Source organism: Amycolatopsis melonis (assembly GCF_040064235.1).
Lineage (GTDB): Bacteria > Actinomycetota > Actinomycetes > Mycobacteriales > Pseudonocardiaceae > Amycolatopsis > Amycolatopsis melonis.
Genome location: NZ_JBDZYD010000008.1, coordinates 224,678 through 278,840, shown reverse-complemented (window position 1 = coordinate 278,840; position 54,163 = coordinate 224,678). Strand labels below are relative to the sequence as shown.

Here is a 54,163-nt window from a genome sequence, read left to right as displayed (position 1 = left end):
CGCGCTGGCCTGGCTGCTGCGGTTCAGCCGGTGGCCGGAGCCGCACCGGATGCGGGTCGTCAAGACGGCCGTCGCCGCCGACGCCGTGCTCACGGCCGTGATCGGCGTCGAATCCTTCACCGGTATCGACCCGCTTTCCGCGCCGCTTCCGGTGCTCGGCCTGTCCGCGCTGGCCGCCGCCGTGCTCGCCGCCACCGGGATCTACGCGCTGACCGGTGTTGAACCGGCCGTCCGGTCCGCACGTGTTCCCGGCGGGAAGGCAGGGGGCCGGTAAGCGGCGGACGGAGAACGGCATGACCACCACCGGGACGTTCAGCTGAGCACCTGGGCGATGGCCGACTTCCAGGCGAACACCCGGCCGTTCGCCGAGCTCGACCGCGCCGGCCGCACGCGGCGGCTGCGGCGTCTCGCCGAAGCGGCGCTGACCGCCTACGACGTGCCGGTCGCGCGGCTGACCCCGTTGGCGCACGGGCAGAACACGGCGTTCCGAATCGACGGCGCCGACGGCCACCGGTACGTGCTGCGCGTGCAACGCCCCGACGGGCCCGGCACCGCGCAGGTCCGTGCCGAGATGACCTGGCTCGCGGCGCTGAACCGCGACACCGGGCTCGTGGTTCCGCGGCCGGTGCCGACGCGTGAGAACGACCTGGTCACCGTGGTCGCCGATCCCGCCGTGCCCGAGCCTCGCACGTGCGTGCTGTGCCACTGGGTCGACGGCCGGTTCGTCGAGGAGCGGCTCAGCGCGCCGCAGCTGTACGCGGTCGGCGAGTTCGCCGCGCGGCTGCACCGGCACGGCGCTCGGATGAACGGCCTCGACCGCGGCCGCGTCGACGACCTGACCGGCTTCGGCCGCACCCAGGTGGACGGCTTCTCCGCGGCGGTCGTCGAGCGCGCGGTCGCACTGGCCGGCGGCGACGAACGGATCCGCGAGGCGGTCGCGCGGGCCCGCGCGGTGCGGGCCGGGCTGGGCTACGGCGCCGACGTCTTCGGGCTCGTGCACGGCGACCTGCGCCAGGAGAACTACCTGGTGCACCGCGGCCGGGTGGGGGTGATCGACTTCGACGACTGCGGCTTCGGGCACTACGCCTACGACCTCGCCGTGGCCCTCGACGCGCTCGGGCACCTGCCCCAGCGCGAAGCTCTGCGCGAGGCGCTGCTGGAGGGCTACCGGTCGGTGCTCCCGGCCACGGCCACGACCGACCCGGAGGTGCTCGGCGCCTTCGCCGAGCTGCGGCGCGTCCAGCTCCGGCTGCGGTGACAGCGCTCTCGTTACAATTGCTACATGGCCGGACGATCGAGCAACGCCACGAGCACCCGCGACCGCCTGCTGCTGGCCGCCGGGCAGCTGCTGCACGAGGCAGGCGACGGCCCGGTGTCGACGCGGGCGATCTGCGAGCGCGCCGGTGTCCAGGCCCCCACGCTGTACCACCACTTCGGCAGCAAGCAGGGCCTGCTCGACGCGGTCGTGAACTACGGCTTCACGCAGTACGTCCAGGACCTTCCGGACGACGGCGACCCGGTGGACCGGATCCGCGCGGGCTGGGACCGGCACGTCGAGTACGGCCTGGCCCATCCTGCGTTCTACGTGCTTCTTTACGGTCAGATCGAACCGGGCGTGCCGTGCAACCTGACCTCCAGCGCCGAGGCGATGCTGCTGGACCTGTTCACGCCGCTCGCGCGCGACGGACGGCTGCGCGTCGAGGCGGCGGCCGCCGCGCGGCAGTTCGCGGCGGCCAACAGCGGGGTCACCCTCAGCCTCATCGCCCAGCCGGAGGAGAGCCGCGACCTGGCAATGTCCGCGCAGGTCAGGGAGGCCGTCCTGGCCGGGCTGCTCACCGGCCGCCCGGCCACGGAGACGTCCGTCAGCGCGCTCGCGGTCGCTTTGTCGACCGCGCTCGCGGACGACGTCGACGCGCTGACCACCACCGAGCGCCAGCTGATGCGGGAGTGGCTGCACCGGCTTGCCGGCTGACAGCCGTCGCTACATTTGCTACATTGACCACTATGGCAAATGTAGTGAAGCAGTTCGGCGTGTTCCTGGCCCCGCACCGCGACGACGCCACCCGCCGGGCGCAGGCGATCGCGGCCGACCGGCTCGGCTACGGGACGGTCTGGTTCGGCACCGGCCGCGCCTCGGTCGGCGACCTCGCCTTCGTCGAGGACGTGCTCGCCGCGACCGAGCGGATCACCGTGGCGACGGCGATCGTCAACATGTGGGTCGACGAACCGGAAACCCTGGCCGCGTCCTACCACCGGCTCGCGGACCGCTACGGAAAGCGCTTGCTGCTGGGCATCGGCGTGGGACATCCCGAGTCGGTCACCGGATACCGCAGCCCCTACGACAAGATCGTCGACTACCTCGACCGCCTCGACGCGGCCGGCGTCCCCGCCGACGCCCGGATCCTCGCCGCGCTCGGCGACCGCGTGCTGAAGCTGGCCGCCGAGCGCACCGCGGGCGCGCACCCGTACCTGGTGCCGGTCGCGCACACGCGGCACGCCCGGTCGATCCTCGGCCCGGGCAAGCTGCTCGCGGTGGAGCACAAGGTGGTCGTCGAAGAAGACCCGGTGGCCGCGCGCGCCATCGGCCGCCCGTACGTCCGCGATCCCTATCTGGGCCTGCGGAACTACGTGACCAACCTGCTGCGCCACGGGTATACGGAAGCCGACGTCGCCGAGGGCGGCAGCGACCGCCTGATCGACGACCTCGTCCTCCACGGCTCGCCGGAGACGGTCGCGAAGGGCCTGCTGTCCCATGTGGACGCCGGGGCGGACCACGTTGCGGTGCAGGTACTCGGTGCGACACCCGAGGCAGAGCAGGAAAACCAGCGCAGGCTGGCCGAGGTGCTGCTCTGATCAGCCGGGCGGGGCGGGCAGCAGGGCGTTGAGGGCGGCGACCAGAGTGCGTTCCTCGTACTCGAAGTGACTGTCCAGTTCGGACCGGAGCCGGTCGAACTCCGCGCGCAGGCGGACCGGATCGGTTTCGGAGCCGACGAGCCGCTGGATCTCCTCCTGCAGCCGCGCCACGACGAGGTGCTCTTCATTGAGTTTCGCCAGTGCCGGGGCCAGGGCCGGAAAACGCTGTGCCAGCATGGGAAAGATGTGCTGTCCTTCGCCGGTGTGGTGGCGCGTGAGCGCCGTGCAGAACCCGGCACACCGCGTGCTCAGCCGCCGCGGCGTGCCGCAGTCCAGCTCGGCGCGCAGCTCCTTCAGCTCGGCACGCAGCCAGTCGTGCACCTCGACGAGCCAGTCGCCCATGCGGCGGGTGTCGTCGATCCGGTGCAGCTCGACGACGGGCAGGACGCGGGTCGTGCGTGCCTGGTAGTCCGCGAAACCCGGGGCCCGCGCGACGATCTCGGCGAACAGCGGGTCGCGGTCGGGTGGCAGCGATGCCATTGCTTCGAACGTCTCGCTGTCCGTTTCCACCTGGACGAGGGGATTGTGCCGGATGTTGTGGTACCAGCCGGGATGCCGGGGCGCGCCCATCGCCGAAGCGACGACGACGAGCCTGCCGTCGATGTCCAAGGCTCCCAAGGGAACCCGGTGTTTCCGTCCGGTGCGGGCGCCGGTCGTGGTGAGCATGATCAAGCTCGCGAAGTCCTTTCGGGTGCGCTGAGACGCCGGAAGACCAGGTTCCGGTGCAAGGAAAAGAGAGAAAAGGGGTGAGCGACAACGACGTGTCGATCTCAAAGGGGGCTCAGTGGCCACTACCTCCGTGCGTAGGCCCATCCGGGGCGCGTTCACACGTTAGCACGCCTCAGCGGGCGGCGTCAGCGGCCTTCTGCGCCTCGTTGGCGATCGCGTCGGCCTGTTCGTAGTTTTCCTTGGCCTTCTCGAACTCCGCCGTCGCGCGCTCGGCGCGTTCCTCGGCCTCGGCCAGGCGGGCGCGCAGGTCCTCGACCCGCGCGTTCGCCTGCTCGGCCGCGCGTTCGGTGCGGACGAGATCGCGCTCGGCCACGGCGCGGTCCTTGGCTCGCTCGGCGGCTTCCTTGCGCAGACGCTCACGTTCGGCGCGGGCGCGGGCCCGCTCCTGCTCTTCGCGCCGGTGGTCGCGCTTGGGTTTCGCCGGCTCGGCCTTGTCCACCAGCTTCTGCGGACGCTTGCCGGTGGCGGGCGGGACGCTCGCGGCGAGGGTGAACCACTGGTCGGTGTCCTGGTGCGCCACCGAGGTCAGCCGTCCGGCCACGGCGAGCGCGGCCGTCGCCGGGTCGGCGGCGACCGCTTCGAGGGTCGCCTCGACCTCGCGGGACACCGGGTCGCTCATCGACGGCAGCCCGTGGACGATCTGCCGGACGAGCTCCCCGCGGCGGCGGGTCAGGGCACGCAGTTCGTCACCGGCGAGGCGGGCGTGGGCGTCCCGCAGCTCTTCGCCCAGCTCGGCCAGCTCACGCAGCTGGGTGGCGTCCTCCCGGGCGAGGCGGTTGACGATCGCCGCGGCCGTGGTCGGCTTGCGCAGGTCGCGGATCCGGGCCGCCAGCTCGGTGTCGCCGCCGGCCTTGGCGGCCTTCGCCGCCGCGTTGCGCGCGCTGACGAACTCCGCGAGGTCGCCCCCGTAGAGCTCGTCGGCCACCGTGTCGAAGTCCATCGTGCTCCAGCGAACCACATCGGCGGGGTGCGGGCACCTTCCGCGCTAGCGGACCAGCCGGAAGAACGTCCGCACCTCCTCGGTGAACAGCTCGGGCTGCTCGTAGGCCGCGAAGTGCCCGCCCCGGTCCAGCTCGTTCCAGTGCCGGATGTCGGTGTACCTCCGCTCCGCCCAGCGACGGGACGGCCGGGGCATTTCCGCCGGGAAGATCGAACAGCCCGCCGGGACGTCCACCGTGTCGTCCGTTGCCTCGGCGAACCACCGCTGCACCTTGCGGATGCTCTCCCAGTACAGCCGGGCCGACGAGGTCGCCGTGCCGGTCAGCCAGTACAGCGTGATGTCGTCCAGCAGCTCGTCGCGGGTGAACGGGAAGCCGTCGGACCACGCGTGGAACTTCTCCACCAGCCAGCCGCACAGGCCCGCCGGGGAGTCCGCCAGCCCGTACCCCAGCGTCTGCGGGCGCGTCGACTGCAGCACCGAGTACCCGTCCTCCCAGCGCTGGGCGTGCTTCAGCGCGTCGAGCGCCGCGCGCTCCGCCGGAGTCAGGTCGCCGAACGTCGCCGGGTCGGGCGCGGCGATCGGCGGGTTCAGGTGGATGCCCGCCAGGTGGGCCGCGTCCTGCTGGGCCAGTGACGTCGTGATCGACGTCCCCCAGTCGCCGCCCTGGGCGCCGTAACGCGCGTACCCCAGGCGGGCCATCAGCGAAGCCCACGCCGCCGCGATGCGCTCGATGCCCCAGCCCGGCTCCGACGGCTTGTCGCTGAAGCCGTAGCCCGGCAGCGAGGGGATCACCAGGTGGAACTCGCGCGCGAGCGGCTCGATCACCTTGCCGAACTCGACGAACGAGCCCGGCCAGCCGTGGGTGAGCAGCAGCGGGAGCGCGTCCGGATCCGGCGACCGCACGTGCAGGAAGTGGATGCCCAGCCCGTCGATCTCCGTGCGGTACTGCGGAAACCGGTTGAACCGGGCTTCGCAGCGCCGCCAGTCGTAGCCGGAAGCCCAGTATTCGCACAGCGAACGCAGGTAGCCCAGCGGCGTGCCCTGGCTCCAGTCGCCGACCGGCTCCGCCTCGGGCCAGCGGGTCGCGCGCAGGCGGGCACGCAGGTCCTCGAGGTCGGCCTCGGGCACGTCGATCCGGAACGGGGTGATCATGCCGGCGCGTAGGTCAGCTGGACGACGCCGTTGCCGAACGCGGCCGACTTCCGCAGCACCAGCGGGAAACCCGGGCCCTCGTCGGGGAACAGCCGCTTCCCGCGGCCGACGACGACCGGGTACAGCAGCAGGTTCAGCTCGTCGACCAGGCCCTGCGCCAGCAGCCAGCGCACCGCCGTGGTGCTGCCGCTGGTCATGATGTCGCCGCCGGGCCCGGCCTTCAGCGCCCGGACCGCCTCGGCCGGGTCGCCGGTCAGCAGGACCGAGTTGTTCCACGTCACCTCGGACAGCGTCGAGGACAGCACGTACTTGCGCACGTTGTTCATGAACTCGGCGCCTTCGTCGTCCTCGACCGTGCGGCCGGGCCACGCCTCGGCGAAGCCTTCGTAGGTGACGCGGCCCAGCAGCATCGCGTCGGCCGCGGCCATCCCGCTGCCGACCGCCTGGCCGATTTCGTCGTTCCAGTACCGCAGCGACCACTTGTCCGGTGCTTCGACCACGCCGTCGAGCGACATGAACAGGTTCGAAACGATCTTGCGCATGGGCCCCCCTTGGGTCGGGTCCCACTATGACGCAAAGACCCGCCGTCGCGCAGCCGGTTCGGGTATCCGTCCATTCGCGACGGTCTCCGCCCGCGCGGGCTTCACAGCAGGTCGAGCGCGCGGCCCAGCGTGGTGAGCCGCGCGTCGAGCGTCTCGCCTGCCGGGTACAGCCGGACCGTGTCGACGCCGGTGTCCCGCCAGACCCGCAGGCGGTCCCGCACCATCTCCTCGGTGCCGATCAGCGTCGTGCCCAGCACCATCTCGTCGGTGACCAGCGCGGCGGCGCCGTCGCGGTCCCCGGCCTGCCAGCGGTCGCGGACCTCGGCCGCGACGCCGGCCCAGCCCTGGCGGCTGTAGGCGTCGTTGTAGAAGTTCGTGGTGGCCGAGCCCATCCCGCCGAGGCTGAAGGCGAGTTCCTTCTTGCGGCTGCCGACCAGGGCGCGCAGCTCGTCTTCGTTGTCCGCGAAGGCAACTTCGGCGCCTTGGCAGACGTCGATGTCTGCGCGCGTGCGGCCCGACTTCGCCAGCCCCGCGTCGAGGGGCGCGAAGTACGCGCCGGCGCCTTCGGGCACGAAACTGGTGCCCAGCCAGCCGTCCGCGACCTCGCCGGTGAGTTCCAGCAGCTTCGGCGACAGCGCGGCGAGGTAGATCGGGATGTCCGGGTTCGGCGCGGTGGACAGCCGCATCGGGCGCGCTTCCCCGGGCAGCGGGATCTCGAACGCCCGGCCGGAGAACGAAATCTTCTCCCCCGCGAAGGCCTGGCGGATGATCTCGACGGTCTCCCGCATCCGCGTCAGCGGTTTCGCGAACGGGACGCCGTGCAGCCCTTCGATCACCTGCGGGCCGGACGGGCCGAGCCCGAGCGCGAACCGGCCGCCGGACAGGTCGGCCAGCGTCAGTGCCGCCTGCGCGATCGCGACCGGCGAGCGCGTGCCCAGCTGGATGATGCCGGAGCCGAGCCGGATGCGCTCGGTGCGGGCGGCGAGGTAGCCGAGCGCGGACGGCGCGTCCGAGCCCCAGGCCTCGGCGACCCAGCAGCCGTCGAGGCCGAGCTTTTCCGCCTCCAGCACGAAGTCCAGCGTCGTGCGGGTGTCGCGCGAGAACTCGACGGTGGTCGCGGTCCTCACCGGTTTTCGACCCTGGCCTTGATCGCGGCGACCGTGGCGGTCATCGCCGTCTCGAACTCGCGCAGGCGGACGAAGACGATCTTCTGTTCCTTCTCCGGCATCCGGTCGATCGCGAACGACAGCCCGGACCGGCCGGGGCCCAGCCGCATCCACTGGCTCAGGCGCGTGCCGCCGCCGTCGGGTTCGAGGGTGAACTTCCAGACGGCGCTGGGCTCGTCCGGGTCCTGCACGGCCCAGGCGAACACGCGCGGCGCGGCGCACTCCACGACGTAGGAGGTCGTCTCCCACTCGCCGAACGCCTCGTGCCTGCTGCGGCCGACGAAGCTGCGACCGGGTTCGGACCACTCGACGGACTGCAGTTCCGCGCTCATCTCGGGCATCAGCGAGATGTCCGAGACGACCGGCCAGACGTCCTCGGGCGCGGCGTCGATCCACGTCGAGACCTCCGCCGTCGGCAGGTCGGCGTACCGCGCACCGGTCCACTCCATCGTGGTCACCCTCCTCAGGATCGCCCTGACCACGATAGTTGCGTAGATAGACTTACTCTGTCAACGCTCACTCCTGCCGGGCGAAGCGCTCCTCGACGTCCGGGCGCTGCGCCAGCCGCGGCGGGAAGCCGGGGCCGCGGCGCATCCGCGTGTCGTCCGGTGTCATCGGCTCGCGGCACTGCGCACAGACGATCTCGGCGTGCGTGTCGTGCCCGCAGGCCAGGTGGTGCACGGTGATCGGCGGGCCCGCCTCCCCGGCCAGCCACTTGTCGCCCCAGCGGGTCATCGCGAGCAGCACCGGGTAGAAGTCGCGGCCCTTCTCGGTGAGCACGTAGTCGTGACGCACCGGCTCGGTCTGGTACGGGACCTTCTCCAGCAGTCCCTCGTCGACCAGCCGCTTGAGCCGGTCGGCGAGGGTGTTGCGCGCGATGCCGAGCGCCTGCTGGAACTCGTCGAAGCGGCTCACGCCGTAGAAGGCGTCCCGCAGCACCAGCGGGGTCCACCAGTCGCCGAGCAGGTCCATGGTGCGCGCGATCGAGCACGGCCACTGCGCGAACGAGGTCCGTTTCATGCGGCCGAGAGTACGCCGTTCCGGAGAGAGACTCAGCAGGTCAGGCGCATGACGACCCGCCGCGCGGTCGGGCGGCTCACCTCGGTGAACCCCGCGTCGGCGAAGATCCCCACGGTGCCGACGAACAGCTCGCCGGGCCACGCGAGCTTCTGTCCCGGGTCGACGACGATCGGGTATCCCTCGACGGCACGGGCACCCCGCTCGCGGGCGAAGTCGCCCGCGGCCTTGGCCAGGGCCGCGCTGACGCCCCGGCGCCGGAAGCCCTTGCGCGTGACGAAGCAGGTGACCGCCCAGACGCCGTCGTCGGCCTTGTCCTCGTCACGGCCGGCCCAGACCAGGCGGCTGTTCGCGAGCCGCCGGTAGGCGGTGCGCGGCTCGACCGCGCACCAGCCGGCGGGCTCGCCGTCGAGGTAGGCGACGAGCCCGGTGGCGTGGTCGGCGGTCTGCGCGCGGAACCGCTGTGCCCGCTCCTCGGCGGTCCCCGACCGCCACTCGGCGGGCGTGTCCTTGAAGTACTGGCAGCGGCAGCGGGCCGGATCGCCGCGATCGCCGAAGATCGCTTCCAGGTCCGCCCAGGACACCTGGTCGACGGGGACGACAGTCAGCATGCCCCCGAAACTAGACCAGGTGGCCGGTCGTGACGTCGACGTGGCCGGGGACGTCGTCGTGCGCGTCGCCGACCGTGAGCGTCCCGGCGGGCTCGACCAGCAGCACGCTCGCGCCCGTCCTCGACGACGGCTTGTGGAAGGTGCCCTTCGGGACGACGAAGACCTGCCCGCGCGCCAGCGTCACGACGCGTTCGTCCGGGTCCCGCAGGCCGATCTCGATCTCGCCGTCGAGCACCAGGAAGAACTCGTCGGTGTTTTCGTGGACGTGCCAGACGTGCTCGCCGCCGAACCGGGCGAGCCGGATGTCGTAGTCGTTGACGCGGGTGACGATCCGCGGGCTCCAGACGGCGTCGAAGCTCGCGAGGACTTCGGTGAGGTCGATCGGGTTCATGGGCCTGATCGTGCGCCTGGCGTCCCGGGCGGGCGAGTGCTAGGAATCGCACATGCCGCAAGAATTCTCGCACCGGGTCGTCGCCATCGTCACCGAGCAGTCGAACCCGTTCGAGGTGGGCGTCGCGACGGAGCTGTTCGGGCTGCGGCGCCCGGAGCTGGACCGGCCCTGGTACGACTTCACGCTCTGCGCGGCGACGCCGCGGGTGCGGATGAACCTCGGCATGTTCACGCTGTCCGGCGTGGCCGGGCTCGAGGCGGCCGACACGGCGGACACGCTGATCGCCCCGGCCCGCCCGAACACGGGCGAGCCGACGGACCCGGCGATCCTCGCGGCGATCCGCCGGGCGGCGGACCGCGGAGCCCGCCTGGTGAGCTTCTGCACGGGCGCGTTCGCCCTGGCGGAGGCGGGCGTCCTGGACGGGCGGCGGGCAACCACGCACTGGCAGTGGGCGGCGGAGTTCGCCGAGCGCTTCCCGGCGGTCCGCTGGGAGCCGGACGTGCTGTTCGTCGACGAGGGAGACGTCCTGACGGCGGCGGGCAGCGCGGCCTCGCTGGACCTCGGCCTGCACCTGATCCGCCGCGACCACGGCGCGGAGGTGGTCAACGCGGTCAGCCGCCGTCTGGTGTTCACGGGTCACCGCGACGGCGGCCAGCAGCAGTTCATCGCCCGCCCGGTCCCGGCGGTCCCGGACACGTCACTGGCCCCGGTCCTGGCCTGGGCCCTGGAACGCCTGGACACCCCGCTGACGGTGGCCGACCTGGCCACCCGGGCGGCAACGAGCCAGGCAACGCTGCACCGGAAGTTCCGCGCGGAGCTGGGAACGACGCCGCTGGCGTGGTTGACGACAGAGCGGGTGACACTGGCCTGCCGCCTGATCGAGCGCGGGGAGCTGCGGCTGGACCGGGTGGCCGCGGCAAGCGGTTTCGGCACGGCGGCCAACCTGCGGGCGCAGTTGCGTCGGCACACCGGGCTCAGCCCGAGCGCGTACCGGCGCCGGTTCGGCCCGGCGGCGTGAAGGTCGGGCACACTCGGAGAGACCGACACGGGGAGGACGTCATGACGACGGACAGGGAACTGCCGCCCTACCGGGCCCTGCTGGTGGTCGACACCAAGGGGTTCGGCAGCAATTCAAGCACCGCGCAGGAAATGCTCGCCGGGCTGATTCCCGACGTGCTCGCCCAGGCCTTCGAACGGGCCGGGTTGCGGGAGGTCTGGGAGGGTGCGCTGTTTCCGCACGGAACCGGGGACGGTTTTGCCGTCGGGTTCGAGCCGCGGTTTCTGCCCGCCGTTGTTCCGGAACTGTTCGATGAGCTGGAAACCGTCCTCAAGGAACGGGATGCGCGGTTGCGGGCCACCAGCCGTTACGTGCGGATGCGGATGCGGGCCAGCCTCAACGTCGGGCCCATCCGCGCGGCCGATCCCGCTGCCAGCTCGGCGGTTGCCGTCGGGTCGGCGGTGATCACCACGCACCGGCTGCTCGATTCCGCGCCCGTGCGGGAGGTGCTCACCCTTTCCGATCCCGACCAGACCTTTCTTTCCGTCGTGTTGTCACAACGGATTTTCGAGGACGTGCTCGCCGGAGGATACGCCGAACTGCCGGAATCGCGGGTCGTCCCGGCCGACGTCGAAGTGAAAGAATACCGCGGCACCGTCTATCTCTACGTGCCGAATCCCAGCGGGGAACTGCTGCGCCAGGGCATCAGCACCGAATACCGGGACAAACTCGCCGGTGTCCGCGACGAAGTGCCGGCCGCGGGCACCACGAACGTGATCACCGGCATACACGGTGGCACCGCCATCCAGATCGGCCGGATGCACGGGGACGTGCACCACTGATCACGCCCGCAGTTCGGTGAGCGCCTTCGCCAGCGCCTCCTGCTGCAGCCGGGCCGGGTAGGCTTCCGGGTCGGCCGCCGCCAGGACGTTCAGGCCTTCCACCAGGGCCACCAGGCTTTTCGTCGTCAGCTCGCACTGCTCGTCCGTCCACTTCGGACGGCAGGCCGCCACCAGCCGCCGGATGCGGGCCAGGAACGAGCGGTTGGCCGCGCGGTGGCGCTCGGCCAGTGCCTCGTCGGCCAGTGCCGCCGCCAGGAATCCCACCCACACGCGGGATTCCTCGTGGTGGCCGTGGGGCAGGTCGACCGCCTGGCCGAGGACCGCCGCCAGCGCATCGAACGCGTCGGCGCTCGCGGCCTCGGCAGCGTCCTGGCGCACGGCCGTGCGTTCGTAGAGCAGGTCACGCGCGTGCAGCAGCAGCGCCCGCTTCGTCGGGAACGCGTGCATCACCAGGCCCGTCGTGCAGCCGGCGCGCTCGGCGACCGCGCGCAGCGTCAGCCCCGGCAGGCCGTCCTCGGCGAGCACCTGCCACGTCGCATTCGACAGCAGCTCGCGCTGCGCCTGGACGTCACGCTGCCTCGGCATCGGCAACCTCCTTCCCGCGAAGCGTAACAGCTGCTACGGTAACGTCTGTTACGAAAAGGGGAAGCCATGGAATCCACGCTCACGATCACCCCAGTGACCTGGGACGATCCCGACGCCGTCCGCCTGCGCGCCGCCCAGGGCGCCGAACTCGACGCGCGCTACGGCATCGACAACCACGAGCCCGGCGCCGCCCCGACCGCCGAGACCATTGCGGTCTTCCTCGTCGCCCGCGACGCCGACGGCGCCGCCGTGGGCTGCGGCGGCCTCCGGCTGCTCGACCCCGGCTCCGGCGAGATCAAGCGCATGTACGTCGAGCCGCGTGTCCGCGGCACCGGCGTCGCGACCGCCCTGCTGCGCGCGCTCGAAGACCACGCGAGACGCCTCGGCCTCACCCGGCTCCTGCTGGAGACCGGCACCGGGCAGCCCGACGCGATCCGCTTCTACGAACGCGAGGGCTACACCCCGATCGAGCTTTACGGGCCGTACCGCGGCTCGGCGATTTCGCGCTGCTTCGCCCGCGACCTGTGATCGGTTTTCCGATGGTCCGTCCATGCTGAGCTATTGGCGGCCGGCGGCGTCCCGGCCCTACCGTCGACGGCACGGCAATCCCGACCACGACGGAGTTTTCCTTGCGTATCAAGCAGATCGGCACCGCGCTGGCGGCGGCCGCCGTCTTCGCCCTCCCGGCCGCGCCCGCGCAGGCGGTGCCGCGGATCGTCCCGCTCGACCTCGCCGCCGGGCAGCAGCCGGAGAACATCGCGCTGGAGCCCGGCGGCTCCGCCGACCTCACGTTCGCCTACACCGGCGAGATCGGCCGGGTCGGCCCCGGCGGCCGGGTCGATGTCCTCGCCCGGATCCCGGTCCCCGCGGACGGCGACGTCCCGGTGCTGCACCGGAAGCTGTTCCTCGGCGGCATCGTCCGGGCGCCCGGCGGCGAGCTGTACGTCGCCGTCTCCACCGGCACGGCGGCGACCGGCCTCTACCGGGTGCGCCCGGGAATCCCGCCGGTACAGGTGGCCGCGCTGCCGCCGTCCGGCTTCCAGAACGGCGTCGCGCGCGATCCGGCCAGTGGCGACCTCTTCGTCGCCGACTCGTTCGGCTCGGTCGTCCGCCGCGTCTCGCCGTCCACCGGGCAGGTCACCGACTGGGCCACCGGCGACCTGCTCGCCCCGGTGACCGGCTTCGGCGCGAACGGCGTCAAGGTGCACGACGGCGCGCTCTGGGTGTCCAACCTGGACCGCGGCACGCTCGTCCGGTTCCCGCTGGCCGGCGGCCCCGGCCGCGTCGTCGCCACCGGGCTCGGCCCGGTCGACGACTTCGCCTTCCACGGCGACACCGTCGTCGCGGCGATCAACCAGGACAACCGCGTCGTGACGATCGGCCGCGACGGCGTCCGCACGATCCTGTCCACTTCGGACGGGCTGGCCAATCCGACGTCGGTCGCCGTCCGCGGGGACACGCTCTACGTCGCCGACAGCGCTTACTTCGGCGGGACCCCGAATCTCCTGCGCACGCGCTGGTGAACCGGCAAGCGGCACGTGCATCCGCACGTCACTTCCGCACCGGCGGGAACCGGTTGCCGTGAACCATTTTCACCGGTATGTTGGCGGCGCTTTCCGGCGGTAGGGGTCGCCGCCGGGGTGCGGGAGGATGCAGTGCCTTGGTGTGCCGGTGAACGGTCATGGTGACCGAGCCGTACCTGGTGAGCCTGGAAGCCATCGCGGGCGAGCTGCTGCGCGGGAAATGGTGCGTGTACTTGCACGAATGGCTCGGCGACGACTTCGACCTGCCCGGCTGGCAGGCCGAGGTCGCCGCCCATGCCGAACGGTCCGGAGTGGAGGTGTGCTTCGTGGAGATTCCGCGCAAGGACATGACACTCGTGGCGAACGTGCGCGCGCTGCCGAGTTTCGAGCAGGTCACCGAGTCCGTCGCGGCGCTGGAGCACTACCGCGGCCGTCGCTCAGCCTAGGGACACCAGCGCGATGGCCGCGCCCGCGCCCGCCAGCCCGGCGACCTGGGCGCGGCTGAGCCGTTCCCGCAGGAAGACCAGGGCCAGCAGCACCGGGACAGCGGGGTAGAGCGCGGCCAGCACGGTCGCGATCGCGAGCAGCTGCTGCTGCGCGGCGAAGAGGTAGAGCACGATCGCCGCGCTGCCACAGGCCCCGGCGAACGCGGCGGGCCAGAGCAGCCGGGACGGCAGGCGCCACGGCGTGTGTGTTGCCGCGACCAGTCCCGCGATGGCGGCGACCGACACCGCGCGGCTGAGCGCCACCGGCCAGAACCCCGCCTCGGCCGGAATCCGCGAGAGCGCGACGAACTGGACCGCGAAGCCGAGGCCGGCGACGAAGGCGTCCGGGATACCGGCGGCCGTGCGCTTTTCGCCGCTTCCGCGCGAGACCAGCCACAACGCGGGGATCGCGCAGCAGACCCCCGCGACCGCGAGCGGCGAAAGCGGCTGGCCCAGCAGGAGCAGTCCGAACAGGACCGGAAGGACGACGGCGGCGACGTCGCTCGCGGGCACGACGAGGCTCATCGCGCCCTTGCCCATCGCGCGGTAGAGGAACGCGACGCCGACGCCGGTGCCCGCGCCGGACAGCGCACCCCAGCCGAGCGCGGCCGCGGAGGGCGTACCGGAGAACGCGGCGAGCGGGATGGTCACCACAGTGCCCGCGACCTGGGTGTACAGCGACACGGTCATGCCCGGCGCGCGCCGGGACACCAGCCCGCTGACGAAGTGCGTGACCCCGAAGCACAGGGCCGAGACGAGCGCGAGGACGTTCCCCATCAGGACCTCCTTTCGGCCTCCCCCACCGGGCAGCTCCGCTGCTGCGCGACGCAGCCCGGGCGGTCGCAGAGCCGGCACATCAGATCGCCCGAGCCGACCTCGGCGTGCAGGCCGCGCAGCAGCGACTCCAGGAGCGGTTCGAGCGCGGCCGCGTCCGGCACCGCGCGCAGGGCGTCGGCCAGGACGGCTTCCCGGGCTTCGAGTGCCCGTCCCGCGGCGGCCTGCCCGGCGGTCGTGAGGTCGACGGCGACCGCACGGCCCCGCCTGGCCTGCCGCTTCACCAGGCCGCGGGCCTCCAGCTGGTCGAGCATCCGGGCGCAGGCAGGCTGGCTGAGTCCGAGGTGGCGGCCCAGCTCGGTGCCGCCGAGCCCGGGGAACCCGGCGAGGACGACCAGCGCGGCCGTCCCGCTGAGACTGACCCCGGTGGCCGCCGCGGCGGCGGCCGTCATCCGGTCGGACAGCGTCAGCACGGCCGCGCCCAGCAGGTTCGCCAGCCGCGATTCATGCATTACTCATGCATAGCACAACCCGCGTCGGTATGCAGGAAATCGATTACCGGCACGCTATGGTGTGCGGAACACTGCCGACGACAACGGGCGAGGACACGGGTGGCGACGATCTCCGACGTGGCGGCGCTGGCCGGGGTTTCGACCGCGACCGTGTCGCGGGCACTCAACGGGAAGTCCACTGTGGACCCCGTGCTGGCCGAACGGGTGGCGAGGGCGGTCGAGCAGCTCGGCTACACCCCGAACGGCCTGGCCCGCAGCCTGCGCCGCCGGGAGACCGCGGTGCTGGCGCTGATCATCTCCGACGTGGAGAACCCGTTCTTCACGGCGATCGCGCGCGGCGTCGAGGACACCGCGCAGGCCGCCGGGTACTCGGTGATGCTGTGCAACTCCGACGAGAACACCGCCAAGGAACGCCGGTACGTCGAGGTCGCGGCCCAGGAACGGCTGGCGGGCGTGATCATGTCGCCCACCACCGGCGACAGCGACGTCCGGCCACTGCTGGCACACCGGACGCCGATCGTGACGATCGACCGCCGGCTCGGCTCGGCGGACTGCGACGCGGTGCTCGTCGACTCCCGCGCCGCGGCCCGGGAAGCCGTGGAGCACCTGGCGGCACAGGGATACCGGCGGATCGGCTGCATCGCGGGCCCGCCCGGCATCACCACGGCGGACGAGCGCCTCGACGGTTACCGCGACGGACTCCGCGCGGCGGGGCGTCGATACGCGGCGAAACTGGTGCGCCGCTGCGAATTCCGCGAGGCAGGCGGGCGCGAAGCCGCGGCACAGCTGCTGGCCGGGCCCGACCGGCCGGACGCGCTCCTGGTGTCCAGCAGCACGATGGCGGTGGGCGTGCTGCAGGCGATGGCGGAGCTGGGCCTGCGTTCGGGCCGCGACGTGGGGATCGTGTCGTTCGACGAAGCACCGTGGGCGACGCTGATCTCGCCGGCACTGACGGTCGTCGCCCAGCCGGCGCATGCCATGGGCCAGCTGGCGGCCCGCCTGCTCCTGGCCCGCATCGGCGACCGCGGCGAGCGACCGGCAGCCACGACGACCCTCGCGGCGCGGCTCGTGGTGCGTGGCAGCTCGACCCGGTAACTCGGCCTGACAGCGGGCGCGACTTGGTGAGCACGGCAGCCCGGCCGGGCAAGCAGGCCCGGCTTGGCTCGACTCGACTCGGCCCGGCTCGACTCGGCCCGGCTCGACTCGGCCCGGCTCGACTCGGCCCGGCTCGACTCGGCCCGGCTCGGCCCAGCTCGGCTCGGCTCGGCTAGGCTCGGCTCGGCTCGGCTCGGCGAGCGCGGTAGCCCGCCCGGGCAGCCGACCCCGCACTCCGAACTGCCCGAAGTGACGCTTGACACACTTCCGCACCCGCCCTAGCGTCGGAGTAATCGATTACTCCCATCTTCCGCCGACGCGAGGGGTGTCATGGAAGAGCCGGGTACCCCGCTGGTCGCGATGACCGGCGTGAGCAAGGCCTACGGCGGAACGCTCGCCTGCGACCACGTCGGCTTCACCGTGCGCCGCGGGGAGGTGCATGCGCTGCTCGGGGAAAACGGTGCCGGGAAGTCGACGCTCGTGCGGATTCTCTCCGGGGACGTCACCGGATACCACGGCACCGTCGAGGTCGACGGCCAGACCGTCACCTTCGGCTCGCCGCTGGACGCCCGGCGCCGCGGAATCGCCATGATTCCGCAGGAACTCGATCTCGTGCCGGGACTTTCCGTCGCCGCCAACATCTTTCTCGGCCGCGAGCCGCACACGAAGGCGGGCACGGCCGACCGGAAACGAATGCACCGCGAGACGCGGGAACTGCTGGCCCGCATCGGGATCGCCCTCGACCCGAAGCGGCCCGTCGGCGAGCTGCGCACCGGCGAGCAGCAGCTGGTCGCCATCGCCAAGGCGCTCGCCCTCGACGCCCGCGTGCTGGTCATGGACGAGCCGACGTCCGCGCTGACCGGTACCGAGGCCGAACGGCTGGCCGAGGTGATCGGCGAACTCCGCGACGCCGGCGCCGGGATCGTCTACATCTCCCACCGGCTCGGGGAAATCGGCCGGATCGCCGACCGCGCCACCGTCCTGCGCAACGGCCGCGTCACGGGCGAGTTCGCCGCCCGCGACCTGTCCGCCGAGCAGGTCACCGAGGCCATGCTCGGCCGCCCGGTCCAGGCGCTGTTCCGCGTCCGACATACCGGATCCACCGGCGAGCTGCTGCGGCTCGAGAACTTCGCGCTGCGCCCGCGGCGGTACCGGCCCGGCCGCCGCGAACCCGCCGGGATCACGCTCACCGTCCGCCGCGGTGAGATCGTCGGCCTCGGCGGGCTGCTCGGCTCCGGGCGCACCGAACTGCTGGAGACGCTCTTCGGCGCCGGAACGCCCGGCCGGTGGCAGGGCCGGATGTGGCTGGACGGCCGGGAAGTCCGGCCACGCTCCCCGCGTCACGCCGTCCGGCTCGGGCTCGCGCTGGTGCCGGAGGACCGCCGGATCGCGGGGCTGGCCCTGGACCACTCCGTCCGCGCGAACACCGTACTGTCCGTTGTGGACAGACTGGCGACGGCGGGTTTCCTGCGCCGCCGCAGGGAAAACGCCACCGCCGGGGAGGTCCTCGGCGAGCTGGGTGTGTCAGGCGCGCTCGCCGATCCGGCCGGCACGCTCTCCGGCGGAAATCAGCAGAAGGTGGTGCTCGCACGGGCGCTGCTCACCGAGCCGGACCTGCTGCTGCTCGACGAACCGACCCGCGGCGTCGACGTCGGCGCGAAGGCGGAGATCTACCGGCTGCTGGCCGACGCGGCCGCGCGCGGCATCGGGGTGCTGCTCGCGTCGTCCGAGCCCGCCGAGCTGGTCGGGGTGTGCGACCGCGTCGTCGTGCTGCGTGACGGCCGCAGCGAACGGGAACTGGACACGCACGACGCCGGTGAGGCCGAGCTGCTCGCGGCCGCGATGGGGGAAATCCGATGACCACGACCGAGTTCCTGCCCGGGCGCGGCGCGGCGGTCGCGGCCACGCTGTTCCGCTTCCAGAGCCTGTTCGGCCTGGTCCTCGTGCTCGTCGCGGCAATCGTGTTTTCGCCGTCCCACGACGGCTTCCCGGACTTCCTCACCGGCGAGAACCTCTTCAACGTCGTCCGCGCGACGGCCGAGATCGGCATCATCGCCATCGGCATGACGTTCGTGATCCTCGCCGGCGGGATCGACCTGTCGGTCGGCGCGATGCTCGGGCTCGCCGCCGTCGGCTCGGCCGTGCTGCTGGTGCAGGACGGCTTCGGCCTCGTGCCCGCCGTGCTGCTGGTGCTCGCCGCCGGGCTCGCGTTCGGCCTGCTGCAGGGCCTCGCCTCGGCGGTGTTCGGGATCCAGGCGTTCATCGTTACCCTCGCCGGCCTGCAGGTCGCGCGCGGGCTGGCCCGGATCTGGTCGGGCGGACAGGGCGTCGCGATCGCGTACGGCGACGGGCCCGGCGAGGCACCGGTCGCGTTCTCGCTGCTCGGCGAGCGCACGTTCGGCGGTCTCGTGCCGGTGCCTGCGGTGATCTTCGCGGTGGTCGCGGTCGCGGCGATCGTGTTCCTGCGGACCAGCGCGTTCGCCCGGCACGTGTACGCGATCGGCGGCAACGAGAAGGCCGCGCGGCTCTCCGGTGTCGCCGTCACCCGGGTCAAGGTGCTCGTCTACGGGCTGAGCGGGCTGCTGGCCGCGCTCGCCGGGATCATCCACGCCGGCCAGCTGAACCAGGGCAGTCCCAACGACGGCGCCGGTTACGAGCTCGACGCCATCGCCGCCGTCGTGATCGGCGGCACCGCGCTCTCGGGCGGCCGCGGCTCGGTTTCCGGCACGGTCGCCGGCGCACTGCTGCTGAGCGTGCTCAACAACATCCTGACGCTCGACAACGTCGAAGCCAACGTGCAGCTGCTGATCAAGGGACTGGTCATCGTCGCCGCCGCCGGCCTGCAGCGCCTGCGGCCCGGGCCGTGACCATCGAGGAGGGGAAGCCGAAATGTCCGGAACACCAAGGATACTGCCCGCACTGGCGCTCCTGCTGGCCGCCGCCGCGTGCGGCACGACGCACGAGAACTCCGGCCAGGGCGCCACGACGGCGGCGTGCCACGGAGCCGGCGGCCGGTACACGATCGGCGTCAGCCAGGCCAACCTCAGCGAGCCGTACCGCAAGCAGATGGACGACGACATCGCCCGCGCGGCCAAGGAGGTCCCGCAGTTCACGGTGCACTTCGCCGACGCGCAGCAGGACAACGCCAAGCAGGTCGCCGACGTCGAGAACTTCCTGGTCCAGCGGATCGACCTGCTGATCATCAGCCCCAACGAGGCGGCCCCGCTGACCGCGGTGGTGAAGAAGGCCTACGACAAGGGCATTCCGGTGCTGGTGCTGGACCGCAAGGTCGACGGCGACGCGTACACGCAGTGGATCGGCGCCGACAACTACGAGATCGGCAGGCAGGCCGGGCAGTACCTGGCCGAGAAGATCCTGCCCCACGGCGGGAAGATCGCCGAGATCCGCGGGCTCGCCGGGTCCACCCCGGCCAAGGAGCGCCAGGACGGCTTCGCCAAGGGCATCGAGGGCCGCGGTATCGACATCGTGTCCACTGTGGACGCCGACTGGCTGCGCGAGAAGGGACAGCAGCAGGCGGACGCGGTCTTCAAGGCACACCCGGAAATCCAGGCCGTCTACGCCCAGAACGACCCGATGGCCGAAGGCGCCTACCTCGCCGCCAAGGCCGCCGGGCTGGCCGGGAAGGTCAAGTTCGTCGGCATCGACGGCCTGCCGATCCCGTCCGGCGGGATCAAGGCGGTCGAAGCCGGGCGCCTCGCCGCGACGTTCGTCTACCCGACGGGCGGACGCGAAGCGGTGGCGTCCGCGAAGAGCATCCTCGTCGACTGCGCGAAACCGGCGAAGACGCAGCTGCTGCCGACGCAGCTCGTCACGCAGGCGAACGCCGCCGAGGTCTACGCGAAGGGCAACCGCTGAACCCACGGGAAGGATCCGCATGGCACGCATCGGCGTCATCACTCTCTCCGACGGCCGCGACTACGTCCACAATGGAATTGCCGGCTTCCTCGGCGGCACCGAGGACCGGCTGGTCGCGGCGCTCGCCGGAGCGGGTCACGAAGTCGTCCGCGGCTCGGCGCCGGTATCGGCCAATACGCTGGCCACCTCGGTCGCGCGCGAGATCGAAGCGGCCGATGTGGACCTGACCGTGCTGCACTACTGCGTCTGGGCGTTCCCGCACTTCACGATGCTCGCCGCGAACGCGCTCAGCGGGCCGCTGGTGCTGGTGGCGAACACCGATCCGGTGCAGCCGGGCCTGGTCGGGATGCTCGCCGCCGGCGGCGCGCTCGACCAGGTCGGACGCAGGCACGTCCGGCTGTGGGGCGACCCGGCGGACCCGGAACTGGCCGCGGCGATCGGGACGCGGGCGCGGGCGGCCGCCGCCGTCGCGAAGCTGCGCGGCAGCACGTTCGGCCGCATCGGCGGACGGCCGATGGGCATGAACACCGCCGTCGCCAACACCGACCAGTGGCACCGGCAGTTCGGGGTGGACGTCGAGGAGATCGACCAGTGGGAGATCGTCCGGCGCGCGGAAGCGGCCGACCCGGCGGAAAAGCGGCGGGCCCGCGAGTGGCTGGAGCGATACGCGACCGTCCGCTACGACAGCGTCAAGCTGACCCCGTCGCTGCTGGAGCGGCAGATCGGGGCGTACCTGGCGATGCGGTCGCTGATCGAGGAGTGGCACCTGGACTTCACCGGCATCAAGGGCCAGCCGGAGCTGACGCAGCACTTCGCGACGATGGACGTCGCCGAGGCGTTCCTCAACGACCCGTACGACTGGAACGGTCCGAAAGAGACACACGTGTGCGCGACCGAGGCCGATATGGACGGTGCGCTCACGATGCAGCTGATGAAACACCTTGCGGGAACACCGGTCCTGTTCGCCGACGTCCGCCACCACCACGCCGACCGGGACATCTGGGACCTGTGCAACTCGGGCCAGCACGCGACGTGGTTCGCCGCCCGCAGCGACGACCCGGCGGAGAACCTGGCCCGCGTGACCCTGCACCCGGAAGTGTTCTTCTTCCCGGCGGGCGGCGCCTCGGTCCACCACATCGCGGCGCCGGGGCAGATGACCCTGGCCCGGCTGACCCGCCTGGACGGCACGTACCGGCTGCAGCTGATGCTGGGCGAGTTCGAGAACTACGACGAGGCAACGACTTCGGCACTGGAGGCACAGTCGACCCCGGAGTGGCCGCACGCGTTCGCCCGCCTCGACGTGACGGCGGAGACGTTCCTTTCCCGGTTCGGCGCCAACCACATCCACGCGGTCCCGGGCGACCGGCGTGCGGAGCTGCGCGCGGTGTGCGAGCTGCTGGGGATAACCCTCGACGAGTTCACCCGCGGCCCGCGCCATTGACCTCCACCTTGCTTCAGCTTCTACCGTCGGCGTCATGACTGCTCCTCCCCTCCCGCGCACGGTCTGGATCGCGTCCGGCGTCATGGCGCTCGGCGGCTTCCTCGGCAACATGGACGGCTCGATCGTCGCGCTCGGGCTGGAATCGATGCGACTGGACCTGGGGGTCGGCCTCGTCGAAATCCAGTGGGTGGCCACCGCCTTCCTGCTCGGCCTGTCCGCCGCCCTTCCGCTCACGCCGTGGCTGGTACGGCGGCTGGGCGCCGGGCGGCTGTGGCTGTGGTCGCTGGCCGCGTTCCTGCTGACGTCGGTGGCGTGCGCGCTCGCACCGGACGCCGTCGCGCTGATCGCCTTCCGGGCCCTGCAGGGCATGGCCGGCGGGGTGATGGTCACCGCCGGGCAGACCGTGATCGGGCTGGCCGTCGGGCCCGAACGGCTGGGCCGCACCATGGGCACGCTGGGGCTGGTGGTCGGGCTCGCCCCGGTCGTCGGGCCGAGTGCCGGCGGGTTCCTCCTCGCGCACTTCTCCTGGCCGGTGCTGTTCTGGCTGAACCTGCCGATCGGGCTGGTCGCCTTCGCGCTGGCCCTGAAGTACGTGCCGCGCGGCGACCGGGGACAGCCGCCGCCGATGGACTGGCGCGGCCTGGGGCTGATCTCGCTCGGCCTGCCGGTGCTGCTCTACGCGCTCACCGAACTCGACGGCGTGCTCGCGGCCGCCGGCTTCGCCGCGCTCGCGTTGTTCACCTGGTGGTCGCTGCGCGCGCCGCACCCGGTGCTGCAGCTGCGGCTGGCCGCGCGGCCGGTGATGGGCTCCGCGCTGACGACCGTGCTGCTCTCCGGCGCCGGGATGTTCGGCGCGATCCTGCTGCTGCCGCTGTGGTTCCAGGTCCGGCTCGGCGCCGGGCCCGCCGAGGCCGGGGTCCTGCTCGCGCCGATGGGGATTGCCACGACGGTGTTCCTCCTTGTGGCGGGCCGGTTGACCGACCGTTACGGCGGCGGCACCGTCGCGCTCACCGGGACACTGGTGGTGCTCGCGAGCACGGTGCCGCTCGGCTGGCTCGGCCCGGACACACCGATGTGGCTGATCCAGGCACTGCTGCTCATCCGCGGCGCGGGACTGGGCCTTTCGATCATCCCGGCGTCGACGGCGGCGTACGCGTCGGTCGCCCCGGCCGAACTGGGCCACGCGACCGCGCTGGTGAACATCGTGCTGCGCCTCGGCGGCGCGGTGGGCGGCGCGCTCTGCGTCATCGTGCTGTCGCGCGGTCTCGCCACGAGCCCCGCGACCGGGTTCGGCTGGGCGTTCGGCGTGCTCACGGTGATCTGCGTGCTCGGCACGGCGGCGACGGCGTGGCTCCGGAGCGCGGAACGTTCGTCCACAGTGGACGTCGCGGGGTGATTCACCTGGGAAGCTGGCGCACTCACCGGATCGGTGATTTGCTGGAGCCGGTCAGACACGGTCGGTGAGGGGAAGGGCGGGCCATGGCGGGGATATCGAAGCGGCTGCTGACGGCCGCGGCGGCAACGGCGGTACTGGGCAGCATTCTGGCGGCGGCGCCCGCCTCGGCGGCGGAATCCGTCGCCTGGAAGCCGTGCGCCGACGCGCCGGACGTCGACTGCGGCACGGTGACCGTCCCGATCGACTGGGGCCACCCGGAGCGGGGCACCGCGACCATCGCGCTGGCCCGGCGCAAGGCCACCGACCCGGCCGCCCGGATCGGCTCGATCCTGATGGACCCGGGCGGCCCCGGCGGGCCGGGTGCCGGCGCCGTCAAGGAAGGCTGGCAGCTCTCCCCGGAGATCACCAAGCGGTTCGACACGGTGGGCTTCGACCCGCGCGGCGTCGGCGACAGCACGCAGATCAAGTGCGGGCTGGCCGAGCTGATCGCCGACCATCCGGTGGTACCGCGCAACCAGGCCGAGTTCGAGCAGCTCGCGGAGTACAACCGCAAGCTCGGCGAGAGCTGCAACCGGCTCACCGGCCCGCTGGCCCAGTTCGGCGACACCAAGAGCGTCGCACGGGACATGGACGCCATCCGCGTGGCGCTCGGCGAGGCGAAGCTGACCTACTACGGCGTTTCCTACGGCACGCTCATGGGACAGCAGTACGCCGAGCTGTTCCCGGACAGGATCCGCGCGCTCGTGCTGGACAGCAACATGGACCACTCGCAGTACACCGCGTGGGAGTTCCTCAACAGCGAAACCCAGTCGGTGCAGGCGGAGTTCACCGAGTTCGCGGCCTGGTGCGACCGGACGCCGAGGTGTGCCCTGCACGGCCGCAACGTCTCGAAGGTGACCAGGGACCTGCAGGACAGGGCGGCGCGGGGCACGCTGAAGGACCCGATCAGCGGCGAGCAGGTCACCCCGATGGACCTGGCATCGCTGTTCCAGAGCAACTTCTACGGCCCCACCTGGGACGGCCTGGCCAAGACGCTCAAGTCGTTCGCCGACGGCACCACCACCGCGAACGTCCGGCTGCGCGACGAGACCGCGGTCAACACCGTGTTCCAGGGCGTGTTCTGCGACGACTGGCGCCTGCCGGTGCACAACTTCGCGGAGCTGGAGACCTACCGCCGCGCGGCCGCGGCGCTCGCCCCGGACGTCAAGGTCAACTCCCTGGGCTGGCGGGCCGTGACGGGCTGCATCGGCTGGCCGAACCGGACGAGCAACCCGCAGCACCCGCTGCAGATCCACGGCGCACCCCCGCTGTTGCTGCTGAGCGCCCGCCACGACCCGGCAACGCCGTACGCCTGGTCCCAGGCGGCGGCCCGCCAGAGCGGCAACACCCTGCTCACCTACGACGGCTGGGGCCACGGCGCGTACTTCAAGAAGAGCGACTGCGTGATCAAGGCGACGGATGACTACCTGATCACGGGCAAGCTCCCCGCCAGGGGAACCCATTGCCCGGCAGTCGAACCGGATGCGCCGGAGTCGCGCATCGCCGTCCCGGAAATGCCTTCGAAGACCGACTTCTGACGTCCGGCTCACCGAGGCGGCCGGCACCGGCCGCCTCGGTGCAGCCTGACCGTCCACAAGAGACTTCCCAAGTCTCCTACCGGGACTTACGCCGCCAGAACCCGGCCACCACGGCCATGGCCCGCGCCCGGACCGACACCACCGGGACGACCGGCTGCGGCCCCACCCGGCGGCGCATGCGGTAGGCCAGCTCCAGGACCTCCAGGTCCTCCGGGCGACGCCGCCCGTGGACGTCCGGCCGGAGCATCAGCTCCCCCACCGTGACGGGCCTGCCACTGGCACGGTGCGCCGCGCGCGCCATCGGGAACCTCCGCGGGATTTCGGGCCGGATGCGGTGCCGATTCTATGAATCTCGTTCGGGTCCGTCACCTTACCCGCCAGTTCTGTCCGGTGCGTTAGCCTCGGCGGCATGATCAGCATTGGGGGCCTCACCGAAGCCGACCGCCCGGCCTGGGAAAACCTGTTCGCCGGCTACAACACCTTCTACGGCCGGACTCTCGCACCCGACCTCATGGACCGGGCGTGGAAGGAGTTCGCGAGCGGCGAGCGCATGCACGCGCTCGGCGCGCGGCTGGACGGCGAACTCGTCGGCATCGTCCACTTCCTCACCCACGCCAGCACCACCTCGGCCGACGTCTGCTACCTGCAGGACCTCTTCACCGACGACAAGGCCCGCGGCCGGGGCGTCGGACGGGCCCTCATCGAGGCCGTCGCCGACTGGGCCCGTGCCCGCGGCTGCGTGCGCGTCTACTGGCACACCCAGACGTCGAACACCACCGCGCGGCGGCTCTACGACCAGGTCGCCCTCGACAAGGGGTTCATGCAGTACCAGATTCCGCTCGGCCCCTAACGCCGGTGACGGCCGCAGCCGTCGTGGCCGAGGGGGCGGCCCGCCCAGGCCGCCTGCCAGTCCTGGAGCTTCGGACCGCCCTGCCACCACCACACCGGGAACTGCGGGACGACGTGCCGCACGACGGCAGGCGCTTTGACCTTCGGTTTCCCCGGCAGTTTCGCCTGCACCGCTTTCCCGCGACGACGCGGCGATACCGCGGAATCCGGCTTCGGGACAGGCGCAGCCGGGACGATCACCGCCGGTTTCGGAGGCGGCGCCACGGAATTCGGAACGGGCGGGGTGACCACGCGCGGTGGCAGCGCCGCCGGCAGCGGCTCCAGCCCCACCGGCGGCCAGGCCGGAGCGGGGGAACGCTCACCCGGCATCGACACCGCCGCGCTCACCCCGCCGGTCAGCGCCAGCGCCCCGGCCACCACCGACAACACCCGCAGCCGGGTCAGGGACCGCAGGGCCTGCGGTTTCTCCCGGTGCCGGGCCCGCGGGAACGCCGTCGTGGCGTGGGCGGACCGGACCAGCAGCTCGGCGACGGTGACCTGCTCCCGGCGTGGACCCCTTCGAGCCATCAAACCCTCCACCTGGGCCGACCGGACGGCGGCAGTGCGTCCGGACGGACGATGATAGGAATGGTCCCGGGTTGTGTAAAGGCTCGTACACGCAGAGTTGACCCCAGGCGACGCCGGGCACTGTCCCCCACACGCCGTCAAGTCCTCGTGAATGTGACAGTTTCGCGACGATGGATTTGTGCCATCAGGAGGAACTCTCGGCGCCACGGCGCGATTTCGCTGTGCCATTCGCCAAAGTTTGGTTACATCGGCTAGCTTGCTCCTACCGGGCAGTACCGGTGGGGCAGGGCCGATCGGGTGAGGCGATCAGCGAGATCGAGGGAAGCGGGGACGACCATGCCGAAGCACCGGCCACGTCGCAGGAGCACGCGCACGGTCCGGCGGGCCGCGGCCGCGCTCGCGGGTGGGGCGCTCGCCGTGCTGCCCACGCTGACGACCGGGCTGCCCGCCCCGGTGGTGGTCTCGACCGCCGCCGACGACCACGGGGGCACCCTGCCGGACCAGGCCGCTCCGCTGCAGCAGCCGAGCATCGTCATGCCGCCGATCGCCGTCGACGGCAGCCTGCCCCAGCCGCCGCTGCCCACGCCGCTCGTCGTGCCCGGCGGGCGGGCGGGCTCCGCGGGCATCTCCGGGCCGCTCGGCATCCCGGGCAGCATGCTCAAGGCGTACAAGAACGCCGCCGCCATCCTCGCCAAGGAACAGCCGAACTGCCACCTCGACTGGGCACTGATCGCCAGCATCGGCCGGATCGAGTCGAACCACGCGCGCGGCGGGTACGTCAACGCCAACGGCGACACCCTGGAGCCGATCCTCGGGCCGCAGCTCAACGGCGCCGGCGCGTTCGCCGCCATCCCGGACACCGACGGCGGCAAGTACGACGGCGACCCGGTGTGGGACCGCGCCGTCGGCCCGACGCAGTTCATCCCGTCGACGTGGCGGGCCTACGCCTCCGACGGCAACGGCGACGGCGTGTCCAATCCCAACAACATCTACGACGAGGCGCTGGCCACCGCGCGCTACCTGTGCTCGGGCGGTCTGGACCTCTCGACGGACGCCGGGCAGCGCATCGCCGTGCGCCGCTACAACAACTCGCAGTCCTATGTGGACACCGTGATGGCGTGGGCCGCGGCCTATCGCGGCGGGGTGGCCCAGCTGCCCGACAGCGACGTGCCGATCGGCACGCCCAGCGCCCCGGACGCGGCCGCCGCGGGTGCCCCGGTCGGCGTCCCCGCGCCGCCCGCCCCGCCGGTGCCGCCGGTCGCCCAGCCGCCGGGCTCGCTGCCGGTCACCTCGACGCCGGGCTCCACCACCCCGACGACGAAGCCGACCACGCCCACGACCAAGCCGACGACCCCCACCACGAAGCCGACCACGCCGACGACCACCCCGACCACGCCCACCACGTCGCCGGAGACCAGCACGCCCCCGGCCACGACGTCGAGCAGCGCCCCGGCCGACGCGGGCAACACCCCGGCCGCGACGACCTCGTCCACCTCGGCGGGTTCGTCCGGTTCGGCCGGGTGAGCCCGGTGGAGCCGTTCCTGGTGCACATCCGCTGCGACACCGACGGCTACACCCACGCCGTCACCGAGGACGAGTTCGCGGCGGGGCGGCACGAGGGACGGTTCCGCGCGGTGTGCGGGCACGTGGTGCTCGCGGCGCCGATGATCGAGGCACCCGGCCGGTTCGACCCGGTGTGCCGCGACGTCCTGCGCGGCGACCCGGCGCCCTCGGTACCACGGCAGGAGCGGCGCCGCCTGCGGTGGCGCAGCCGCCGTTAACCCAGTAGAGCCTCGATGCCGTCGAGCATGCGGTTCAGGCCGAACTCGTACGCGGCGTCCCCCTGGGCCTTGGCGTTCTGCTCGAACCCGCCGCCGAGCCAGATCCGGTTCATCGCCGGGTGCTCGTCGACGACGAAGTAGTTCTCCCAGAACGAAGAACGCTGGTGCCACCACGCCTCGGTCGACTGCCCGGTGCTGCGCTCCAGGCGGGTGTCCTCCGCCTCGAGTGCCGCGTTCGCGTCGACGTACGTGCCGATCCCGTTGGCCGCCGCGACCGCCTGCTTCGGCGGCAGCCCCAGTTCGTCCATAATGGACAGCAGGTACTCCTGGCCGGCGAGGCGGCCAGGGCCGAGCGGGGGCCGGACGCGGGAAACCTCGCACAGCCAAGGATGTTTCCGGTACGCCTCCCTGGTTCGCTCCGCGTAGAGCGCCACCTGCGCGCGCCAGTCCTCCGGGCGCGGCTCGCCCGGCCGCGGCAGCCGCCGCCCGACGAGCACGTCGTCGACCATCAGGTCGACCAGCTCGGCCTTGCCGGGCACGTACGTGTAGAGCGTCATCGTGCCCGCGCCGAGTTCCTTCGCGACGCGGTGCATCGACGCGGCCGCCAGCCCGTCGGCGTCGGCGATGCCGATCGCCGCCGCGACGATCCGCTCGATCGTCAGCGTCGGACGGCGGCCCCGTGCCGGTTCCCCGGTGCCGCCGCGGGCACGCCAGAGCAGCGCGAGCGTCCGGTCGACGTCCTCGGCGCCACTGCGTTCGACGGTCATGCGCACCCCTCGCTCCTCGCTCGGAGATTACCCTGGAACACGGACACAGGGGGTGTGACGGATGACGCGACGCAAACCACCCAAGGTCTCCTTCCGCTGGTGGGTGGACCGGCAGATCGACGAAGCCCGCGAGCGCGGCGACTTCGACGACCTGCCCGGCACCGGCAGGCCGTTGCCGAAGCCCACCGGCCACGACGCCGTCACCGACTGGGTGCTGCGCGAGGTCAGGAAGGGCGGGCACGACACCAGGGCCCTGCTGCCGCCCGCCCTCGCGCTCAAGCGGGAGGTCCAGGACCTGCCGGGGAAGCTCGCCGCCGAGCGGACCGAAGCGGCGGTGCGGGAGGCCGTGGCGGACCTCAACGAGCGGATCCGCCAGGCCTACCTCAACCACCACTCCGGACCACCGCTCACGGTGGCGCTGGTCGACGTCGAGGAAGCCGTCGACGGCTGGCGGCGCTCACGAGCCGCGTCGTAACAACGCCCGTTCGGCCGTGCTCCACGCCGTCGTGGTGAGCAGGTAGATCCCGGCCGCCTGCGGCAGGACCAGCGTCGCGAGCACGGTCCCGAACGGCAGCAGCCGCAGCCACTTCCCGCCTGCCGGGTCCTGCCACCGGACCGAGCACCACGCGACCACGGCGAGCCCGGCCGCCACGACGAACACCAGCGGGCTGCCGGCCAGGCCGTGCGCGCCCAGCGGCGTCCCGAGCAGGGTCGCGCCGAGCAGCGAGTTGGGTTCGCCGCCGATCGTCGCGGTCGTGAAGAGCCGGTACATGACGGTGAAGAACGGCAGCTGCAGCAGCAGCGGCAGGCAGCCGGAGAACAGCGAGGTCCCGGACTCCTGCTGCAGCTTCGTCAGCTCCGCGGCCAGCCGGTCACGGTCGCCGCCGTGCTTCTCCCGCAGCGCCCGGATTTCCGGCAGCAGGGCGGCCCGGGCACGCTCGCCGCGGGCCGCCGACCGGGCGAGGGGGTGCAGCAGCAGCCGCACCGAGCAGGTGAACAGGACGATCGCCAGCGCCGCCGACAGCGGGCCGGTGAACGCGGTGGCCGCGAGCAGCCAGTGGATCAGGTGATACGCGACGGCAACGGGCACGTCGAGAAAGCCGGACATGGGCAGCACTCCGCACGAGTGAGAAGGGGTGTGGTGAGCGGAATGGCTGCGCCGGAAGGGTTCCTACGCAGCCGTGCTGCGGGAACCGGGTGCTCGTGGCCTGCTGCGCCCGGGCGCCCCGGGATCGCGGAGGCGGATCGACTCGGCGCGGCGCGCGCGGCGGCGCAGCGCGGTGGCGCGGCTGCGGACCGGCGCCGACCACAGGGCGAGCTCGCTGCGCTGCGTGCTGCCGACGAGCAGCACGACCAGGAGGCTCGCGGCGGCCAGTGAGCCGAAGGCGAGCAGCGCGGCGGGGCTGGTGACGACGGGGAACGCCGTCTGCAGCAACGTGGTCACGGCGGCCGTCCCCCTTCCTTCCGAGATCCCAGGGTAGCGGAATCGGGACCCACGGTGCCGGGGCACGCGTCCGCCGGACGGTAACCTGGTTCGATGAGAGGCCAATTCGTCGTCGTGCCCATCCTGGCGATGCTGCTGCTGTTCGGCGTGCCGTGGTGGACGCTCGTCCTCGCGCCGGAGTGGGGCGTCGCGGGCACGGTCGCCGGGACGGCGCTGTTCGTCCTCGGCCTGGTCGCCATGCCCACCGGCATGGTCTTCGGCCACGGGCGGCGCCAGCGCGACGGTGCCGCGCGCCTCGGCGACTCCCTGCTCGCCGTGATCTGGGTGCTGTTCAGCTGGTCGGTCCTGAGCCTGGTGCTACGGGCCGCGCTGCTCGGTGTCGACGACCCGATGCGGTCGCGGATCGTCGCGGGCGCGACCGTGCTGATCGCCGCCTGCCTGCTCGTCCACGGCAACCGCGTCGCCATGCGCGTGCCGCCGGTGAAGGCGGTCGACGTCGTCCTCCCGCGGCTCGGGCCGGGGCTCGACGGCCTGCGGGTCGCCGTGCTGACCGACACCCACTTCGGGCCGATCGACCGGACGAAGTGGTCCGAGCAGGTCGTCGCGGCGGTTAACGCGCTGGACGCGGACGTCGTCTGCCACGCGGGCGACCTCGCCGACGGCCCGGTGGCCAAGCGCCGCAAGCAGGTCGACCCGCTCGGCGGCGTCCAGGCCGGGCTCGGGCGGTTCTACATCACGGGCAACCACGAGTACTTCGGCGAAGCGCAGGGCTGGCTCGACCACATGGAAGGCCTCGGCTGGGACACCCTGCACAACCGCTCGACGCTCCTCGAACGCGGCGGCGACCGGATCCTGTTCGCCGGCATCGACGACCCGACGGGCACCGCGTCCGGCCTGCCCGGCCACGGCCCCGACCTGGCACTGGCACTGGCGGACCGGCCGTCCGACGTCCCGGTGGTCCTGCTCGCCCACCAGCCGAAGCAGGTCCGCCAGGCCCGCGAGGCGGACGTCGACCTGCAGATCTCCGGGCACACGCACGGCGGCCAGATCTGGCCGTTCCACCTGCTGGTCCGGCTCGACCAGCCGACCCTGTCCGGCCTGACCCGCCACGGGAACACCCAGCTGTACAACAGCCGCGGCACGGGATTCTGGGGCCCGCCGTTCCGGATCTTCGCGCCCAGCGAGATCACGCTCCTGACCCTCCGCTCCGCCTGACCCCGAACGCCCCAATGTGGCCTTGGGTGCGTTCAACGCACCCAAGGCGGCCTTCGGTGCGTTGAGCGCACCGAAGGCCACCTTGGGGCGCTCTGGCCACTCCGACAACTTTTTTTGTCTTGACAACTTGAGCGTTCGGGTGGCACGGTGTCCACATGACCGCCATAGCGCTTCCGGGCCGTACCCGGACCTCGACCACCACCACCCTGCTGACCTGCGGCATCCTGGCCGGACCCGTCTTCGTCGGCACCGGGCTGCTCCAGGGCCTCACCCGCCCCGGCTTCGACTTCACGCGGCATCCCGCGAGCGTGCTGGCCAACGGCACCCTCGGCTGGATCCAGATCACGAACTTCCTGGTCACCGGCCTGCTCACGCTCGCGGCCGCGGCCGGGACGCGGCGGGTCCTGCCCGGGAGATGGGGACCGCGGCTGCTGGCCGTCTACGGCGTCAGCCTGATGGCCGCCGGCGTCTTCCGCGCGGACCCGCAGGACGGCTTCCCGCTCGGCACGCCCGCCGGGCCGCCGTCGTCCGTGAGCTGGCACGGCATGCTGCACTTCGCCTGCGGTGGCCTCGGCTTCGCCGCGCTGGTCGCGGCCTGCTTCGCGATCGGCTCGCAGCTGAGCCCCACCCGGGCGTGGTACTCGCGGATCAGCGGGCTGCTGTTCCTCGTAGGCTTCGCGGGCGTAGCGTCCGGTTCGACGAGCCCGGTCGTGACCCTCGGCTTCTGGGCGGCCGTGGGGATCACCTTCGCCTGGCTCGCCGTCACCTCCGTCCACCTGATGCCGCGAGGAGAGTCCCGATGAGCACGACGGTTTCCGCCGACGGCACGAAGATCGCCTACACCGCCACCGGGTCCGGGCCCGCGCTCGTCCTGGTCGACGGCGCGATGTGCTACCGCGGCTCGTCCCCGAACGACGCGCTGGCAAAGGAGCTGGCCGGGCGGTTCACCGTGTACACCTACGACCGCCGCGGGCGGGGCGAGAGCACCGACACGAAGCCGTCCACGCCCGGACGCGAGGTCGAGGACCTCGCCGCGCTCGTCAAGGAGGCCGGCGGCGAGGCGTTCCTGTTCGGCATCTCCTCCGGCGCCGCGCTGGCACTCGAAGCGGTGAACCACGGCCTGCCCGTGCCGAAGCTGGCGGTGTACGAACCGCCGTTCGTGGTCGACGGCACGCGTCCCCGCGTCCCGGCCGACTACCCGGCCCGGCTCGACGCGGCGCTGAAGGAGGGCAAGCGCGGCAAGGCCGTCAAGATGTTCATGACCGAAGGCGTCGGCCTCGGCCGCGTGACCGTGGCCATGATGCGGATCATGCCGTTCTGGTCCCGGCTCAAGAAGGTGGCCCACACCCTCCCGTACGACACGGCGCTGGTGGCCGACCACCAGGCGGGACGTCCCCTGACGGCGGCCTGGCCCGAGGTGAAGGTCCCCACGCTGGTCGTCGACGGCGGCCGGAGCCCGGAGTGGATGCGCCACGGCGTGTCGTCGCTGGCACAGGTGCTGCCCTCGGCGGAGTACCGGACGCTGCCGGACCAGACGCACATCGTGAAGGCGCCCGCGCTGGCGCCGGTGCTGGCGGAGTTCTTCCTCGGCTAACCGGGGTCGGCGAGGCGCTCCTGCAGCCGGGCGTGCCGGAACTGGTACACCGCGCCGACCTGCCGCAGGACGCCGCGCCGGTGCGCGTCGTCGAGGAAGGCCAGCAGCCGCAGCGGGGTCCGGCCGCGGGCGGCCAGCCAGAGCCGGGTGACGCCGAACGCGCCCCACGCGCGGGCCAGTCCCACGCTGAGCCCGACCGCCAGGCCGAACAGCCCGCCCGTCGCCCAGGCCTGCTCCGCGCTGCTCGCGGGCAGGAACACCTGGCCGCCGATCACCGCGCCGGCGATCCCGTAGGCGAGACCGCCCGGGTTCGGGACGAGGAACCGGCCCAGCAGCCCGGCGGCCACCCCGCCCGCCAGGCCCAGCACGACGTCGAAGTAGCCGCTCAGCACCTCGGCCGTCGGGTCGTCCGGGGTGAGCGCGAAGGCCAGCCCGTAGAACAGGCCCAGCGAGACCATGAACGACAACGCGAACGACAGCGTGGCGGCGCGGTCGTGGCGCAGCACGGTGCCCGGGCTGGCCACCCGGTTCGCGTCCAGCGGCGTGTCCAGCCAGACGTGCACGCCGATGGCCAGGCCGAAGACCACCGCCAGCAGGCTGATCACCCACACCGGCAACGACCAGCCGAGCCCGAGGCAGACGCCGATCACCGCCCCCACGCCGAACCGGCGCGCGAACCGGCCCGCCGTCCCGCTGAACCGCGCCTCCACCTGCAGCGGCCCGGGCCGCCGTCCGACGCTGTGCGTCACGCATCCGGCGACCGCGAAGGAGACGCCGTAGACCGCCCCGATCGCCGGGCCCGCGGCCAGCCAGCCGGTGAGGGCGAACAGCACCGCGGGCGGCAGCCCGAGGTAGAGGCCGACGACGAACCGGGGTACCGCGCGGTCCAGCCGCCACCAGGTGAGGTCGCGGGTGCGGTCGCGGTCGAGCTGGCGCGCGAGGAAGCTCAGCCAGCGCTCGGCCTGCTCCGGGCCGTAGTCGCGCGAGCGGCCTGCCTGCGCGGGCGGCACGGGACGGCGGGCGTAGACCGCGGGCAGGTACGCGTCGAGCAGCTGCCGTTCGACGGCCGCGCGGTCGGGGAACCGCGCGGTGTCGCAGAGTTCGCCGGGATCGGTCGCGGGGTGCGCGTAGGCGGTCCTGGCCAGGTCCACCATCAGCGGCGTGCGCAGCGCCTGGGCGAGCGCGCCCGACGGCTCCCGCCGCAGCCGGCGGACCACGGGCTCCCACCGCGTCTCGCCCGGACGGCTTCGCGCGGTGAGGAAGTCGACCGCGTCCTCGATCTCGACCGGTTCCAGCTCCACCACCGCGGCCCGCGTCAGGAACGAGCCCGTCTGCCGCACGGCGACCTCGTATTCGGCACTGCGGCAGGTCACCACGAGCGGGTGGCCGGCGCCCGCTGCCTGGTCGAGTGCGTCGATCGCGGCCGTGTGCAGGCCGGGCGGTGTTTCGTCGAGCCCGTCGAGCACCGGGACGACCCGGCCGCCGAGCACCAGGCGCAACGCCGCGTCCTCGCCGTACGCGGCGGTGTTCGCCAGCCCCGGATAGCCCTCGACCAGCTTGCGGGCGAGCCAGGCGTGCAGGTGTTCCCGGCGCGGGTTCCACGAGGCGAGCGGCAGCAGCACCGGGACCGGCTCGCCCGGCCGCGGGTCCGCGAGCAGGCCGAGGGTGAGCAGGATGGCCAGTACCGACTTGCCTGCCCCCGGCTCGCCGAGCACCACCAGCTGCCGGGTCGGCACCTCGCGGAACTTCGCGACCACGTCGGTGAGATCGCCGCTCAGCACCAGCGACGCCGCGGTGGTCACGTCGCGTTCGGTGCTCGACCACTTCAGCGGCACCGGCTCGGGCCGGTTCAGCCCGCGCAGCTCGGCTTCGGCCGTCCACTGCCGCGTGATCGCCGCCGCGAGTTCCTTGGCCGCGCGGTCCAGCTCGTCGGCGGGAACCGGCGGCGGCGCCCCGGCCGTCCGGTCGTCGCCGCGGAGGATGCGTTCGTGCAGCTCACGGACCTCCGGGCCGGGGTCGATGCCCAGCTCTTCGGCGAGGTTCTCCCGCAGGCGGACGAACACCTGCAGTGCGTCGGCCTGCCGCCCGGCCCGGTCGAGCGCGAGCATCAGCTGCGCGTGGGCGCGCTCCCGCAGCGGATGCTCGGTGACGACCTCGGCCAGCTCGTCGACGACCTCGCGGTGCTGCCCGAGCGCGAGCTGCCAGTCGGCGCACGCCTCGAACGCGTCCAGCCGCTGCTCGGCCAGCCGCGCGGTGCGCCCGGCCAGCGCGTGAACGTCGAGCCCGTCGAGCACCGGGCCGCGCCACAGCTTCAGCGCCGCCCGCATCTCGCGCACGGCGTCACGCAGCGCGCCTCGCTCGGCCAGCCGCCGCGCTTCGGCGACCCCCTTGGTGAAGCGCAGCAGGTCGAGCTGCTCTTCGGTGACCGTGATCCGGTAGCCGGGACCGTCGGTGACGATGAGCCGCGGCCCGGCGTCGCCCAGCCGCTCCCGCAGCGCCGACACGCAGTTCTGCACCTGCTTGGTGGCCGTGGCGGGCGGCTCGCCGTCCCAGGTCGACTCGACGAGCCGCGCCATCGGGACGACGGCGTTCGGGGTCAGCAGCAGCGTCGCGAGCACGCGCTGGTGGCGGGTTCCGGGCAGCGGCAGCCGCCCCCGTGCCGTCCAGACCTCCAGCGGCCCCAGCACGCAGAAATCCATCCACACTCCTCCCTGGTGCCCGAGCATACCCAGGCTGACCTGGGCGAGGACGGCGCGATGACGAGACGAGGACGGCGTCCGGCACGGTCTGGACCCAGCCGGTCACCCGCACCGAGGGGGACCGCCGAACGATCACTCAAGGGGAGAAGAAAGCCATGCCGAAGATCCGTTCCGCGGCCGCGCTGGCGGCCGCCGTCGCCGGTGCCGCGACCGCCACCGTGCTCGCCGCGACCCCGGCGTCCGCCGCGACCGCGCCCTGCCCGGCGAACTACTACTGCTTCTACGAGCACGCCAACTACCGGGGCTGGCACCTCAACTACAACACCACCCCGTCGGGCAGCTTCAACAACCCGCCGTCGTCCAGCGGGGACAAGCGCAGCCAGCTGTCGTCGGTGATCAACAACGGCAACCGCACCATCTGCCTGTACAACCACCGCGGCATCCTCGGCGACAAGCTGATCCTCAAGGTCGGCCCGTACCACGACTTCCCGAACCTGGCCGACGTCCCGGGCGCCAACGACAAGGCCGACTCCTGGCGGCTCAACGCCTGCTGACCACCGTCCGGTCGCCGGGCACCGGCGGGGGGTGCCCGGCGACCGGCCCGCAGGTACCGGGCAGGCGGAGAATGGCGGCATGAGCATTCCCGTCCGGCTCGTCGACGCCGACATCACCACGCTCGAAGTCGACGTCGTCGTCAACGCCGCCAACTCCTCCCTGCTCGGCGGGGGCGGGGTCGACGGGGCCATCCACCGCAAGGGTGGTCCCGAGATCCTCGCCGAGTGCCGGAAGCTGCGGGCCGGTCACTACGGCAAGGGCCTGAAGACCGGGCAGGCCGTCGCGACGACCGCCGGGCGGCTGCCCGCGAAGTGGGTGGTGCACACCGTCGGTCCCGTGTGGTCGGCGAGCGAAGACCGTTCGGAGCTCCTGGCCGATTGCCACCGCAACGCCCTGGCCGTCGCACGGGAACTCGGGGCCCGGACCGTCGCCTTCCCCGCGATCTCCACCGGCATCTACCGCTGGCCGCTGGACTCGGCCGCGAAGATCGCGCTCACCACGGTCGCCGAAGCCGAACCCGGGCCGATCGAGGAGGTCGTCTTCGCGCTGCGCGGCGAAGCCGCCCTGCAGGCGTTTCGTCACAACTGCCTTGCCTGAACGATCACCGGCCGGGCAGGGTGCAGGCGTGCCCACCCGCGCCCTGGTCTTCGACTTCGACGGCACGCTCGCCGACACCGAGTCCGCCGTGCTGCAGTCGTGGCAGGAGACCTTCCGGGCGCACGGCACCGAGCTGCCGCTGGAGGCCTGGTACGCCGTCATCGGCACCCAGCACACCACCCCCGCGATGTTCGCCCTGCTCGCCGAGCACGTTCCCGGCATCGACCCCAAGGCACTGCAACCGGTCACGAAAGCCCGCGTCCACGCCCTTCTCGAAAGCCTCGGCCCGCGCGAAGGCGTCCTGGACTACCTCGAGACCGCGAAGGACCACGGCCTGAAGCTCGCCGTCGCGTCCAGCTCGTCCGGGGGCTGGGTGAACTCGCACCTCGACGGCCTCGGCCTCGCCCGCTACTTCGACGCCGTCCTCACCGGCGACCGGCACCGGGCCAAGCCCGACCCCGACCTCTACCTCGCCGCGCTCGACGCTCTCGGAGCAACCGCGGAAGAGGCCATCGCCTTCGAGGACACCCCGCACGGCGTCACCGCCGCCAAGGCCGCCGGGCTCACCTGCGTCGCCGTGCCGAACGCGATCACCGCGAGCCTCGACTTCGGGCAGGCCGACGTCGTGCTGCCGTCGTTCACCGCCAAGCCGCTGGACGCCCTGCTCAGCCGGTGACCAGCGGCAGCAGCCGGTCCAGGAACGGCAGCTGGCCCTTCACCAGCTTCTCCCGGGCGACCGCCAGCGGGAACCACTCGACCCGGTCGACCTCGGGGAACTCCTGCTGACGGCCCGACCGCGGCGGCCACTCCATCGTGAACGTCCCGGGCACCACCGCCGCCGGGTCCAGCTCCGCCTCGACCGCCCACGCCGTGACGACCTTGCCGCCCGCCTGCTTCACCACACCCAGCTCGACGTACTCGCCGCCGGGCGCGGGCAGGCCCAGCTCCTCCTCGAACTCGCGCCGGGCCGCCTTCTCCGGTGACTCGTCCGGGTCCAGCTCGCCCTTCGGCAGCGACCACGCGCCCGCGTCCTTCTTCGCCCAGAACGGCCCGCCCATGTGCCCGAGCAGCACCTCGGTGTCGTCGCCGCGGCCGCGGTAGAGCAGGAGCCCGGCACTGTGTTTCGCCATGGAGACAGTCTCCCAAGATTTTTCCGCGCGGGTGTCGATCCGGCGCCGTCCCGCTCGACGCGTAGGCAGAAGGCCAGGAACCCAGGGAAGGAACCCCCGCCATGACCACCACCATCGCCCGCGAAACCCCGACCACCGCTCCGGCCAAGGCCCAGGTCGCCGGGCTGGTCACCGGCGCGAGCCGGATCGTGATCTCGTTCCTGTTCGGCTTCCACGGCCTGCAGGGCTTCGGCTTCTTCGGCGGCATCGACGGCCAGGGCGGCGGCGTCCCGTTCGGCTCATGGCCCGGCTGGTGGGGCAGCGTCCTCGAGCTCACCGGCGCGGTCCTGCTGCTGCTCGGGCTCGCCAGCAGGCCTGCCGCGCTCGTGCTGTCCGGCGTGATGGCCTACGCCTACTTCACCGTGCACGCCCCGATGGGCCTGCTGCCGCTGCAGAACATGGGCGAGCCCGCCGCGGTCTACTCGTGGATCTTCCTGCTGTTCGCCGCGATCGGCCCCGGCCGCTTCGCCCTCGACACGCTGATCAAGCGGCGCCGCCGCTGAGCGCGAGCGCGGTCCGGCTCAGTAGCCGCCCTGGGCGGCGGCCAGGTCGGACCGCGCCATCACGTGTTCCATCAGGCTGGTCAGCACCTGCTTGGTCGACTCGCGCTCACGTGCGTCGCACAGCAGCAGCGGGACGTCCATGCCGATGTCCAGCGCCTGCCGGACCTCTTCGGTGCCGTAGCGGTACGCGCCGTCGAAGCAGTTCACGCCGACGACGAACGGCAGGTTGCGGCGCTCGAAGAAGTCCACCGCGGCGAAGCAGCTGTCGAGCCGGCGGGTGTCGGCCAGCACGACGGCGCCGAGCGCGCCCTCGGCCAGCTCGTCCCACATGAACCAGAACCGGTCCTGCCCCGGCGTACCGAACAGGTAGAGGATCAGGTCCGGGTTGATCGTGATGCGGCCGAAGTCGAGCGCGACCGTCGTGGTCGTCTTCTGCTCGATCCCCGACAGGTCGTCGACCCCCTCGGAGGCGGTGGTGATGACCTCCTCGGTCCGCAGTGGCGGCACTTCGCTCACCGAACCGACCATCGTGGTCTTGCCGACCCCGAACCCGCCGGCGATGAGTACCTTGACCGCGGTCGCGGTCAGGTTCCGCCGGGGGTCAGAGTTTCCGGATGCCATCAAGAACCGCCTGCAATACGTGTCGGTTGGGGGTTTCCTGGACCGGTGCCGCGGTACGGAACAGCACCAGGTTCTGCTCGATGAGGTCGCTCAGCATCACCTTGACCACGGGCAGCGGGAGATCCACCCTGGCGGCCACCTCGGCCACCGAGACGGGCCGCTGGCACAAGGCGATGATGCGCGCGTACTCCGGTTCGAGCATGCCCGCTTCGTGGGCGGTGCGCAGCGCGACGACGAGCGTGATGAGGTCGAGCCCGAGGGTGTCCGACCGGGTGCGGCCGCCCGTGACCGCATAGGACCGGACCAGCGGGCCGGCCTCGTCGTCGAACCAGGCTTCGTGCCGGGGGCTCATGGCGTGGGCTGGACGCCGGCGCCGGTCCGCGGGGCCGACGTGAGGACCTGTCCGACGCGCTTGACCATCAGGTTCATCTCGTACGCGACCAGCCCCATGTCCGCGTCCTCGCGGGCCAGCAGGGCGAGGCAGGCGCCCCGCCCGGCCGCGGTCACGAACAGGAAAGCGTGGTCCATCTCCACCATCGTCTGGCGGACGTTGCCGCCGCCGAAGTGGCGTCCGGTACCGCGGGCCAGGCTCTGGAACGCCGAGGCGACCGCGGACAGGTGCTCCGCGTCCTCCTCGGAAAGGTTCCCGGACCGCCCGATCAGCAGGCCGTCCGAGGACAGGACCACCGCCCGGTCCGCCCCGGCGACCCGCTTGACGAGATCGTCCAGCAGCCAGTCGAGCTCGTGGGCGCCTGAGTTGACCATTACTCGCGCTCTCCGTACCTGTCGTCGTTCTCGGAAAACTCTTCGTCACGGGCCCGGCGGGTGCCCTGCTGGAAGGCGGCCAGCCTGCTGCGGGCGGCCTCCGGGGAGTCCAGCCGCACCTCTTCCCGTTCCTGTGCGGGCTTATCTTCCCGCAGCTGCGGAACGAGGTTCTGCTGGCGTCGCCGTTGCGGCAGCGGCGGGCGGCCGGGTGCCTCCGGGCGGCGCGGCTGCTGCGGCCGTCCCTCGCCCGCGGCGGGCCGCGGTTCCTGCGGCGGCCAGGCCGGCTGCTGCGCGGCAGGCCGCGCCGGGCGCGCGGTCCGTGCGGGCGGCGCCGGCGGGCGGACCGGGGCGGCGGGCTGGGCCTGCGTCGGCTGGCTCACCGGCTCCGAGACGGCCCCGACCGGGACCGGCGTCGGCGCCGACGACGGCGGGGTGGACGGCGTCCGGTCCGGCGGCACGGTCACCGGCGGGGCCACGGCAGGCTGGGCCACCGTCGGCTGCGACGCGGGTCCGGGCGCAGCCGGTGTCATGGCCGGGGCCGGCGGTTCGGTGCGGTGCCGGGCGGGACGGCGCGGCTGCCGCTTGAGCGGCGCGACCTCGTCGTTCACCGGCTCCGGCTCGACCGGGTTCGGGACCAGCTCCGGCTTCGGCGGGGTGATCGGCTGCTCCGGCTCGGACTCCGCCAGCGGCGCCAGCAGGTCGGTGCGCACCAGCACGATGGCGCGGGTGCCGCCGTAGGCCGACTCCCGCAGGTGCACCTGGATGCCGTGGCGGGCGGCCAGCCGCGCGACCACGAACAGGCCCAGGCGCGGCTCGTCCGACAGCGCCATGATCCCGAAGTCCGGCGGGTCGGCCAGCATCCGGTTGATCTCTTCGGCCTGGTCCGGCTCGAGCCCGAGGCCCTGGTCCTCGACCTCGATCACGACACCCTTGCCGACCACGTTGCCGCGGATCTCCACCCGCGACTGCGGCGGCGAGAACGCCGTCGCGTTGTCGATCAGCTCGGCGAGCAGGTGCACGAGGTCGCCGACGACCGGGCCGCGGACGGCGATCTGCGGCAACACCGCGGTCTTCACCCTGGCGAAGTCCTCGGTCTCGGCGGACGCGCCGCGGACCAGCTCGGTCAGCCCGACCGGGTTGCGCCACTGACGACCCGGCTGGCCGCCGCCGAGGATGATCAGGTTCTCGGCGTTGCGGCGGGCGCGGGTGGAGAGGTGGTCGAGCTGGAACAGCGTGTCCAGCTGGTCCGGGTCCTCCTGCTTGCGCTCGGCCTGGTCGAGCACCTTGAGCTGGCGGTGCACGATGACCTGGCTGCGGTGGGCGATGTTGAGGAACACCGTCTTGGTGCCCTCCTTGGTCTTCGCCTCCTCGATGGCGGCCGCGATGGCGGTCTGCTGCGCCTTGTTGAACGCGTCGGCGACCTGGCCGATCTCGTCGGTGCCGTGGTCGAGGAAGTGACCGCCCTCTTCGAGGTCGACGGGCTCGCCGGCCTGGACGCGGGCGACCAGCTCGGGCAGCCGGACCTCGGCCGCGTCGAGGGTGTCCTCGCGCAGCCGGTGCAGGCGGCCGATGAGCCGGTTCGACAGCCGGACGGCGACGAACACCACGAAGACGGCGAACAGCACCGCGACCACGCCGGCGATCAGCGACTCGGTGAACGTCGAGTCGGCGTCGTCGATCGCGGCCTGGCTCGCGGCCGAGCTCTGCGTGACGAAGATGTTCATCAGCGCGTCGCCGACCTGGCGGGCGGCGGTGCGCCACTGGTCGGCGGGCACCGGCAGCTTCGACAAGTCGCCGCGCAGGAACGCGGTCTCGACCTGGGTCACCGTCTGCCACGGCTGGCTCGCCAGCAGCTGGTCGTACTTCGCCTTGACCTCGGGGATCATCTTCGGCGCCGACGCGTCGAGCTGCGCGTGGTAGGCACCGACCTGGCCGACGTAGGCGCGGAAGTCGTCGTTCGTCAGGCCACCGGCGGCCAGGCCCGCGGCGGCGAGCGCGTCACTGCGCTGCATCGCGTCGGCCGCGGTGAACAGCGGGATCGCGGTGAGGCGGTCGAACGCGTTCTGCGCGCCGCGCGCGTTCTGCGCCAGCCCGGCCACGCCGTCGGTGAACTGGTCGAACAGCTTGTTGTAGTAGGTGAACGCCTGGCCGATCTGCATCTGGCCGCTGTCGACCGCCTGGCGGGTCTGCGGCAGCTGCTGGAACAGCGCGAAGAACGTGGCGATGTTCTTCTGGACACTCGCCGGGGTGTCGTCGTAGTCGGCGAAGTTGTCCTTGAGGTTCTCGATCTCCTTCGCGGCGGTCGCGTCCGTCTTCGGACGGACGGCCGCGAGGACGGCGCGCTGGTTGCCCTGGCCGGCGAGCAGGCTCAGCGTCGCCTGCCGCTCCTGCTGCAACGCGACGAAGAACGGGATCGCCGGTGCTTCCGAATTGCGGATGCGGTTGGTGTAGTCCCGCGCCGTGACCGCGTCGTAGATGAGGTAGCCCGCGAGCGCCACCCCGACCAGCAGCAGGGCCACACTGGGGATGAGCGCGATCGTGAGCACGCGCTTGCGAATCGAGGATCCCCGGTTGCGTCGAAGAGAAATCTGCTTCACCTGGGTCCGTTTTCCTTCCGGCAGTACATGGTTTCGGGTCGCCCGAGGTGGTCTACACCCGGATTCCGACCAGCCGGATCGACATCACCGTGGTCTGCTTCGCCCGCGACGACGGTATGCAGCCGCTCAGGGCGCGTCAAGTCCGTGGCGAGAACGTGATCTTGGCACGGTGATCCGTCCACACTTGCTGCCTGCGCTTGGAAAGTCCACCACCGAAAGTCGTGACGTTCGTCCCAGCGCCACTTCCGTTCCACCGCACGTGATGCACGCTGGGTCCAGCAGCGGACCACGCGCCGTCCACGTGGGACCCGCTACGTACGGCGGCGCCGATTCGTTCGGTGAGAAACATCACGCCGGTTGCGGCTGTCCGCCGCGTACGCCCCCTTCGTTCGGGACAACCGCCATCCGGAAAGCGGAAATTCCCGCGATTCCCTGTCACAGCCACGGATTCCCCGGAGAACACACCGGAATTCCCGCCATTCCGCATACGTGGCCGCGGTGTCGCGTCCGGTACCGGTTCCGCGGCGGTCAGCCCGGGAACTCGTCGGCGAGGGTGTTCCAGAACAGCAGCTCGTAGCTCTGGAACAGCCGCGCGCAGCGGTGTGCCTCGCGTTCGTCGAGCCGGTGCGCGTCGAGCCCGGCCTGGATCGCCGCGAGTGCTTGTTCTTCGATTTCCGGGACGTCCGCGGCGAAGAAGTCGAAGAACGCGCACTCCCTGCCGGTGAAGCCGTAGTGCTCGCGCATGCCCGCGGCGACGTCCCGGCAGTACCGCCCGAAGGCGGCGAAGTTGGCGAAGATCCCCGCCGCCGTCGCCGCCTGCTCACCGTTCAGTGCCAGCCACGCGACGTAGGCGGGATACGCCTGGCAGCCCGCGCGCGGCAGGTCCTTCCCGTGGTCCGGACCAGTCGCGGCGAGCAAGGCGTCGAGCATCCGGTTCGCCTGCTGCTCTCCCGGCGCGAGACCACCGAAGAAGGCGCGCGCGTTCGGTTCGTCGGCACGGGCGGCCAGCGCGTGGAAGCTGCGCCAGTCGCTGAGGGTGATCAGCTTCTCCTCCGCGGCGAGCGCGGCGAACACCGCCCGCGGCGCGCGGCCCGCGGTGATCAGCGGCACGAGCCGGTTGTCGCCGTCGCGCGGCGCCAGCTCGGCCTGGATCTTGTCGAGCAGTTCGCGAGCCGACCGGGTCATCGCCGTCCCCCCTGAGTGCGTCGTCCCCTCCATTGAAGCGCGGTTCGCGCGCGGGCGCCCGTGTGCACTGTGGACAGTCGGCCGGACGTGGCCGCGATTCTCTATCCACCTGGCCGGGATGCCCTTACAGTGTGGCCATCCGCCAGGACCGAGGAGGCCAGCGTTGACCACCGTCGCCGAGCAGACCGAAGGCCAGACGATCCCGCGGCTGCTGCACCGCAACGCCACCGAGTACCCCGACCTGCCCGCGGTCACCTCGCTCGACCTCGAAGGACGGCCGACGCTGACCTGGCGGCAGTTCCGGACCGCGATCGCCGAGGTGTCCCGCGGCCTGGCCGGGCTCGGGCTCGGCCGGCGCGACCGGATGCTGATCATGGCGCCCGGCTGCCCGGACCACCTCGTCGCCGACCTCGCCGCGACGCACCTGGCCGCGATCCCCTGCACCGCCTATGCCACGCTCAGCCCGGACCAGATCCGGTTCGTCGCCCGGCACAGCGCGGCCCCGGTCGTGGTCCTCGGCGGCGAGAACGAGCTGGCGCGCTGGCGGCCGGTGCTCGACGACCTCCCGGCACTGCGGCACGTCGTCGTCATGGACGAGACCGCCGTCCCCGCCGGTGACGACCGGTTCGTCTCCCTCGCCGCGGTACGGGAGCGCGGGCGGGAAGCGCTTGCCGCCGACCCCGATGCGTTCGAGCGCTCGTGGCCGGAGATCCGGCCCGACGACCCGCTGTCGATGATCTACACCTCCGGCACCACCGGCGATCCGAAGGGCGTCGTGCTGTCGCACCGCAACGCGATCCACCAGGCGTACGCGGTGACCGAGCTGCACCACCCGCCGATGCACGCGACCAACATCGCGTACCTGCCGCTCGCGCACATCGCCGAGCGGGAGCTGTCGATCTACCTGCCCATCGTGTGGGCGGGCCACGTCCACACCCTCGCCGACCCGACCGCGGTCGCCGGCGCGCTCGGCCAGGTGCACCCGCAGAGCTTCTTCGGCGTGCCGCGGGTGTGGGAGAAGATGGTCGCGGGCCTGAAGAACATGCTCGGCAGCGTGCCCGAGGACAAGCGCACGGCGTTGCTGCAGGCCAACGAGCTGCTCCAGCAGGGGTACAAGCTCCGCAGCGCGGGAAAGCCGGTGCCCGCGGACCTCGCCGAGAAGATCCGGCAGACCGACGAGACCGTGCTGGCGCCGATCCGGGCGTTGCTCGGCCTCGACCAGCTGCTGGTCGCCTCCAGCGGCGCGGCCGCGCTGCCGGTGGAGATCATCTACTTCCTGGCCGGGCTCGGCGTCGAGATCTGCGAGGTGTGGGGCCTGTCCGAGACGACCGGCGCGGCGACGTCCAACTCCCACGAGGCGTTCCGCGCGGGCTCGGTCGGCAAGCCGCTGGAGGGCGTTGAGGTGAAGGTCGCCGAGGACGGCGAGCTGCTGGTGCGCGGCCCGATCGTGTTCCTCGGCTACCTGCAGGAGGACGGGACGATCCAGGACGCGACCGACGCCGACGGCTGGTACGCCACCGGCGACATCGGCACGATCGACGAAGACGGCTTCGTGACGATCACCGACCGCAAGAAGGAACTGATCATCACTTCCAGCGGCAAGAACATCGCGCCGACCCGCATCGAGGGCCTGCTCAAGGAGCACCCGCTGATCGGCCAGGCGGTCGCGATCGGCGACGACCGCCCGTACGTGACGGCGCTGCTGGTCCTCGACGACGAGATCGCCCCCGGCTGGGCCGCGGCGAACGGCATCGAGGCGGCCCCGGACGAGCTGGCCACGCACCCGGCGGTCCGCGCGGAGCTGGAGCGCGCGGTCGAGTCGGCCAACAGCAGGCTGGCGCGGATCGAGCAGATCAAGCGCTACCACGTGCTGCCGAAGGCGTGGACGCCCGAGTCGGGCGAGCTGACCCCGACGCTCAAGCTCAAGCGCCGGGTCATCAACGACCGGTATTCGGCCGACATCGAAGCGCTGTACGCAGCGGTCCGCGACCCCGAACCGGCCGCGGGCGCCTGACCCCAACCGCCACTTTCACGTGAAAGTGCCGCCTCAGGCGGTCCGCGGGGAGGTCGTCTCCGTCCACTTGCGCAGCCGCGGCGGGACGCGCTTCTCCAGGCCGTAGTTCTCCAGATGCGCGGAGAAGACCTCGTCGAACGCCTTCTGCACGGTCTCGGTGTCCCACACCGGGCGTTCGAGGATCGGCTGCTTGAGGAACGGCTGGCCCATGACGTGCAGCTGCGGGCCGTTGCAGCGGATCATCTGGCCGGTGATGCCGTGCGAGCCGTCGCCGAGGAGGAACAGCACGACCGGCGCGATCCGGGACGGCGTCCGGTCCGGCGGGCAGGCCCGCAGCGAGCGCTCGGACTTCCACACCATCCGCGTGTGCGCGAGCGGGCAGACGGCGTTGACGCGGATGCCGGCGTCTTCGAGGTCGAGCGCCCAGGAGTAGGTCAGCGACGCGACCGCGCCCTTGCTCGCCGCGTACACGCCGAGCTTGCGCTGCCCGAGCGAAGCGCCCGAGGAGATGTTGACGATCGAGCCGCCGGTGCCCGCGCCGACCATGGCCTTGATCGCGGCGAGCCCGGTGTTCACCACGCCCATGACGTTGACCTGCACGAGCTCGCGTGCCTGCTCGGCGTCGTCCTCCCAGGGCAGCGCCTCGTAGTTCAGGCCGGCGTTGTTGACCAGCCCGTCGATGCCGCCGAACTCCTTGACGCACAGGTCGACGATCTCCTGCGCCTCGCCCGCGTCGGCCACGCTGTGCCCGCTGGCGACGGCCCGGCCGCCGTGCACGCGGATGTTCTCCGCCGTCCGCTCGGCCAGCTCGACGTCGATGTCGTTGACGACCACCGCGCCGCCCGCGCGCGCGACGTGCACCGCGAACGCCTCGCCCAGCCCCCGGCCGGCGCCGGTCACCACAACCGCCTTGCCCTGCATCAACCCGTCCATCGTTGCTCCCCGATCTGCCACGCCGGCGGGCGCGTCCGTCCACCCCGGCGGCTCTGTGTCCAGTCTTTGCCCAACGGCGGCGGCGCGGCATCGGCGCGACGACGAGCGGCCGCCGTCCTGCGCCGAGCGAGCCGGGCTCGATCAGCCGGGCTTACCCGTGAACCGGTCACGAGGGGGTGACTGCGGGTCGCTACCGGGGACATCGGCGCGTAGCCGACGGCATACTGTCAGTGTTTCGCGGAGGCAGTCCGTGACTCCCGCGGACGGGGTCGTCACTGGCGAGGCACAATGCGACGGTCCATATTCACTCGATCGGGGGACGGTGGTTACGAGGTGACGACGCGCGCGACACCGCGGCTCCGGGCCGTCCTGGCCAACCGCGAATTCCGCGCGCTGTGGTTCGCCGAGACGCAGTCGATGCTCGGCGACCAGCTGACCATCGTCGCGCTGGCCATCCTGATCTTCGACCGGACCGGCTCGCCGCTGCTGTCGGCCGTCGTCTACTCCCTGACGTTCCTGCCCGCGCTGGCGGGCGGCCTCGGGCTGGCCCAGCTGGCCGACCGGTTCCCGCGGCGCGCGGTGCTGGTCACCGGGTCCTTCGCCCAGGCCGTGCTGATCGGGCTGATGGCGCTGCCGTCGATGCCGATGGGCTGGCTGTTCGCCCTGTTCGTCTGCGCGCGGCTGGCGAACGCGCCGGGCAACGCGGCCCAGAACGCGCTCGGCCGCGAGATCTTCGCCGACGACGACGTCTACCTGCAGAGCCAGGACCTGCGCGGGATCACCAACAACACCGCGATGCTGGCAGGCCTGGCCGCGGGCGGCCTGCTGGTGACGTCCATCGGCACGTCGTGGGCGCTGGCGATCGACGCGTTGACGTTCCTGGTGTCCACCGTCGCCGTGCGGCTGATGGTGCTGCGGCGGCCCGCGGCCGGCAACGGCGGTGCCCCGTGGTTCGGCGCCGTCCGGCAGGTTTTCGGCGACGAACGGCTGCGGGTGCTGCTCTACCTGTCCTGGCTCGTCGGCCTGGCGGTGATCCCGGAGGGCCTCGCGGCGCCGCTCGCCGCCCAGCTGGGCGCGGGCGACCAGGCGGTCGGCTGGCTGCTGGCGGCGGACCCGCTGGGGTTCGTGCTCGGGACGTTCCTGCTGTCGCGGTTCGTCTCGACCGAGCACCGGCGCCGGCTGCTTGGCGTGCTGGCCGCGCTGCCGCTGGCCGCGCTCGCGGCGTTCGCGCTGCGACCGAACCTCGCGGCCGCGCTGATCCTGCTCGCGCTGGCCGGCGCGACGGGTGCGTACGTCATCACGGTGTCGGCCACGTTCATCACGTGGGTGCCCAACGACATCCGGGGCAGCGCCGGCGGCCTGTACCGGACCGGGCTGCGGGTCGCCCAGGGTGTGGGCGTCGGCCTCGGCGGACTGGCCGCGCAGGCGCTCGGTTCGGCGAACGCGACGATCGCGCTCGCCGGGGCGGTGGGACTGCTGCTGGCCGTCCCGGTCGCGCTCGCGTGGCGCCGGGTCGGCGGGGCGGGGCCGGAACCGCTGCGGTCATGAGCGGGGAACCGGCGTCCAGGGGTCGGGACGGATCAGAAGTCACGGTTGGCCATCGGACGCCACCTCTCTGCACGGCCAAGATCATGAATGGCATTCACGGGCAGTACTGGGACAATTCGCAGCTGTTCAGAAGTCGCGGTTGCTCATGGGGACACCTCCATGCGGGGAGAGCTTCGCAGAACCTTTTGTGCCGCGTTCCCGGCAGTTACTCCCGAGGCCGCGGCGGATCCGTTGCTGTGGGATGGTACCCGGCTGCGGAATGCGTGAACACTCTGCCAGGTACCGATGAGATTACTCAAGGGCGGGACTAGGCTGGAAAGGAGGTGACCAATTGCATCCAGGACCGGACGGCGACCCCGGCGCCGGCGGCGGGCCGCCGCCGCGGGACGTGACGACAGGCGAGCCCGCGACCACGACCAGTGGCGCGACGGCGACCGCCCGGGTTCACCACGCGTACTGGCCGCGCAACTGGGCGCTGTGGCGCCGCCGCCCGGTGCAGGTCGCCTTCATGCTGGTGGCCGAAGCCGTCGCGGTCGCGATTCTGGTCGTCGCGTTCGCACGCTCGCCGATTCCGTCCGGAAACGACTGGCTCAATTTCGCGATACTCGCAGCCGGTGCGACGGTGCACATTCAGCTGACCCAGCGGCAGGAGGAACGGCGGCGGAACAGGACCAAAACCGTCCTGATCGACCTCACCGCCGTGTGGACGTTTTCCGCCGCGATGATCCTGCCGGTACCGCTGACGCTTTTCGTCATCGGCGTGATCCGCCTGCAACACTGGTTCATCGCGCGCAGGCCCGCCCACAACTTCATTTTCTCGTCGATCACACACGGCCTCGCAGGGGTGCTGGCGCACCTCACCTACACCGCGCTCGGGCCGCACGTGCTGGGCGCGGACTGGGCCGGATTCCTGCGCGAATTCGGCACGATCGTGCTGACCGGCGCCATCTACGAGGCGATCCAGATCGCGTACGTGGGCGGGGTGCTGCTGCTCGGTTCCCCCGCCGGGCGCACGGTTCGTAACGTCCTCGGCAGCCCGGCCGACAACATGCTCGAAGCGATCACCATCGGCCTCGGCGCGGTGACCGCGATCCTGCTCGCGGCCGTGCCGCCGATGGTGGCGGTGATGGCCGTGGTCACGGTCGTCTTCAATCGCCTTGCCGAACTCGACCAGCTCCAGAACGACGTCCGGACGGACCCGAAAACGGGCATTCTCAACATGCGCGGCTGGTCGGAGTCGGCCGAGCGCGCACTGGAACGAACCACACGATCAGGTGATCAACTGGCGCTCCTGATGGTCGATCTCGACCACTTCAAGTGGATTAACGACACCTATGGACATCCGGCGGGCGACGACGTGCTCCGCACAGTTGCGCAAACTCTCCGCGAAGTGACGAGACCGAGCGACTTGACCGGCCGTTTCGGCGGCGAGGAATTCCTCATTCTGCTGCCGGACATCGACGAAGAGGCCACCTGGGAAGCCGCCGAGCGCATCCGCACGGCAATCGCCAAGCTGCAGATAGTGACAACGGACAAACGCGGCGACCCGGCAACGATCACCGACCGAACGGCCTCGATCGGCGTAGCCCGCCACCCGAGGCACGGCGACACCCTGGAGCGCCTCCTCCAGTCAGCGGACGCGGCGGTCTACCTGGCCAAGGAGAACGGCCGCGACCAGGTGTGTTTCGCCCCGGACGGCGTCACACGGCCAGCCGGACCGTGAGTTCGGCCTTGACGACCACCTCGGCGGAAGTCCCGGCGGCGGCAGGCGCGAGCCGCAGCCGTTCCCCGCGGTAGCCGGCGGACTCCAGCCGCAGGAAGCGGGCGCCGGGTGCGGGCCGGGGATGGCACCAGTGCCGCACGATCCCGGTCCCGGTGGGGTCCCGGGCGAGGAGGAGGTATTCATGGCCGAGGTCGTCGGCGACGCGGCCGAGGCCGTTCCACCAGAGCGCCCGCAGGGTGGGGCCGTGGCGGTCGACGACGAGGTCGACGGGCGGATCGGCCCGGACATCGACGCGGAACCCCTGGGGGCCGAGGTACAGGGAGCGCACGCTGAGGAAGGGGCGGCCGGACTCACCACGACACCGCCCGGCTGAGGCGCTCCCACCGTGCCCAGCACCACGCTGGCCAGCCGAGTCTTCCGAGCCGACCCCACCGCCGCGCTGGCCGACCGGGTCATCGCAGCCGCACGCACCACACCCGCCAGTCCGATCCGCAGCGCAGCCACCCGCCCCACACCCACCGGCCGGATCCGCAGCGCAATCGCCCGCGCGACGCCCACCGGCAGGATCCGCGGCGCAGTCGCACCCACCACATCCGCCAGCCCGATCCGCGGCGCAACCGCACGCCCCACCCTCACCGGCCCGATCCGCAGCGCAGCCACCCGTACCACAGCCACCGGCCGCATCCGCGGCGCACCCGCACGCCCCACACTCACCGGGCCGATTCCCAGCGCAGCCGCACGCACCACGCCCACCGGCCGGATCCGCGGCGCAACCGCACGCCCCACACTCACCAGCCCGATCCCCAGCGCAGCCGCACGCACCACCGCTCCCGGCATCGCCCCCGGCCGCAGTCCGCCCGTCGCTACCCTCCAGGACCAGCACTTCCCGCCCGCAGTCCGCCCGATCCACTTCCGGCACCACCGCAGCAACCACCAGCTCGGCAGCCCGCCGCCCGTCCTCGCCGTCCACCGCCGGCGGCACACCGCGCAGCTCGGCAGCCAGCACCCGCCGTCCGGTCGCCTCCGCCCAGCCCAACGCCGCCGCGCGCAGGCCCGGCTCGGTTCTCATCCGCTCCGGCAGCGGCCGCGGCCTGCGTTCGCCGTGCCGGTGGGCCGCGCGGACCAGCCGGGCTGCCTCCGCCGTCCGCTCGCTCGGCCCGAACAGGCCCGTCATCGCCCGGCCCAGGTCGCTCACCTGGTCAGCCAGCACCACGCGTGCCACCGTCCGCGGGTACCGCACCGCCAGCTCCGCCGGGGCACAACCACGCAGGGCTCCCGCCAGCTCACGCAGCTCCGGCGTCCGCGGTTCACGCAACGCCGCCCCGGGGGCCAGCCTGCGCAGGGCCCGCACCGTGTTCTCCACGGGCACCCCGCCGGGATCGGTCGAGCCCACTGCACGCCCTCCTGGTCGCCGCGCCCCCACTTACCAGTGTGGCCCGGTCCGGCCGGCGCCGGAACGGAAGAACGGGCAGCCCTGCGGGACCGGCCGTCACCCGATCGGGCAGCTTACGGAAAGCCGCACCCGAACCCTGCGGTTATCCCCATGTCCCCCGCACGACCCGGCTGGCACCCTGGAAACCATGCCCGAACCGCCCCCTCTCCGCCGACCCTGGTCGACGTCCGGCTGGCTGCTGCTGGTCCTGCTCGTCGTGTTCGCGTTCGGGCTGATCGCGTCACGCCCGCCGGCGCCACCGGACCAGGGTCCGCCCACCGGGGACGTCCTCGCCGCGCAGAACGCCATCGAGGCACTCGTCCACCCCGGCCCGCGTCCGGACGCGCTCGCCCTGCTGCCGAAGGACTTCACCGCGCTCAGCGGCGTCACGCCGGGCATGCTGACAGCCCGCGACGGCACCGTCCGCGCCGTGCACACCGACGGCGGCTGCTCGACGCCCTGGGGCGACGACAACACGAAGTGGGACTACGCCGTCCCGTGCAAAGCCCACGACCTCGGCTACGACCTCCTGCGCTACGCCGACCGCAAGGGTCACCCGCTCGGCCCCGAAATCCGCGCGGCACTGGACAGCAGGCTCTCGGCCGACATGCACCACACCTGCGACCTCAACCCGATGAACTCGGCGCTCACCTGCCGCGTCGTCGCGTCCCTCTACTCGGCCGGGCTCGTGGTCAACTCCTGGCACCAGCGCTGGGGCCCGCCGGTCGGCGACCCGATCGGCCCGATGGTCGCCGGCGTGCTGGTGATCGGCTGCCTGCTGGTCTTCCGGCTGCGCGGCTGGTTCCACGCCCGCCGCCGCACCCCCGCCCCGGTCCCCGCCGCGCCGGCGTCGGTCGGGCAGTGGGCGCTGCTCGGCGCCGGCGGGGTCGTGCTCCTGCTGCTCGGCGAATCGGTGACGGCGCTCGCGCACTGGGCCGGGGCGCCCGAACCGGCGTTGTGGCCGCTGACCTGGCTCGCCCAGCTCGTCCCGCTGATCTTCTTCGCCGGCGGCCACCTCAACGCGGCCGGCTGGCGCGCCGAGCAGGACGCGGGCGGCGGCTACCGCCACTACCTGGCCGAACGCGCCAGCCCGCTGCTGCGGCCCGCGTTGATCTTCGCGGTCGTCGCGCTGCTGACGCCGCTGGCCCTCGAACTCCTCGGCATCCCGGCGGGGACGACGGCGACGGTGATGCGGATCGCGCTGCACCCGCTGTGGCTGCTCGGGGTGTACCTGCTGACCATCGTCTGCGCTCCCCCGCTGCTGGCCCTGCACCGCCGGGCGCCGGTCACCGCCGCCGTCGGGCTGCTCGCGCTGGTGGGTGCCGGTGAGGTGACGGCGAGCTGGTCCGGGTCGCCGTTGCCGCGCTACGCGGCGACGTTCGCCCTCGCGCTCCTCGCCCAGCAGCTCGCCTTCGCGCACGCCGACGGCGTACGGCCTTCCCGGCGTCTGCTCGGCTTCGCCGCCGCGGCCGGTGTCGCGGGCCTGGCCGGGATGAGTGTCCTGCGCGGCGGGCCACCCGTCCTGCTCGGCAGCCCGGGCGCTCCCGCGGCGCTCTCGGCGCCGGTGTGGGGCGTGCTGCTGCTCGGCCTGGTCCAGCTGGGCGTGCTGGGGCTGCTCGCCCGGCCGCTCGGCAGGCTCGGTGCCCGGCCCGCCGTCGACGGCGCGTGCCGGTTCGTGCTGCGCGCGCCGATGAGCCTCTACCTGCTGTTCCTCGCCGCGATGCTGCTGCTGGTCGCCGTCGTCCACCTCCCCGGGCGGATCGCCGACGGCCTGAGCTGGCTGGTCCGGCCGCGGACGCTGGTCGCGATCGGGCTGCTCGCGGTGCCCGCGACCTGCGTGTTCTGGTGGTTCGAGCGGCACGCCCACGGTGACCGCGCGCCCCGCGCGGCCGAGCACCCCGGCCGCCGGACGGCGGTGCTCACCCGGGCCGCGGCCGGGCTCGGCATCGGCTACGCGACGCTCGGCGTCTTCGGCTTCGCGCTCACCCGCTTCGGCGGGGTGGCCGCCGACGCCGACCTGCTGGGCCTGCGGCTCGACCCCATCCAGAGCCTGGTGCACCTGCTGCTCGGGGTCTTCCTGCTGCACACGATCCGGATCGGCGCCGGCGCGGCGACCGGCACCTGGCTGGCCACCGCGCTCGCCTGCGCACCCTCGCTGCTGTTCGCCGCCGACGACGTCACGCCCGGCCTGCTGGGCGTCACCCTGCACGCGGTGACGGCCGGGTTCGCGCTGCTCGCCGCCGCCGGGACCCTGCTGCCCGCCAGGCGGCCGGCGAACCTGACGTCGTGACCAGGCACGATTGCCGCGGATGCGGGAAACTGGGTGGTGCACGACACATTCACAGGGGGATGTGTAACGCTACGGCAACCCGGGGACGGCACCATGCGTCCCAACCCCAGTACCACCGATCGAAGCAGTGAGGAGTCGCCCGCGTGGATCACCCGCCTCGGAACGGGCAAGGCGGCCGCCGCCCCGCCCGGCCCTGGCAGGAAGAGCCAGGCCGGCGCACCCCACCGCCCCGCCGCCCCGCGCCCCGCCGTGACCCGGTGGACGTCCGCCGTGCCGCGCCGGACCGCCGTCCCCAGCCGCGCCCGGCGCCGCGGGCCCGCCGCAACTCCTTCCGCGGCGCGAAGGTCGCGGTCACCGTGGTGTCGCTGCTGGTGATGGGCCTGACCGGGTACGCGTGGGCGGCCATGCAGGGCCTGGTGAACGGGCTGAACTACGCGAACGTGATCAGCGACGACGCCGGTGGCGACAAGCCCGCCGACGGCGCCCGCGACATCCTGCTGGTCGGCCTCGACAGCCGCACCGACGCCCAGGGCAACCCGCTGCCGCGCGAAGTGCTCGACGAGCTGCGCGCCGGGGACTCCGACGGCGAGCTCAACACCGACTCCCTGATCTTCGTGCACATCCCGAACGACGGCAGCAAGGCCGTCGCGATCTCGCTGCCGCGCGACACCTACGTCGACATCCCCGGCGGCTTCGGCAAGCACAAGATCAACTCCGCGTACGCGAGGGCGATGCTGCAGGCCCGCAAGGA

General features: G+C 72.3%; 59 protein-coding genes (2 of these 59 cut by a window edge). 33 read left to right on the top strand and 26 right to left on the bottom strand.

Features of this window, described 5'->3' with window-relative positions; translation table 11 throughout:
* The 4 genes in view from ABJI51_RS23090 to ABJI51_RS23075 are tightly spaced (at most 57 nt apart) and all read left to right on the top strand, a layout consistent with a single transcriptional unit that may run on beyond the window.
* Positions 1–274, top strand: the 3' end of a protein-coding gene (locus ABJI51_RS23090; RefSeq protein ID WP_348953368.1) for a hypothetical protein. The gene continues 635 nt to the left of window position 1, outside the view; only the last 274 of its 909 coding nucleotides appear in the window; its start codon lies off the left edge, out of view; the stop codon is at positions 272–274.
* A gap of 57 nt (positions 275–331) precedes the next feature.
* Positions 332–1,258 (top strand): phosphotransferase enzyme family protein, encoded by a 927-nt coding sequence (locus ABJI51_RS23085; RefSeq protein ID WP_348953366.1) that lies wholly within the window; start codon positions 332–334, stop codon positions 1,256–1,258.
* A gap of 24 nt (positions 1,259–1,282) precedes the next feature.
* Complete coding sequence (locus ABJI51_RS23080) at positions 1,283–1,972, top strand: TetR/AcrR family transcriptional regulator (protein WP_348953364.1); 690 nt, start codon at positions 1,283–1,285, stop codon at positions 1,970–1,972.
* A 32-nt stretch (positions 1,973–2,004) separates the two neighbouring features.
* Positions 2,005–2,853, top strand: coding sequence for an LLM class F420-dependent oxidoreductase (locus tag ABJI51_RS23075; RefSeq protein WP_348953362.1), 849 nt, complete (start codon positions 2,005–2,007; stop codon positions 2,851–2,853).
* Here ABJI51_RS23075 and ABJI51_RS23070 read toward each other — a convergent pair whose 3' ends face one another.
* The 9 genes from ABJI51_RS23070 to ABJI51_RS23030 all read right to left on the bottom strand — a co-directional run bounded on the left by ABJI51_RS23070 (position 2,854) and on the right by ABJI51_RS23030 (position 9,461).
* Positions 2,854–3,579, bottom strand: a complete 726-nt coding sequence (locus ABJI51_RS23070; RefSeq protein WP_348953360.1) for a nitroreductase/quinone reductase family protein — start codon at positions 3,577–3,579, stop codon at positions 2,854–2,856. It lies immediately after the preceding gene.
* A gap of 175 nt (positions 3,580–3,754) precedes the next feature.
* Complete coding sequence (locus tag ABJI51_RS23065) at positions 3,755–4,582, bottom strand: hypothetical protein (RefSeq protein ID WP_348953359.1); 828 nt, start codon at positions 4,580–4,582, stop codon at positions 3,755–3,757.
* Positions 4,583–4,627: 45 nt separating this feature from the next.
* Positions 4,628–5,734 carry an epoxide hydrolase family protein gene (locus tag ABJI51_RS23060; protein ID WP_348953358.1) on the bottom strand — a complete coding sequence of 369 codons (1,107 nt, stop codon included), beginning with the start codon at positions 5,732–5,734 and terminating at the stop codon, positions 4,628–4,630.
* Entirely contained in the window at positions 5,731–6,276 is a 546-nt protein-coding gene (locus ABJI51_RS23055) for a dihydrofolate reductase family protein (RefSeq protein ID WP_348953356.1), read from the bottom strand. Before ABJI51_RS23055 ends, ABJI51_RS23060 begins: the two co-directional genes overlap by 4 nt.
* A 101-nt stretch (positions 6,277–6,377) precedes the next feature.
* Positions 6,378–7,403 (bottom strand): LLM class flavin-dependent oxidoreductase, encoded by a 1,026-nt coding sequence (locus ABJI51_RS23050; RefSeq protein WP_348953355.1) that lies wholly within the window; start codon positions 7,401–7,403, stop codon positions 6,378–6,380.
* A complete protein-coding gene (locus ABJI51_RS23045) occupies positions 7,400–7,891 on the bottom strand; it encodes an SRPBCC family protein (RefSeq protein WP_348953537.1) in 492 nt (163 codons plus the stop codon). Before ABJI51_RS23045 ends, ABJI51_RS23050 begins: the two co-directional genes overlap by 4 nt.
* 67 nt (positions 7,892–7,958) lie before the next feature.
* Positions 7,959–8,462 carry a winged helix-turn-helix transcriptional regulator gene (locus ABJI51_RS23040; RefSeq protein ID WP_348953354.1) on the bottom strand — a complete coding sequence of 168 codons (504 nt, stop codon included), beginning with the start codon at positions 8,460–8,462 and terminating at the stop codon, positions 7,959–7,961.
* A gap of 32 nt (positions 8,463–8,494) precedes the next feature.
* On the bottom strand, positions 8,495–9,070 hold the full coding sequence (locus ABJI51_RS23035) for a GNAT family N-acetyltransferase (RefSeq protein ID WP_348953353.1): 576 nt from the start codon (positions 9,068–9,070) through the stop codon (positions 8,495–8,497).
* Positions 9,071–9,080: 10 nt separating this feature from the next.
* Entirely contained in the window at positions 9,081–9,461 is a 381-nt protein-coding gene (locus tag ABJI51_RS23030; RefSeq protein WP_348953352.1) for a cupin domain-containing protein, read from the bottom strand.
* Positions 9,462–9,513: 52 nt separating this feature from the next.
* On the opposite strand from ABJI51_RS23030, the gene ABJI51_RS23025 reads away from it, so the two are divergent.
* Positions 9,514–10,479, top strand: a complete 966-nt coding sequence (locus tag ABJI51_RS23025; RefSeq protein ID WP_348953351.1) for a helix-turn-helix domain-containing protein — start codon at positions 9,514–9,516, stop codon at positions 10,477–10,479.
* Between the two features lie 41 nt (positions 10,480–10,520).
* Entirely contained in the window at positions 10,521–11,300 is a 780-nt protein-coding gene (locus ABJI51_RS23020) for a hypothetical protein (protein WP_348953350.1), read from the top strand.
* Here the strand turns inward: ABJI51_RS23020 and ABJI51_RS23015 are convergent, their stop codons facing one another.
* Positions 11,301–11,885: a TetR/AcrR family transcriptional regulator gene (locus tag ABJI51_RS23015; protein ID WP_348953348.1), complete on the bottom strand. Its 585-nt coding sequence runs from the start codon at positions 11,883–11,885 to the stop codon at positions 11,301–11,303.
* Positions 11,886–11,951: 66 nt separating this feature from the next.
* Between ABJI51_RS23015 and ABJI51_RS23010 the strand changes: the two genes are divergently transcribed.
* The 3 genes from ABJI51_RS23010 (at position 11,952) to ABJI51_RS23000 (ending at position 13,854) form a co-directional block, all read left to right on the top strand.
* Positions 11,952–12,413: a GNAT family N-acetyltransferase gene (locus ABJI51_RS23010; RefSeq protein ID WP_348953346.1), complete on the top strand. Its 462-nt coding sequence runs from the start codon at positions 11,952–11,954 to the stop codon at positions 12,411–12,413.
* Between the two features lie 101 nt (positions 12,414–12,514).
* Positions 12,515–13,408 carry a hypothetical protein gene (locus ABJI51_RS23005; protein WP_348953345.1) on the top strand — a complete coding sequence of 298 codons (894 nt, stop codon included), beginning with the start codon at positions 12,515–12,517 and terminating at the stop codon, positions 13,406–13,408.
* Positions 13,409–13,566: 158 nt separating this feature from the next.
* The gene (locus ABJI51_RS23000; protein WP_348953344.1) at positions 13,567–13,854 is read left to right on the top strand and encodes a hypothetical protein; all 288 of its coding nucleotides are present in this window, start codon (positions 13,567–13,569) and stop codon (positions 13,852–13,854) included.
* Here ABJI51_RS23000 and ABJI51_RS22995 read toward each other — a convergent pair.
* Both ABJI51_RS22995 and ABJI51_RS22990 read right to left on the bottom strand, forming a co-directional pair.
* Positions 13,846–14,670 (bottom strand): EamA family transporter, encoded by an 825-nt coding sequence (locus tag ABJI51_RS22995; RefSeq protein WP_348953343.1) that lies wholly within the window; start codon positions 14,668–14,670, stop codon positions 13,846–13,848. The genes ABJI51_RS23000 and ABJI51_RS22995 overlap by 9 nt on opposite strands.
* Positions 14,670–15,179 (bottom strand): MarR family winged helix-turn-helix transcriptional regulator, encoded by a 510-nt coding sequence (locus ABJI51_RS22990; RefSeq protein ID WP_348953342.1) that lies wholly within the window; start codon positions 15,177–15,179, stop codon positions 14,670–14,672. Before ABJI51_RS22990 ends, ABJI51_RS22995 begins: the two co-directional genes overlap by 1 nt.
* Positions 15,180–15,278: 99 nt before the next feature.
* Here ABJI51_RS22990 and ABJI51_RS22985 point away from each other — a divergent pair, with 99 nt between their 5' ends.
* The 8 genes from ABJI51_RS22985 (at position 15,279) to ABJI51_RS22950 (ending at position 24,564) form a co-directional block, all read left to right on the top strand.
* A complete protein-coding gene (locus ABJI51_RS22985; RefSeq protein WP_348953341.1) occupies positions 15,279–16,274 on the top strand; it encodes a LacI family DNA-binding transcriptional regulator in 996 nt (331 codons plus the stop codon).
* 63 nt (positions 16,275–16,337) lie between these two features.
* Positions 16,338–16,556 (top strand): pentapeptide repeat-containing protein, encoded by a 219-nt coding sequence (locus ABJI51_RS22980; RefSeq protein WP_348953340.1) that lies wholly within the window; start codon positions 16,338–16,340, stop codon positions 16,554–16,556.
* 48 nt (positions 16,557–16,604) lie between these two features.
* Positions 16,605–18,134, top strand: a complete 1,530-nt coding sequence (locus tag ABJI51_RS22975; RefSeq protein WP_348953338.1) for a sugar ABC transporter ATP-binding protein — start codon at positions 16,605–16,607, stop codon at positions 18,132–18,134.
* Positions 18,131–19,141: an ABC transporter permease gene (locus ABJI51_RS22970; RefSeq protein ID WP_348953337.1), complete on the top strand. Its 1,011-nt coding sequence runs from the start codon at positions 18,131–18,133 to the stop codon at positions 19,139–19,141. The genes ABJI51_RS22975 and ABJI51_RS22970 overlap by 4 nt, the downstream gene beginning before the upstream one ends.
* A gap of 22 nt (positions 19,142–19,163) precedes the next feature.
* Entirely contained in the window at positions 19,164–20,150 is a 987-nt protein-coding gene (locus ABJI51_RS22965; protein WP_348953336.1) for a substrate-binding domain-containing protein, read from the top strand.
* A gap of 19 nt (positions 20,151–20,169) precedes the next feature.
* Positions 20,170–21,591, top strand: a complete 1,422-nt coding sequence (locus ABJI51_RS22960; RefSeq protein WP_348953335.1) for an L-fucose/L-arabinose isomerase family protein — start codon at positions 20,170–20,172, stop codon at positions 21,589–21,591.
* A 34-nt stretch (positions 21,592–21,625) separates the two neighbouring features.
* Positions 21,626–22,987 carry an MDR family MFS transporter gene (locus ABJI51_RS22955; RefSeq protein ID WP_348953334.1) on the top strand — a complete coding sequence of 454 codons (1,362 nt, stop codon included), beginning with the start codon at positions 21,626–21,628 and terminating at the stop codon, positions 22,985–22,987.
* Between the two features lie 83 nt (positions 22,988–23,070).
* A complete protein-coding gene (locus tag ABJI51_RS22950) occupies positions 23,071–24,564 on the top strand; it encodes an alpha/beta hydrolase (RefSeq protein ID WP_348953333.1) in 1,494 nt (497 codons plus the stop codon).
* 76 nt (positions 24,565–24,640) lie between these two features.
* Here the strand turns inward: ABJI51_RS22950 and ABJI51_RS22945 are convergent, their stop codons facing one another.
* Positions 24,641–24,865: a hypothetical protein gene (locus ABJI51_RS22945; protein WP_348953332.1), complete on the bottom strand. Its 225-nt coding sequence runs from the start codon at positions 24,863–24,865 to the stop codon at positions 24,641–24,643.
* Between the two features lie 108 nt (positions 24,866–24,973).
* Between ABJI51_RS22945 and ABJI51_RS22940 the strand changes: the two genes are divergently transcribed.
* Positions 24,974–25,414, top strand: a complete 441-nt coding sequence (locus tag ABJI51_RS22940) for a GNAT family N-acetyltransferase (RefSeq protein ID WP_348953331.1) — start codon at positions 24,974–24,976, stop codon at positions 25,412–25,414.
* Here the strand turns inward: ABJI51_RS22940 and ABJI51_RS22935 are convergent.
* Entirely contained in the window at positions 25,411–25,980 is a 570-nt protein-coding gene (locus ABJI51_RS22935) for a hypothetical protein (RefSeq protein ID WP_348953330.1), read from the bottom strand. The genes ABJI51_RS22940 and ABJI51_RS22935 overlap by 4 nt on opposite strands.
* A gap of 336 nt (positions 25,981–26,316) precedes the next feature.
* On the opposite strand from ABJI51_RS22935, the gene ABJI51_RS22930 reads away from it, so the two are divergent.
* Together ABJI51_RS22930 and ABJI51_RS22925 are read left to right on the top strand one after the other, a co-directional pair.
* Positions 26,317–27,504, top strand: coding sequence for a lytic transglycosylase domain-containing protein (locus ABJI51_RS22930; RefSeq protein ID WP_348953329.1), 1,188 nt, complete (start codon positions 26,317–26,319; stop codon positions 27,502–27,504).
* A 5-nt stretch (positions 27,505–27,509) separates the two neighbouring features.
* Positions 27,510–27,761 carry a hypothetical protein gene (locus tag ABJI51_RS22925; protein ID WP_348953328.1) on the top strand — a complete coding sequence of 84 codons (252 nt, stop codon included), beginning with the start codon at positions 27,510–27,512 and terminating at the stop codon, positions 27,759–27,761.
* Here ABJI51_RS22925 and ABJI51_RS22920 read toward each other — a convergent pair.
* Positions 27,758–28,528 carry a TetR/AcrR family transcriptional regulator gene (locus ABJI51_RS22920; RefSeq protein ID WP_348953327.1) on the bottom strand — a complete coding sequence of 257 codons (771 nt, stop codon included), beginning with the start codon at positions 28,526–28,528 and terminating at the stop codon, positions 27,758–27,760. The genes ABJI51_RS22925 and ABJI51_RS22920 overlap by 4 nt on opposite strands.
* Positions 28,529–28,589: 61 nt before the next feature.
* On the opposite strand from ABJI51_RS22920, the gene ABJI51_RS22915 reads away from it, so the two are divergent.
* Positions 28,590–29,003 (top strand): DnaJ family domain-containing protein, encoded by a 414-nt coding sequence (locus ABJI51_RS22915; RefSeq protein ID WP_348953325.1) that lies wholly within the window; start codon positions 28,590–28,592, stop codon positions 29,001–29,003.
* Here ABJI51_RS22915 and yidC read toward each other — a convergent pair.
* A complete protein-coding gene (gene yidC, locus ABJI51_RS22910; RefSeq protein WP_348953323.1) occupies positions 28,986–29,636 on the bottom strand; it encodes a membrane protein insertase YidC in 651 nt (216 codons plus the stop codon). The two genes, ABJI51_RS22915 and yidC, sit on opposite strands and share 18 nt — an antisense overlap.
* A gap of 63 nt (positions 29,637–29,699) precedes the next feature.
* A complete protein-coding gene (locus tag ABJI51_RS22905) occupies positions 29,700–29,972 on the bottom strand; it encodes a DUF6412 domain-containing protein (protein WP_348953322.1) in 273 nt (90 codons plus the stop codon).
* A 93-nt stretch (positions 29,973–30,065) separates the two neighbouring features.
* Here ABJI51_RS22905 and ABJI51_RS22900 point away from each other — a divergent pair, with 93 nt between their 5' ends.
* The 3 genes from ABJI51_RS22900 (at position 30,066) to ABJI51_RS22890 (ending at position 32,781) form a co-directional block, all read left to right on the top strand.
* Positions 30,066–31,187, top strand: coding sequence for a metallophosphoesterase (locus ABJI51_RS22900; protein WP_348953321.1), 1,122 nt, complete (start codon positions 30,066–30,068; stop codon positions 31,185–31,187).
* A gap of 155 nt (positions 31,188–31,342) precedes the next feature.
* Positions 31,343–31,990, top strand: coding sequence for a DUF998 domain-containing protein (locus tag ABJI51_RS22895; protein WP_348953320.1), 648 nt, complete (start codon positions 31,343–31,345; stop codon positions 31,988–31,990).
* Positions 31,987–32,781, top strand: a complete 795-nt coding sequence (locus ABJI51_RS22890; RefSeq protein WP_348953319.1) for an alpha/beta fold hydrolase — start codon at positions 31,987–31,989, stop codon at positions 32,779–32,781. Before ABJI51_RS22895 ends, ABJI51_RS22890 begins: the two co-directional genes overlap by 4 nt.
* Here the strand turns inward: ABJI51_RS22890 and ABJI51_RS22885 are convergent.
* The gene (locus tag ABJI51_RS22885; RefSeq protein ID WP_348953318.1) at positions 32,778–35,480 is read right to left on the bottom strand and encodes a BTAD domain-containing putative transcriptional regulator; all 2,703 of its coding nucleotides are present in this window, start codon (positions 35,478–35,480) and stop codon (positions 32,778–32,780) included. The genes ABJI51_RS22890 and ABJI51_RS22885 overlap by 4 nt on opposite strands.
* A gap of 155 nt (positions 35,481–35,635) precedes the next feature.
* Here ABJI51_RS22885 and ABJI51_RS22880 point away from each other — a divergent pair, with 155 nt between their 5' ends.
* From ABJI51_RS22880 to ABJI51_RS22870, 3 genes are all read left to right on the top strand, one after another.
* The gene (locus ABJI51_RS22880; protein WP_348953317.1) at positions 35,636–36,034 is read left to right on the top strand and encodes a peptidase inhibitor family I36 protein; all 399 of its coding nucleotides are present in this window, start codon (positions 35,636–35,638) and stop codon (positions 36,032–36,034) included.
* 79 nt (positions 36,035–36,113) lie between these two features.
* Complete coding sequence (locus ABJI51_RS22875) at positions 36,114–36,632, top strand: O-acetyl-ADP-ribose deacetylase (protein ID WP_348953316.1); 519 nt, start codon at positions 36,114–36,116, stop codon at positions 36,630–36,632.
* Between the two features lie 28 nt (positions 36,633–36,660).
* Positions 36,661–37,308, top strand: coding sequence for an HAD family hydrolase (locus ABJI51_RS22870; RefSeq protein ID WP_348953315.1), 648 nt, complete (start codon positions 36,661–36,663; stop codon positions 37,306–37,308).
* Here the strand turns inward: ABJI51_RS22870 and ABJI51_RS22865 are convergent.
* Entirely contained in the window at positions 37,298–37,762 is a 465-nt protein-coding gene (locus tag ABJI51_RS22865; protein ID WP_348953314.1) for an NUDIX hydrolase, read from the bottom strand. The genes ABJI51_RS22870 and ABJI51_RS22865 overlap by 11 nt on opposite strands.
* 101 nt (positions 37,763–37,863) lie before the next feature.
* Here ABJI51_RS22865 and ABJI51_RS22860 point away from each other — a divergent pair, with 101 nt between their 5' ends.
* Complete coding sequence (locus ABJI51_RS22860; RefSeq protein WP_348953313.1) at positions 37,864–38,304, top strand: DoxX family protein; 441 nt, start codon at positions 37,864–37,866, stop codon at positions 38,302–38,304.
* 18 nt (positions 38,305–38,322) lie between these two features.
* On the opposite strand, the gene ABJI51_RS22855 is transcribed toward ABJI51_RS22860, so the two are convergent.
* The 5 genes from ABJI51_RS22855 to ABJI51_RS22835 form a co-directional block, all read right to left on the bottom strand.
* Positions 38,323–38,925, bottom strand: coding sequence for a GTP-binding protein (locus ABJI51_RS22855; protein WP_348953312.1), 603 nt, complete (start codon positions 38,923–38,925; stop codon positions 38,323–38,325).
* Complete coding sequence (locus ABJI51_RS22850; protein WP_310967127.1) at positions 38,906–39,277, bottom strand: DUF742 domain-containing protein; 372 nt, start codon at positions 39,275–39,277, stop codon at positions 38,906–38,908. The genes ABJI51_RS22855 and ABJI51_RS22850 overlap by 20 nt, the downstream gene beginning before the upstream one ends.
* Positions 39,274–39,690 (bottom strand): roadblock/LC7 domain-containing protein, encoded by a 417-nt coding sequence (locus ABJI51_RS22845; protein ID WP_020640887.1) that lies wholly within the window; start codon positions 39,688–39,690, stop codon positions 39,274–39,276. The genes ABJI51_RS22850 and ABJI51_RS22845 overlap by 4 nt, the downstream gene beginning before the upstream one ends.
* On the bottom strand, positions 39,690–42,236 hold the full coding sequence (locus ABJI51_RS22840; protein ID WP_348953311.1) for a sensor histidine kinase: 2,547 nt from the start codon (positions 42,234–42,236) through the stop codon (positions 39,690–39,692). The genes ABJI51_RS22845 and ABJI51_RS22840 overlap by 1 nt, the downstream gene beginning before the upstream one ends.
* A 579-nt stretch (positions 42,237–42,815) precedes the next feature.
* Positions 42,816–43,472, bottom strand: a complete 657-nt coding sequence (locus ABJI51_RS22835; protein ID WP_348953309.1) for a transcriptional regulator — start codon at positions 43,470–43,472, stop codon at positions 42,816–42,818.
* A gap of 163 nt (positions 43,473–43,635) precedes the next feature.
* Here ABJI51_RS22835 and ABJI51_RS22830 point away from each other — a divergent pair, with 163 nt between their 5' ends.
* Entirely contained in the window at positions 43,636–45,486 is a 1,851-nt protein-coding gene (locus tag ABJI51_RS22830; protein ID WP_431605656.1) for an AMP-dependent synthetase/ligase, read from the top strand.
* Between the two features lie 33 nt (positions 45,487–45,519).
* Here the strand turns inward: ABJI51_RS22830 and ABJI51_RS22825 are convergent, their stop codons facing one another.
* Positions 45,520–46,419, bottom strand: a complete 900-nt coding sequence (locus tag ABJI51_RS22825; protein ID WP_348953306.1) for an SDR family NAD(P)-dependent oxidoreductase — start codon at positions 46,417–46,419, stop codon at positions 45,520–45,522.
* 288 nt (positions 46,420–46,707) lie between these two features.
* On the opposite strand from ABJI51_RS22825, the gene ABJI51_RS22820 reads away from it, so the two are divergent.
* Both ABJI51_RS22820 and ABJI51_RS22815 read left to right on the top strand, forming a co-directional pair.
* On the top strand, positions 46,708–47,967 hold the full coding sequence (locus ABJI51_RS22820) for an MFS transporter (protein ID WP_431605655.1): 1,260 nt from the start codon (positions 46,708–46,710) through the stop codon (positions 47,965–47,967).
* Positions 47,968–48,298: 331 nt separating this feature from the next.
* Positions 48,299–49,690 carry a GGDEF domain-containing protein gene (locus ABJI51_RS22815; RefSeq protein WP_431605654.1) on the top strand — a complete coding sequence of 464 codons (1,392 nt, stop codon included), beginning with the start codon at positions 48,299–48,301 and terminating at the stop codon, positions 49,688–49,690.
* On the opposite strand, the gene ABJI51_RS22810 is transcribed toward ABJI51_RS22815, so the two are convergent.
* Positions 49,668–50,018, bottom strand: a complete 351-nt coding sequence (locus ABJI51_RS22810; protein WP_348953305.1) for a hypothetical protein — start codon at positions 50,016–50,018, stop codon at positions 49,668–49,670. The two genes, ABJI51_RS22815 and ABJI51_RS22810, sit on opposite strands and share 23 nt — an antisense overlap.
* Before the next feature lie 1,252 nt (positions 50,019–51,270).
* On the opposite strand from ABJI51_RS22810, the gene ABJI51_RS22805 reads away from it, so the two are divergent.
* A complete protein-coding gene (locus ABJI51_RS22805; RefSeq protein WP_348953304.1) occupies positions 51,271–53,412 on the top strand; it encodes a phospholipase A2 in 2,142 nt (713 codons plus the stop codon).
* Positions 53,413–53,555: 143 nt separating this feature from the next.
* Positions 53,556–54,163: the beginning of an LCP family protein gene (locus tag ABJI51_RS22800; protein ID WP_489617904.1), read on the top strand. It continues 1,048 nt past the right edge of the window; 608 of the gene's 1,656 nt are visible here — the first part of the coding sequence; its start codon is at positions 53,556–53,558; the stop codon falls past the right edge of the window.

Bases quoted from the DNA above. Each gene is read 5' to 3' on its own strand.
- ABJI51_RS23080 (WP_348953364.1), top strand. From the start codon at position 1,283: ATGGCCGGACGATCGAGCAACGCCACGAGCACCCGCGACCGCCTGCTG.
- ABJI51_RS23035 (WP_348953353.1), bottom strand. From the start codon at position 9,070: ATGCTGACTGTCGTCCCCGTCGACCAGGTGTCCTGGGCGGACCTGGAA.
- ABJI51_RS22930 (WP_348953329.1), top strand. From the start codon at position 26,317: ATGCCGAAGCACCGGCCACGTCGCAGGAGCACGCGCACGGTCCGGCGG.
- ABJI51_RS23055 (WP_348953356.1), bottom strand. From the start codon at position 6,276: ATGCGCAAGATCGTTTCGAACCTGTTCATGTCGCTCGACGGCGTGGTC.
- ABJI51_RS22970 (WP_348953337.1), top strand. From the start codon at position 18,131: ATGACCACGACCGAGTTCCTGCCCGGGCGCGGCGCGGCGGTCGCGGCC.
- ABJI51_RS22890 (WP_348953319.1), top strand. From the start codon at position 31,987: ATGAGCACGACGGTTTCCGCCGACGGCACGAAGATCGCCTACACCGCC.
- ABJI51_RS22895 (WP_348953320.1), top strand. From the start codon at position 31,343: ATGACCGCCATAGCGCTTCCGGGCCGTACCCGGACCTCGACCACCACC.
- ABJI51_RS22835 (WP_348953309.1), bottom strand. From the start codon at position 43,472: ATGACCCGGTCGGCTCGCGAACTGCTCGACAAGATCCAGGCCGAGCTG.
- ABJI51_RS23015 (WP_348953348.1), bottom strand. From the start codon at position 11,885: ATGCCGAGGCAGCGTGACGTCCAGGCGCAGCGCGAGCTGCTGTCGAAT.
- ABJI51_RS23065 (WP_348953359.1), bottom strand. From the start codon at position 4,582: ATGGACTTCGACACGGTGGCCGACGAGCTCTACGGGGGCGACCTCGCG.
- ABJI51_RS22950 (WP_348953333.1), top strand. From the start codon at position 23,071: ATGGCGGGGATATCGAAGCGGCTGCTGACGGCCGCGGCGGCAACGGCG.
- ABJI51_RS23010 (WP_348953346.1), top strand. From the start codon at position 11,952: ATGGAATCCACGCTCACGATCACCCCAGTGACCTGGGACGATCCCGAC.
- ABJI51_RS22860 (WP_348953313.1), top strand. From the start codon at position 37,864: ATGACCACCACCATCGCCCGCGAAACCCCGACCACCGCTCCGGCCAAG.
- ABJI51_RS22875 (WP_348953316.1), top strand. From the start codon at position 36,114: ATGAGCATTCCCGTCCGGCTCGTCGACGCCGACATCACCACGCTCGAA.
- ABJI51_RS22995 (WP_348953343.1), bottom strand. From the start codon at position 14,670: ATGGGGAACGTCCTCGCGCTCGTCTCGGCCCTGTGCTTCGGGGTCACG.
- ABJI51_RS22850 (WP_310967127.1), bottom strand. From the start codon at position 39,277: ATGAGCCCCCGGCACGAAGCCTGGTTCGACGACGAGGCCGGCCCGCTG.
- ABJI51_RS22915 (WP_348953325.1), top strand. From the start codon at position 28,590: ATGACGCGACGCAAACCACCCAAGGTCTCCTTCCGCTGGTGGGTGGAC.
- ABJI51_RS23075 (WP_348953362.1), top strand. From the start codon at position 2,005: ATGGCAAATGTAGTGAAGCAGTTCGGCGTGTTCCTGGCCCCGCACCGC.
- ABJI51_RS23020 (WP_348953350.1), top strand. From the start codon at position 10,521: ATGACGACGGACAGGGAACTGCCGCCCTACCGGGCCCTGCTGGTGGTC.
- ABJI51_RS22975 (WP_348953338.1), top strand. From the start codon at position 16,605: ATGGAAGAGCCGGGTACCCCGCTGGTCGCGATGACCGGCGTGAGCAAG.
- ABJI51_RS22845 (WP_020640887.1), bottom strand. From the start codon at position 39,690: ATGGTCAACTCAGGCGCCCACGAGCTCGACTGGCTGCTGGACGATCTC.
- ABJI51_RS23085 (WP_348953366.1), top strand. From the start codon at position 332: ATGGCCGACTTCCAGGCGAACACCCGGCCGTTCGCCGAGCTCGACCGC.
- ABJI51_RS22885 (WP_348953318.1), bottom strand. From the start codon at position 35,480: ATGGATTTCTGCGTGCTGGGGCCGCTGGAGGTCTGGACGGCACGGGGG.
- ABJI51_RS23030 (WP_348953352.1), bottom strand. From the start codon at position 9,461: ATGAACCCGATCGACCTCACCGAAGTCCTCGCGAGCTTCGACGCCGTC.
- ABJI51_RS23000 (WP_348953344.1), top strand. From the start codon at position 13,567: ATGGTGACCGAGCCGTACCTGGTGAGCCTGGAAGCCATCGCGGGCGAG.
- ABJI51_RS22965 (WP_348953336.1), top strand. From the start codon at position 19,164: ATGTCCGGAACACCAAGGATACTGCCCGCACTGGCGCTCCTGCTGGCC.
- ABJI51_RS22955 (WP_348953334.1), top strand. From the start codon at position 21,626: ATGACTGCTCCTCCCCTCCCGCGCACGGTCTGGATCGCGTCCGGCGTC.
- ABJI51_RS22820 (WP_431605655.1), top strand. From the start codon at position 46,708: ATGCGACGGTCCATATTCACTCGATCGGGGGACGGTGGTTACGAGGTG.
- ABJI51_RS23045 (WP_348953537.1), bottom strand. From the start codon at position 7,891: ATGGAGTGGACCGGTGCGCGGTACGCCGACCTGCCGACGGCGGAGGTC.
- ABJI51_RS22900 (WP_348953321.1), top strand. From the start codon at position 30,066: ATGAGAGGCCAATTCGTCGTCGTGCCCATCCTGGCGATGCTGCTGCTG.
- yidC (WP_348953323.1), bottom strand. From the start codon at position 29,636: ATGTCCGGCTTTCTCGACGTGCCCGTTGCCGTCGCGTATCACCTGATC.
- ABJI51_RS23060 (WP_348953358.1), bottom strand. From the start codon at position 5,734: ATGATCACCCCGTTCCGGATCGACGTGCCCGAGGCCGACCTCGAGGAC.
- ABJI51_RS22940 (WP_348953331.1), top strand. From the start codon at position 24,974: ATGATCAGCATTGGGGGCCTCACCGAAGCCGACCGCCCGGCCTGGGAA.
- ABJI51_RS22805 (WP_348953304.1), top strand. From the start codon at position 51,271: ATGCCCGAACCGCCCCCTCTCCGCCGACCCTGGTCGACGTCCGGCTGG.
- ABJI51_RS23070 (WP_348953360.1), bottom strand. From the start codon at position 3,579: ATGCTCACCACGACCGGCGCCCGCACCGGACGGAAACACCGGGTTCCC.
- ABJI51_RS22945 (WP_348953332.1), bottom strand. From the start codon at position 24,865: ATGGCGCGCGCGGCGCACCGTGCCAGTGGCAGGCCCGTCACGGTGGGG.
- ABJI51_RS22920 (WP_348953327.1), bottom strand. From the start codon at position 28,528: ATGACCGTCGAACGCAGTGGCGCCGAGGACGTCGACCGGACGCTCGCG.
- ABJI51_RS22865 (WP_348953314.1), bottom strand. From the start codon at position 37,762: ATGGCGAAACACAGTGCCGGGCTCCTGCTCTACCGCGGCCGCGGCGAC.
- ABJI51_RS22880 (WP_348953317.1), top strand. From the start codon at position 35,636: ATGCCGAAGATCCGTTCCGCGGCCGCGCTGGCGGCCGCCGTCGCCGGT.
- ABJI51_RS22825 (WP_348953306.1), bottom strand. From the start codon at position 46,419: ATGGACGGGTTGATGCAGGGCAAGGCGGTTGTGGTGACCGGCGCCGGC.
- ABJI51_RS23025 (WP_348953351.1), top strand. From the start codon at position 9,514: ATGCCGCAAGAATTCTCGCACCGGGTCGTCGCCATCGTCACCGAGCAG.
- ABJI51_RS22990 (WP_348953342.1), bottom strand. From the start codon at position 15,179: ATGCATGAATCGCGGCTGGCGAACCTGCTGGGCGCGGCCGTGCTGACG.
- ABJI51_RS23040 (WP_348953354.1), bottom strand. From the start codon at position 8,462: ATGAAACGGACCTCGTTCGCGCAGTGGCCGTGCTCGATCGCGCGCACC.
- ABJI51_RS22855 (WP_348953312.1), bottom strand. From the start codon at position 38,925: ATGGCATCCGGAAACTCTGACCCCCGGCGGAACCTGACCGCGACCGCG.
- ABJI51_RS22935 (WP_348953330.1), bottom strand. From the start codon at position 25,980: ATGGCTCGAAGGGGTCCACGCCGGGAGCAGGTCACCGTCGCCGAGCTG.
- ABJI51_RS22960 (WP_348953335.1), top strand. From the start codon at position 20,170: ATGGCACGCATCGGCGTCATCACTCTCTCCGACGGCCGCGACTACGTC.